Here is a 55,611-nt window from a genome sequence, read left to right on the forward strand (position 1 = left end):
GCACGACCTTGCCAAGGTCGGGGTCGCGAGTTCGAGTCTCGTTTCCCGCTCCAAATTTTCTTCCATCTCTTATTTATCCACAGTGCAATCCAGCGCCGGGGATGATTTTCGTTTGGTCCTCAGAAATACTGTGAACAGAGTTATCCACAGGTTATCGTTCCGTCACTGGCGGCGCAAATGCTTCGCTTTGTAAATAGTATCTTTGTATGTGATTGAAATTTAACAAATAAATTTCATTTCAAAATGTTAATCCGATCACTTGACCTTGGTCTGCGCCTTGAAACGCAATGTGTTTTAGATTTTATTCACAGCCTATGAATGAATCAGGCGTCGCGCGGCAAGCCTTTCTCTACCACTCTGACCAGACGTAATTTTTTCGGCAGCTGTACTTCAACGGCGTCGGCGTTCCGCTTTTTCAGTTGCTGGGCAATCGCCCACTCAATGTGTTCGTCGAGAAGCGGGTGCTCGCCCCGGCGGCTCTCCAGGGCGCGAAGATGGGCTTCATCCCAGGGCGCATTGCCCAACGCGACGGCGATATTACGCAGCCAGCGCAGGTGGCCAATGCGACGAATCGCCGACCCTTCGGTCACCTTCAGAAACCACGCTTCGCTCCAGGCGAACAGCTCCACCAGCGGCGGGGCATGCAGCGCTTTGCGTGGGCTGAAATCCTCTTCATCGGTGAGCTGTGAGAAACGGTTCCACGGGCAGATCAGCTGACAATCATCACAACCGTAAATACGGTTGCCGATTAGTGGACGGAACTCCTCGGGGATTGTACCTTCCAGTTCAATGGTGAGATAGGAGATGCAGCGCCGGGCGTCGACGGTATAGGGCTCAACGATGGCCCCGGTGGGACAGATGGTCATGCAGGCGACGCAGCGCCCACACTCCTCCGCAACCGGGCTGTCGACCGGCAGGGGCAGATCAATCAGCAGTTCGCCGAGGAAAAAGAACGATCCGGCGTCGCGGCTTAAGATTAGTGAGTGCTTACCTGTCCAGCCAAGGCCCGCTTTTTCTGCGATTGGCCGTTCCAGGATAGGCGCGGAATCGACAAAAGGTCTAAAATTGAGCGAAGCACACTGTTCCTGAATCTTCTCCCCCAGCTTTTTCAGGCGATTACGTAGCAGCTTATGATAATCACGCCCGAGGGCATAACGGCTGACGTAACCCAGCGTGGGATCTTTCAGGGTGCGGGCAAAGGCGGCGTTAGCGGGCAGATAGTTCATCCGCACGCTGATGACGCGTAACGTACCGGGCAGCAGTTCGTGGGGACGGGCGCGCATCATACCGTGACGGGCCATCCATTCCATTTCGCCGTGGTATTGTTTATCCAGCCATGCCTGCAGTTTGGGTTCACTGGCGCTGAGGTCGGTATCGGCGATCCCCACCTGCTGGAACCCAAGCTCTGTGCCCCATTGTTTGATTTGTTGCGCTAACTGAACGAGATCGAGGGGCTGTGACATGATGGACCATACAATGACGAAAAACCCTGACAGTATACCATACAACATTTGGCCTGCGGAGGCGCTGCGCCTGGCCGAACGAGAGGCGGCGGACAGCCTGGGGCTGACGCTGTTCGAACTCATGCAGCGCGCGGGCGAGGCGGCGTTCCAGCTGGCCAGCTGTGCTTATCCTGCCAGCGCGCACTGGCTGATCCTCTGCGGACATGGCAACAACGGCGGCGACGGATATGTCGTTGCGCGTCTGGCACAGGCCGCGGGGCGGCGTGTGACGCTGCTGGCGGTGGAGAGTGACAGCCCGCTGCCGGAAGAGGCGCAGGCGGCGCGGGAGGCGTGGCTTAACGCCGGCGGCGTGATCCATGCGGCGACCATCCCATGGCCCGACGATATCTCACTGATTATTGATGGCCTGCTCGGCACCGGTCTGCGCAGTGCGCCGCGCGATCCCGTTGCGGCGCTCATCCACCAGGCGAACCACCACCCGGCGCCGGTGGTGGCGCTGGATATCCCTTCCGGCCTGAATGCGCAGACGGGCGCGACGCCAGGTGCGGTGGTACAGGCCGACCATACGCTGACCTTTATCGCCCTCAAGCCGGGGCTGCTGACCGGCAAGGCGCGGGATGTCGTCGGGCAACTCCACCATCATGCGCTGGGGCTCGAACGCTGGCTCGCCGGACAAAGCACTCCTCTGACGCGGTTTTGCGCCGCCCACCTCGCCGACTGGCTGCCGCCGCGGCGGGCCACCTCCCATAAAGGCGATCACGGTAAACTGGTGATTGTCGGCGGCGATCGCGGCACGGCAGGCGCTATCCGTATGTGCGGTGAAGCGGCCCTACGCAGCGGCGCGGGACTGGTGCGAGTACTTACTCACCCGGAGAACGTGGCGCCCATTGTCACCGTGCGGCCGGAATTAATGGTAGATGAGCTGACGCCGCAGACTCTGAAAGCCGCGCTGGAGTGGGCGGACGTGGTGGCGATTGGCCCGGGCCTGGGGCAGCGCGAATGGGGGCGCAGCGCCCTGCGCACGGTGGAAAGTTTTAACAAACCGATGGTCTGGGACGCCGACGCGCTGAACCTGCTGGCATTCAATCCCGATAAACGTCACAATCGCGTGCTAACGCCGCACCCCGGCGAAGCGGCCCGTCTGCTGAACGTCAGCGTGGCAGAAATTGAAAGCGATCGCTTACTTTCTGCGCAGCGTCTGGTAAAACGGTATGGCGGCGTGGTTGTGCTGAAAGGCGCGGGCACGGTGGTGGCCAGTGAAAGCGGGGCGATGGGCATTATCGATGCCGGCAATGCCGGGATGGCCAGCGGCGGGATGGGCGATGTGCTCACCGGCATCATCGCCGCGTTGTTAGGACAGCACCTGACGCCGTATGATGCTGCCTGTGCCGGGTGCGTCGCTCATGGCGATGCCGCCGACCGACTGGCCGCCCGCGAGGGCACCCGCGGCATGCTGGCGACCGATCTCTTTTCCACGCTCAGGCGTGTTGTTAACCCGGATGTGATTGACGTAGACCATGATTAACCGAGTGATTCCTTTACCCGATGAGCAGGCCACGCTGGCCCTTGGCGACCGCATCGCGCAGGCCTGTACCGGCGCCACCGTGATTTATCTGTATGGTGATTTAGGCGCGGGGAAAACGACCTTCAGCCGCGGCTTTTTGCAGGCGCTCGGTCACCGCGGCAATGTCAAAAGCCCAACTTATACCCTGGTGGAGCCCTATACCCTCGAGAACCTGATGGTGTATCACTTCGATCTCTACCGTCTGGCGGATCCTGAGGAACTCGAATTTATGGGGATCCGTGATTATTTTGCCGACGATGCCATCTGCCTGGTGGAATGGCCGCAGCAAGGCGCAGGTGTCCTGCCTGACCCGGATGTTGAAATTCACCTTGATTACCAGGCACAAGGGCGTGAGGCGCGTATTACCGCGATCTCCTCACGGGGTGAATCTTTACTGGCGCGTTTAGCCTTTTAGCCTGAAGGATGACGGGATGAAGTATCGCATAACCACCTGGCTTGCCGCTGCGCTGATGCTGTCGAGTCTTCACGTCACTGCGGCGAGTTTATCCGATATCCAGGTCTCTAACGGAGACCAGCAGGCCCGTATTACCCTAAGCTTTGTCGGTGAGCCGGAGTACTCCTTTACCCCACAGGGTAAACGTCTGGTGGCGCTGGATATCAAGCAGACCGGCGTATTGCAGGGACTACCGCTGCAGTTTAGCGGCAGCAACCTGGTGAAGAGTATTCGCGCCGGCACGCCGCAGGATACGCAGACGCTGCGTCTGCTGGTGGATCTGACGGAAGATGGCAAAACCCGGGCGGTGAAGCAACAGAACGGGGCGAATTACACGGTGGTCTTTACCATCAACGCCGACGCGCCGCCGCCGCCGCCTCCGCCGCCCGTGGTGGTGAAACGGGCCGACCCGCCGCCGGTGATGCCTTCCCGGACGACGACGTCAGGGCGTAACCCGTTCAGCTCGTCGGGTCATGAACGGCAGACGGTGATGACCTCCTCTCAGCCGGCGATGACCAACAATCAGACCGTGACTCGCCCGGCGGCCCGCACGGTGTCGGCGGATGATAAAGTCATTATCGCCATTGATGCCGGGCACGGCGGCCAGGATCCTGGCGCGATTGGCCCGAACGGCACCAAAGAGAAAAACGTGACTATCGCTATCGCGCGCAAGCTGCGGGCGTTACTGAACGCCGATCCGCAGTTTAAGCCGGTGCTGACCCGCGACGGGGATTACTTTATTTCGGTGATGGGCCGCTCTGACGTGGCGCGTAAGCAAAACGCCAATTTCCTCGTCTCTATCCATGCTGACGCCGCGCCAAACCGCGATGCCACTGGCGCCTCGGTGTGGGTGCTCTCGAACCGTCGCGCCAACAGCGAAATGGCCGGTTGGCTCGAGCAGCATGAGAAGCAGTCTGAACTGCTCGGCGGTGCGGGCGATGTGCTGGCAAACAGCCAGGCCGACCCCTACCTGAGCCAGGCGGTGCTGGATCTGCAGTTTGGTCATTCCCAGCGCGTCGGCTACGATGTGGCGACCAACGTGCTGAGCCAGCTGCAGCGTATTGGCAACCTGCACAAACGCCGCCCGGAGCATGCTAGCCTTGGAGTGCTGCGCTCGCCGGACATCCCGTCGATCCTCGTGGAAACGGGCTTTATCAGTAACAACGGCGAAGAGCGGCTGCTGGGTAGCGATGATTACCAGGAGCAGATTGCGGAGGCGATTTATAACGGCTTACGCAACTACTTTATGCAGCATCCGCTGCAGTCGGCGCCTCGCGGCGAGGCGGCGCAGACCGCCAGCGCCGCGGCGCCGGGCGGGATGTTGATTAACTAAGGAGCAGGGGATGCCGATTCAGGTTCTGCCGCCGCAGCTCGCCAACCAGATTGCCGCCGGCGAGGTGGTGGAGCGGCCCGCGTCGGTGGTGAAAGAGCTGGTTGAGAACAGTCTTGATGCGGGCGCTACGCGGATTGACATTGATATCGAACGCGGCGGCGCGAAGCTCATTCGCATCCGCGATAACGGCAGCGGCATCAAAAAAGACGAGCTGGCGCTGGCCCTGGCTCGTCATGCGACCAGCAAGATCGCCTCGCTTGACGATCTGGAGGCCATTATTAGCCTCGGCTTTCGCGGCGAAGCGCTGGCCAGTATCAGTTCGGTAGCGCGCTTAACGCTGACTTCGCGCACGGCGGAGCAGCAGGAAGCCTGGCAGGCGTATGCTGAAGGCCGCGATCAGGCGGTGACGGTGAAGCCGGCGGCGCACCCGGTCGGTACCACTCTGGAAGTCCTCGATCTGTTCTATAACACCCCGGCGCGGCGCAAATTTATGCGCACCGAAAAGACCGAGTTCGGCCACATTGACGAGGTGGTGCGCCGCATTGCGCTGGCGCGCTTCGACGTCACTATCAACCTCAGCCATAACGGCAAGGTGATGCGCCAGTATCGGGCCGTCGCTCAGGATGGCCAGCGCGAGCGCCGGCTGGGGACAATTTGCGGCGCCGCTTTTCTCGAACATGCGCTGGCGATCGAGTGGCAGCATGGCGATCTGACCCTGCGCGGCTGGGTCGCCGATCCGCTGCATACCACCCCGGCGCTGGCGGAAATTCAGTATTGCTACGTTAACGGGCGGATGATGCGCGATCGGCTGATCAACCATGCTATCCGCCAGGCCTGTGAAGACAAGCTAGGGGCCGATCAGCAACCGGCGTTTGTGCTGTATCTGGAGATCGATCCCCATCAGGTGGATGTAAACGTCCACCCGGCCAAGCATGAGGTGCGTTTCCATCAGTCGCGCCTGGTGCACGACTTTATCTACCAGGGCGTACTGAGCGTACTGCAGCAGCAGCTTGACGCGCCGCTGGCGGAAAAAGACGACCCGCCGGCGCCGCGCCCGATGCCGGAGAACCGCATCGCCGCGGGAGGCAACCAGTTTGCGCGGCCAGCGGAAGCGCGGGAGCCTGCGACCCGCTTCAGCATCACGCCATCGCGTGAGCCTGCGGCCTCCAGCGGCAAACCGGGCGGCGCGAGCTGGCCGCATGCGCAGCCGGGTTACCAGAAGCAGCAGGGAGCGCTTTATCGTCAACTGCTCGACACGCCAACGGCGCCAAAGCCAGCGTTGCAGCCTCCGGCGGCGGCAGAGTTGGCCGGTCACAGTCAGAGCTTTGGCAGAGTGTTGACGATTGTTGGCGGCGACTGCGCGCTGCTGGAGCGCGAGGGTGGTCTGGCGCTGCTGTCGTTGACCGTTGCCGAGCGCTGGCTGCGCCAGGCGCAGTTGACCCCGGGAGCGGAGGCGGTATGTGCTCAGCCGCTGCTGATCCCGCTGCGGTTAAAAGTTACGGAAGGGGAAAAACAGGCGCTGGCCGCCGCTCAGCCGGCGCTGGCGCAGCTAGGGATCGATGTGCATACCGATGCCCTGCACGTGACGGTGCGCGCGGTCCCTTTACCCTTAAGACAACAAAATTTACAAATCTTGATTCCTGAACTGATAGGCTACCTGGCGCAGCAAAACGCATTCGACGTCGGCAATATCGCCCAATGGATGGCGCGTAATCTGACGAGCGAACAGACGTCATGGAATATGGCGCAGGCGATTGCGCTGCTGGCGGACGTTGAGCGTCTTTGCCCGCAGCTGGTGAGAACGCCGCCGGGTGGCCTGTTACAACCTGTAGATCTCCATTCGGCGATGAATGCCCTGAAAGATGAATGATGTAACCGAGGCGAGCCTGCCCAAGGCAATTTTTTTAATGGGCCCGACGGCCTCCGGCAAAACCGCGCTGGCGATAGCCTTACGTAAAGTTTTGCCAGTAGAGTTGATTAGCGTTGATTCCGCCCTCATTTATCGGGGAATGGATATTGGCACCGCCAAACCGGATGCTGCGGAGCTTAGCGCTGCGCCGCATCGGCTGCTGGATATTTTGGATCCTGCGGAGGCCTATTCCGCGGCGGATTTTCGCCGCGATGCGCTGGCGGCGATGGCGGATATAGTCGCCGCCGGGCGAATTCCGCTGTTAGTCGGCGGAACGATGTTGTATTTCAAAGCGTTGCTGGAAGGATTGTCGCCCTTACCGTCGGCTGACCCAGAGGTCAGAGCGCGGATTGAGCAGCAGGCCGCAGAGCAGGGGTGGAATGCGTTACATCAGCAATTACAGGAGATCGATCCCGTGGCTGCTGCGCGTATTCATCCAAATGATCCGCAAAGGCTTTCCCGGGCACTGGAAGTTTTTTTCATTTCGGGTAAAACTTTAACGGAACTGACGCAAACGTCAGGAGACGCTCTGCCATATCAGGTGCATCAGTTCGCCATCGCCCCGGCGAGCCGTGAACTGCTCCATCAACGCATAGAACAGCGTTTTCATCAGATGTTAGCTTCAGGTTTTGAAGCAGAAGTACGGGCGCTTTTTGCCCGCGGAGATTTGCATACGGACATGCCTTCCATCCGTTGTGTTGGATACCGCCAGATGTGGTCATATCTCAATGGCGAGATCCCGTATGATGAGATGGTTTATCGAGGTGTTTGCGCCACGAGACAGTTAGCCAAACGTCAGGTCACCTGGCTGCGCGGTTGGGAAGGTGTGCACTGGTTAGACAGTGAACAACCTGAACAAGCGCTCAACAAAGTATTACAGGTTGTTGGTGCGAGCCAGAACTGAACGTGTACAATTAAACGGTATCGTGCGTAATTTTTTTTGAGAATCGTAAGGTTCTGAGTACAAAACAAGCATACATATAAGGAAAAGAGAGAATGGCTAAGGGGCAATCTTTACAAGATCCGTTCCTGAACGCTTTGCGTCGGGAACGCGTTCCGGTTTCTATTTATTTGGTGAATGGTATCAAGCTGCAAGGGCAAATTGAGTCTTTCGATCAGTTCGTGATCCTGTTGAAGAACACGGTCAGCCAGATGGTCTATAAGCACGCAATTTCTACTGTTGTCCCGTCTCGCCCGGTGTCTCACCACAGCAACAATGCTGGCGGCGGTTCCAGTAACTATCACCACGGTGGTAGCGCGCAGGGTTCTTCTGCGCCGCAACAAGACAGCGACGACGCCGAATAAGGCCAGTGCTGTTTTTCCACGCCGGGGAGCCAGGTTTTCTGCGTTCCCCGCTGGTATTTTATAAGGGGTTTACGCTTGTTTGACCGTTATGACGCCGGTGAGCAGGCGGTACTGGTACACATCTATTTTTCGCAAGACAAAGATATGGAAGATCTCCAGGAGTTTGAAACTCTGGCCTCTTCCGCCGGTGTCGAAGCAATGCAGGTGATTACCGGTAGCCGTAAAGCACCGCACCCGAAGTATTTTGTTGGTGAAGGTAAGGCAGTCGAAATTGCGGAAGCCGTTAAAGCGACCGGCGCTTCGGTCGTGCTCTTCGATCATGCCCTGAGTCCGGCGCAAGAACGTAACCTGGAACGCCTGTGCGAATGCCGGGTTATCGATCGCACCGGTCTTATTTTAGATATTTTCGCCCAGCGCGCGCGCACCCATGAAGGGAAATTGCAGGTCGAGCTGGCGCAGCTGCGCCATATGGCGACTCGCCTTGTCCGCGGTTGGACCCACCTTGAAAGACAGAAGGGCGGGATTGGTTTGCGTGGCCCGGGTGAAACCCAGCTCGAAACCGACCGCCGTTTATTGCGTAACCGTATCATGCAGATCCTGTCGCGGCTGGAAAAAGTCGAGAAACAGCGCGAGCAGGGGCGGCGGTCGCGTGCGAAAGCCGATATTCCTACCGTGTCGCTGGTGGGCTATACCAACGCCGGAAAATCAACGCTCTTTAACCAGATCACTGCCGCCGAGGTCTATGCCGCGAACCAGCTGTTCGCCACCCTGGACCCGACGCTGCGCCGCATTGACGTCCCTGACGTCGGCGAAACGGTGCTGGCCGATACCGTCGGCTTTATTCGCCACCTGCCGCACGATCTGGTAGCCGCGTTTAAAGCGACGTTGCAGGAGACGCGTCAGGCGACGCTGCTGCTGCATGTGATTGACGCGGCGGATGTCCGCGTGCAGGAAAACATTGATGCGGTAAATACGGTTCTCGCTGAAATTGAGGCCGATGAGATCCCGGCGCTGCTGGTGATGAACAAAATCGACATGCTTGACGATTTTGAACCGCGCATCGATCGCGACGATGAAAATAAACCGATTCGGGTCTGGCTTTCAGCCCAGACCGGGGTTGGCGTACCACTGCTTTTTCAGGCATTAACGGAGCGTCTTTCCGGTGAAGTGGCCCAGCATACGCTGCGCTTACCGCCGAAAGAAGGGCGACTGAGAAGCCGTTTCTATCAGCTTCAGGCGATAGAAAAAGAGTGGATGGAGGATGACGGCAGCGTGAGTCTGCAGGTGCGCATGCCGATCGTTGACTGGCGGCGCCTCTGTAAGCAAGAGCCAACGCTTGTTGACTATGTGGTTTAACCTTGCAGCTTGCCTGAAGATATTGACCCCTGTGGGGATATCAAAAACAAATATGGAGCATATACATGGCGTGGAATCAGCCCGGTAATAACGGACAGGACCGCGACCCGTGGGGGAGCAGCAAACCTGGCGGCAACTCTGAGGGAAATGGCAATAAAGGCGGTCGCGAGCAGGGGCCGCCGGATCTGGATGATATCTTCCGCAAGTTAAGTAAAAAACTTGGCGGGCTCGGCGGCGGCAAGGGCGGACTGGGCGGCGGCAATAGCGCGCAGGGGCCTCGCGGACCGATGGGCGGGCGTATTGTCGGCATCGTTGCCGCGGCGGCAGTGATTATCTGGGCGGCCAGCGGTTTCTATACCATTAAAGAGGCCGAGCGCGGCGTGGTCACCCGTTTTGGTAAGTTCAGCCATCTGGTTGAGCCTGGCCTGAACTGGAAACCGACCTTTATCGATAACGTTCAGGCGGTGAACGTGGAGTCGGTGCGCGAACTTGCGGCTTCCGGCGTCATGCTGACCTCTGACGAAAACGTGGTGCGCGTTGAGATGAACGTGCAGTACCGCGTCACCGATCCGGAGCGCTATCTGTTTAGCGTGACCAGCGCGGACGACAGTCTGCGTCAGGCCACCGACAGCGCGCTGCGCGGCGTGATCGGCAAATACACCATGGATCGCATTCTGACCGAAGGTCGTACCGTGATCCGTAGCGATACCCAGCGTGAGCTGGAAGAGACGATTCGCCCGTACAACATGGGTATCACTCTGCTGGACGTCAACTTCCAGACGGCGCGTCCGCCGGAAGAGGTGAAGGCCGCGTTTGACGATGCCATTGCCGCGCGTGAGAACGAGCAGCAGTACATTCGTGAAGCGGAAGCGTATACCAACGAAGTCCAGCCGCGGGCGAATGGTCAGGCGCAGCGTATCCTCGAAGAGGCACGCGCCTATAAGACCCAGACCGTTCTGGAAGCCCAGGGTGAAGTGGCTCGCTTTGCGAAGATCCTGCCGGAATACAAAGCCGCGCCGGAAATTACCCGCGAGCGTCTGTATATCGAAACCATGGAAAAAGTGCTGAGCCACACCCGTAAAGTGCTGGTCAATGACAGCAAAAACGGCAATCTGATGGTTCTGCCGCTGGATCAGATGCTGAAAGGCGCCGCTGCGCCGGCAGCAAAGAGCGATAGTAGTGACGCCAGCGATCTGCTGCGCCTGCCGCCAGCATCCAGCTCAAGCAGCGCCAGCACCTCATCAACCTCGAGCTCAACCGGGGGTAGCATTATGGACCAACGCCGCGCTAACGCGCAGCGTAACGACTACCAGCGTCAGGGGGAATAACGATGCGTAAATCTGTTATCGCGATCATTGTCATCGTGCTGGTAGTGCTCTACATGTCTGTCTTTGTCGTAAAGGAAGGCGAGCGCGGTATCACGCTGCGTTTCGGTAAAGTTCTGCGCGACGACGAAAACAAGCCGCTGGTGTATGCGCCAGGCCTGCACTTCAAGATCCCGTTTATCGAATCGGTGAAGATGCTGGATGCGCGTATTCAGACCATGGACAACCAGGCTGACCGTTTCGTTACTAAAGAGAAGAAAGACCTGATCGTCGACTCCTATATCAAGTGGCGTATCAGCGACTTCAGCCGTTACTACCTGGCAACCGGCGGCGGCGACGTCTCCCAGGCCGAGGTGCTGCTGAAGCGTAAATTCTCTGACCGTCTGCGGTCTGAAATTGGTCGTCTGGATGTGAAAGATATCGTCACCGACTCCCGTGGTCGCCTGACCCTGGAAGTGCGCGATGCGCTGAACTCGGGTTCGGCCGGTACGGAAGATGAGGTTAGCACCCCGGCGGCTGACGACGCGATTGCTAAAGCGGCAGAGCGTGTGGAAGCCGAAACCAACGGTAAAGTGCAGGTGATCAACCCGAACAGTATGGCGGCGCTGGGTATCGAAGTTGTCGACGTACGTATCAAACAGATCAACCTGCCGGCAGAAGTGTCGGAAGCGATTTATAACCGTATGCGCGCGGAGCGTGAAGCGGTTGCTCGTCGCCACCGTTCACAGGGTCAGGAAGAGGCGGAAAAACTGCGCGCGACTGCGGACTATGAAGTCACCAAGACGCTGGCGGAAGCCGAGCGCCAGGGCCGTATCCTGCGTGGTGAAGGTGATGCGGAATCAGCGAAACTGTTTGCCGACGCGTTCAGCCAGGATCCAGGCTTCTACTCCTTTATCCGTAGCCTGCGTGCCTATGAGAAGAGCTTCCAGAGCAATCAGGATGTGATGGTCCTGAGCCCGGACAGCGATTTCTTCCGCTATATGCGTTCACCGGATTCGGTGCGTAAATAAGCCGGAGAAGGTGTAAACCTGAAGTAATAATGCGAAAAGGCGCCTGAAACAGGCGCCTTTTTTCATGCTGCGAGGGCGGGAATTAGTTGCCGAGTAGCTTGTTCAGCAGGCCGCCGATCACCGGCAGGCTTGCCAGCGTACTTTCGATGGTGCCGCCGATAGAAGAGCCGATGCTTTCGCCTAAGGTTTTGCCCAGGTCCGGCGCCAGGTCGGCCAGATTGAGGGTGCCAAGCAGTGGCAGGTTAATGCTCAGGGCATCGGTGCCCATCGTCCATGCGGCTGCGCCGACCTTGCTGCCTAAGGCCGCCAGACCATCCTGTAACCAGCCTGCGCCGCTCACATTTTCGATTTCAAATGCGGTTAATTCTCTCATCATAATCTTCCTGATTAAGTAGACGTACCGGGTTGTAGTACGCGATGGCATAGTTACAATTTAAAAAATATCCAGCAATACAATTAGTTGTGAATTTTGTTTCACCTTTCCGGTTCATAATGAAGCTGAAATACGGGACAATGTGAAATGAGGGAATGAATTCACCATGCTGGCCGAGACGCCCGCGAGGGCGGCAATGATACTTTTCAATTAGGGTTGACGATGAACTCCACCATTTGGCTGGCGCTGGCGCTGGTTTTAGTACTTGAAGGGCTTGGCCCGCTGCTTTATCCGCGCGCCTGGCGCAAGATGGTCGCCAGCCTGAGCCAGCTACCGGATAATTTATTGCGTCGTTTTGGCGGCGGACTTGTGGTTGCCGGGATTGTGATCTACTACATGTTGAGGAAATCGATTGGCTGATCAAAAAGTGGTCGGATTTGCCTTATTTTGGATGCAAAAAGTGCTGTAACTCTGAAAAAGCGATGGTAGAATCCATTTTTAAGCAAACGGTGATTTTGAAAAATGGGTAACAACGTCGTCGTACTGGGCACCCAATGGGGTGACGAAGGTAAAGGGAAGATCGTCGATCTCCTGACTGAACGGGCTAAATATGTTGTGCGCTACCAGGGTGGTCACAACGCCGGCCATACTCTCGTAATCAACGGTGAAAAAACCGTTCTCCATCTTATTCCATCAGGCATTCTGCGTGAAAACGTCACCAGCATCATCGGTAACGGCGTCGTGCTGTCTCCGGCCGCGCTGATGAAAGAGATGAAGGGCCTGGAAGACCGTGGTATCCCGGTTCGCGAGCGTCTGCTGCTCTCTGAAGCCTGCCCGCTTATCCTTGACTATCACGTGGCGCTGGACGTGGCGCGTGAAAAAGCGCGTGGCGCGAAAGCGATCGGCACTACCGGTCGCGGCATTGGCCCGGCTTACGAAGATAAAGTCGCTCGTCGCGGTCTGCGCGTTGGCGATCTGTTCGATAAAGCAACCTTCGCCGATAAACTGAAAGAAGTGATGGAATATCACAACTTCCAGCTGGTGAACTTCTACAAAGCAGAAGCGGTTGACTACCAGAAAGTGCTGGACGATGTGATGGCGATTGCCGACATCCTGACCAGCATGGTGGTGGACGTATCCGACCTGCTGGATCAGGCGCGTCAGCGCGGCGACTTCGTGATGTTCGAAGGCGCGCAGGGTACGCTGCTGGATATCGACCACGGTACCTACCCGTACGTTACGTCCTCTAACACCACCGCAGGTGGCGTGGCGACCGGCTCCGGCCTGGGCCCGCGTTATGTGGATTACGTTCTCGGTATCATTAAAGCGTACTCAACTCGCGTCGGTGCAGGTCCGTTCCCGACCGAGCTGTTTGATGAAACTGGCGAGTTCCTCTGCAAGCAGGGTAACGAATTCGGCGCCACCACCGGCCGTCGTCGTCGTACCGGCTGGCTGGACGCGGTCGCAGTCCGTCGCGCGGTGCAGATTAACTCCCTGTCCGGCTTCTGCCTGACTAAACTGGACGTCCTCGACGGCCTGAAAGAAGTGAAAATCTGCGTTGGCTACCGTATGCCGGATGGCCGTGAAGTGACCACCACTCCGCTGGCTGCCGATAACTGGGAAGGTATCGAGCCTATCTACGAAACCATGCCGGGCTGGTCCGAAACCACCTTCGGCGTGAAAGAGCGCAGCGGCCTGCCGCAGGCAGCCCTGAACTACATCCAGCGTATTGAAGAGCTGACCGGCGTGCCGGTGGATATCATCTCTACCGGTCCAGACCGTACCGAGACTATGATTCTGCGCGATCCGTTCGACGCGTAATCACTCTCAAGGGGCGCCGTTCGGGCGCCCTTGTTTTTGCTGTTCGCCCGCCCCATTTCAAATAAATTAGCGGCCTGAGCGCTGGCTGGTTTATCATCAATAATAATGATGTCGCTCGACATACCCTGTTTTCTTTTCCCTGAGGTTTATGTGCAGTTAACGAGTTTCACCGATTACGGACTACGCGCGCTGATTTATATGGCGTCGCTGCCGGAAGGACGAATGACCAGTATCTCGGAAGTGACCGAGGTCTATGGCGTCTCCCGTAATCATATGGTTAAAATAATCAATCAGTTAAGTCGCATGGGCTACGTGACTGCCGTGCGGGGGAAGAACGGGGGCATTCGCCTCGGCAAACCAGCAGGACAGATCCGCGTCGGTGACGTGGTGCGTGACCTTGAACCCTTATCGCTGGTCAACTGCAGCAGCGAGTTTTGCCACATTACACCAGCCTGTCGTCTGAAACAGGCACTAGCTGAAGCCGCGCAGAGTTTTCTCAAGGAACTGGATAACTATACGCTGGCTGATTTGGTTGAGAAGAATCAACCGCTTTATAAATTATTGCTGGTGGAGTGACGCCACTCTGCCGGAGATGACAACGGAGGAACCGATATGTCACAAGATCCATTCCAGGAACGCGAAGCTGAGAAGTACGCGAACCCTATCCCGAGCCGGGAATTTATCCTCGAACATTTAACTAAACGGGAAAAGCCTGCCAGCCGCGATGAGCTGGCCATCGAGTTAAATATCGAGGGCGAAGAGCAAACCGAAGCGCTGCGCCGCCGCCTGCGCGCGATGGAGCGCGACGGTCAGCTGGTCTTCACCCGCCGCCAGTGCTATGCCCTGCCGGAACGCCTCGATCTCCTCAAAGGAACCGTTATTGGCCACCGCGATGGCTATGGTTTCCTGCGCGTTGAAGGGCGCAAAGACGATCTGTACCTGTCGTCAGAACAGATGAAAACCTGTATTCACGGTGACCAGGTGCTGGCTCAGCCGCTGGGCGCGGACCGTAAGGGCCGCCGCGAAGCGCGCATCGTCCGCGTCCTCGTGCCGAAAACCAGCCAGATAGTTGGCCGTTACTTCACCGACGCTGGCGTCGGCTTTGTCGTCCCGGACGACAGCCGCCTGAGCTTCGATATCCTGATCCCGCCGGAAGAGATAATGGGCGCGCGGATGGGCTACGTGGTCGTGGTCGAGCTGACCCAGCGACCAACCCGCCGCACCAAAGCGGTGGGTAAAATCGTCGAAGTGCTGGGCGACAACATGGGCACCGGCATGGCCGTCGATATGGCGCTGCGTACCCATGAAATTCCTTATGTCTGGCCGCCGGCGGTGGAAAAACAGGTTTCCGGTCTCAAAGAACAGGTGCCGGAAGAGGCGAAGGCCGGACGCGTCGATTTACGCTCGCTGCCGCTGGTTACCATTGACGGCGAAGATGCCCGCGACTTCGATGACGCGGTGTACTGCGAGAAGAAACGCGGCGGCGGCTGGCGCCTGTGGGTCGCCATTGCCGACGTCAGCTACTACGTGCGCCCGGGGACGCCGCTGGATGCGGAAGCGCGCAGTCGTGGCACCTCGGTCTACTTCCCGTCGCAGGTAGTGCCGATGCTGCCGGAAGTGCTGTCTAACGGTCTATGCTCGCTGAACCCGCAGGTCGATCGCCTGTGTATGGTGTGCGAGATGACGATTTCGTCAAAAGGCCGTCTGACCGGTTATAAATTCTATGAAGCGGTGATGAGTTCACATGCTCGCCTGACCTACACCAAAGTGTGGCATATGCTGCAGGGTGACCAGGAACTGCGCGAACACTACGCGCCGCTGGTGAAGCACATTGAAGAGCTGCATAACCTCTACAAAGTGCTGGAGAGCGCCCGCGAAGAGCGCGGTGGTATCTCATTTGAAAGTGAAGAAGCTAAATTCATCTTCAATGCCGAACGCCGTATTGAGCGTATCGAACAGACTCAGCGTAACGATGCGCATAAGCTGATTGAAGAGTGCATGATCCTGGCGAACATCTCCGCCGCGCGCTTCGTTGAGAAGGCGCAGGAGCCGGCGCTGTTCCGTATCCATGATAAGCCAACCACCGAAGCGATTACCTCCTTCCGTACCGTGCTGGCTGAGCTGGGACTGGAGCTGCCTGGCGGCAACAAGCCGGAGCCGCGTGATTACGCCGAACTGCTAACCTCCATCGCCGATCGCCCGGATGCCGAAATGCTGCAGACGATGCTCCTGCGCTCCATGAAGCAGGCGGTCTACGATCCGGAAAACCGCGGTCACTTTGGCCTGGCGCTGCAGTCATACGCCCACTTCACCTCGCCGATTCGTCGTTACCCGGACCTGTCGCTGCACCGCGCTATCAAGTATCTGCTGGCCAAAGAGCAGGGACATAAAGGCAACAGCACCGAGACCGGCGGCTGGCACTACAGTATGGAAGAGATGCTCCAGCTGGGTCAGCACTGTTCGATGACCGAGCGCCGCGCCGACGAAGCGACGCGCGAAGTGTCTGACTGGCTGAAGTGCGACTTCATGCAGGATCAGGTGGGCAACATCTTCTCCGGCGTGATCGCCAGCGTGACCGGCTTTGGCTTCTTCGTCCGCCTGAACGATCTGTTTATCGACGGTCTGGTGCATGTTTCCAGCCTGGATAACGACTATTATCGTTTCGACCAGGTGGGGCAGCGTCTCATTGGTGAGTCCGGCGGCCAGACCTATCGCCTGGGCGACCGCGTGGAAGTCCGTGTGGAAGCGGTCAACATGGACGAGCGGAAAATCGACTTTACCCTGATCTCCAGCGAGCGTGCGCCGCGTAATGTCGGCAAGACCGCCCGTGAGAAAGCGAAAAAGAGTACCTCTGGCAAGCCGGGCGGCCGTCGCCGCCAGGTGGGTAAGCAGGTAAACTTCGAGCCGGACAGCGCTTTCCGTAAAGAGAAAGAGACCGCCCGACCGAAGAAAGAGAAAAAAGCGAAAAAACCGTCGGCGAAAACACAGAAAATCGCCGCCGCGACGAAAGCCAAGCGCGCGGCAAAGAAGAAGATCGCCGAGTGATTGACCTCCCTTCACCCTGAAGTCTGCTGACGCAGGATGGGGTGAAGGGGGCAGATAACAGAACCTAAAACGAGTACATCAATGAGTGAAATGATTTACGGCATCCATGCGGTGCAGGCACTGCTGGAGCGCGCACCTGAGCGTTTTCAGGAAGTTTATATTCTGAAAGGCCGTGAGGATAAGCGCTTGCTGCCGCTGATCCATGCCCTGGAAGCGCAGGGCGTGGTGATTCAGCTGGCCAACCGTCAGTTTCTTGATGAGAAGAGCGAAGGCGCTGTGCACCAGGGGATCATTGCCCGCGTGAAGCCGGGGCGTCAGTATCAGGAGAACGATCTGCCGGATCTGCTGGCGCAGCTCGATCAACCGTTCCTGCTGATCCTCGACGGCGTAACCGATCCGCACAACCTCGGCGCCTGCCTGCGTAGCGCTGACGCCGCCGGCGTGCATGCGGTGATCGTGCCAAAAGATCGTTCCGCTCAGTTGAATGCGACGGCGAAGAAAGTGGCCTGCGGCGCGGCGGAGAACGTCCCGCTGATCCGCGTCACCAACCTGGCGCGCACCATGCGTCTGCTGCAGGAAGAGAACGTCTGGATCGTCGGAACCGCAGGGGAAGCCGACCATACGCTGTTCCAGAGCAAAATGACCGGCCCGATGGCGCTGGTGATGGGCGCGGAAGGCGAAGGCATGCGTCGTCTGACCCGCGAACACTGCGATGAATTGATCAGTATCCCGATGGCGGGCAGCGTCTCCTCGCTGAACGTCTCGGTGGCTACCGGCATCTGTCTGTTTGAAGCAGTACGCCAGCGCAGCTAAGCTGAACCATCGACGAATCAAAAAAAGCCATCCTCCGGGATGGCTTTTTTGTGACCGCTCTCGCGGGCGAGTATCCCTCCGGATAACCATACTTATGGCTATCGCCATTGATGGAGGGAGACACGATGCACTGGCAAACGCACACCGTTTTTAATCAACCCACCCCGCTGAATAACAGCAATCTGTTTCTGTCCGATACCGCTCTGCGTGAAGCAGTGGTCCGCGAAGGCGCCGGCTGGGATGGCGATCTGCTCGCCAGCATTGGCCAGCAGCTGGGGACAGCCGAATCGCTGGAGCTGGGACGCCTGGCCAACAGCAATCCGCCGGAGCTGCTGCGCTATGACGCCACCGGCGCCCGGCTGGACGACGTGCGCTTTCATCCCGCCTGGCACCTGCTGATGCAGGGGCTGTGCGCGAATCGGGTACATAACCTCGCCTGGCAGGAGGATGCCCGCGAAGGCGCGTTTGTCGCCCGCGCCGCCCGCTTTCTGCTCCATGCCCAGGTGGAGGCCGGGACGTTGTGCCCGATTACCATGACCTTCGCCGCGACGCCCCTGCTGCAGCACGCCCTGCCCGCGCCCTTTCGCGACTGGCTGTCGCCGCTGCTGAGCGACCGTTACGATCCGCACCTTGCGCCTGGCGGCCAGAAGCGCGGCCTGCTGATCGGCATGGGGATGACCGAGAAGCAAGGGGGGTCTGATGTGCTGAGCAATACCACTCGCGCGGAGAAAACGGCGGAAGGGTTTTACCGACTGGTGGGACACAAGTGGTTCTTCTCGGTGCCGCAGAGCGATGCTCACCTGGTGCTGGCTCAGGCTCCGGCGGGGCTCTCATGCTTCTTTGTGCCGCGTCTGCTGCCCGACGGGCAGCGTAACGGCGTGCGTCTTGAACGCTTAAAAGAGAAGCTCGGCAACCGCTCCAACGCCAGTAGCGAAGTGGAGTTTTATGAGGCCTGCGGCTGGCTGGTGGGCGACGAAGGCGACGGCGTGCGGCAGATCCTCAGGATGGGCGGCCTGACCCGCTTTGACTGCGCGCTGGGCAGCCATGCCCTGATGCGTCGCGCCTTCTCGGTGGCGCTGTATCACGCGCTACAGCGTCAGGCGTTTGGCAAAAACCTGGTCGAACAGCCGATGATGCGCCAGCTGCTGGGGCAAATGGCGCTCCGTCTGGAGGGGCAGACCGCGTTTCTGTTTCGCCTGGCGCGGGCCTGGGACCATCGGGATGATGCCCGGGAAAGCGCCTGGGCGCGCCTGTTTACGCCTGCGGCCAAGTTTGCCATCTGTAAGGCCGGTATCCCGTTTGTCGCCGAGGCGATGGAAGTGCTGGGCGGCATCGGCTATTGCGAGGAGAGCGAACTCCCGCGCCTCTACCGTGAGATGCCGGTCAACAGCATCTGGGAAGGCTCCGGCAATATTATGTGCCTCGATGTGATGCGGGTGCTGAGCAAGCAGCCGGCGGCGATGGAGCTGCTGGCCGCGGAGTGTGCGGAGGTGAAAGGGCAGAACCGCCATCTCGACCGCGCATGGCGTCAGCTGCAGCAACTGCTGAAACGACCCGCCGAAGAGCAGGGGAGAGAGATTGCCCGGCTGGTCTATCGTCTTGGCGCGGGGGCGCAGATGCTGCGCCATGCTTCGCCGCCGCTGGCCGAAGCCTGGTGCCGGATGATGCTCGACACCCGCGGCGGCATACGTCTTGACGCGCTGACCCTCGACGACCTGCTGCTGCGGGCTATGGGGCGCGGGCGCCAGGCGCCTCAGGCGTAGAGAATGGCCTGCACGCGCCAGCTGTCCGGCTGTTGTTCCTCGTACATCTGAATAATGCGATACCAGGAGGCGCCTTGCTCGTCTGCTTTGCGGGCAATGGCGTGCTCTACATCCTGTTGGCTACCGGAAAGATTAGTGACGGAGATCAGACCGATTTCATTCAGGCCAGTGACGCAATCCGCGCTGGCGAATTCGGCTGACTGCGCGGACGTATTGGCCGTCGCAGCGGTTAACAGCAGGCTGGATAGGGTAAAAGATCGTTTCATCGTCAGCTCCATTTCACGTAGTCCCAAGGGCAGTCCGTTGCTAACGTCCTGCCAGGTGGCTGGCCGAACGTTATTATGCACAGGAGAACGTGAATGGACGCAAAGCTGTGTAAAGCAGATTTAAAGACGCCGCCTCGTTATCGACGATAGAGGATCGCCTGCGAATACCACTGGCCGGGTACCATGGTGTCATCGATCATGATGATGACGTAGTAATCGGCTTTGGCCGCTTCTGCTTTGGCCTTCAGCGCCGCTTCGACATCCATCGGCGAACCGTACATCAGTACGCTTACCGTGGCCATTTTCTGCAGGCCAGCCGTCTGGTAGCGCTGGATCTCCTGCGGATGGTCGGTGGCGGGCGGCGGGGCTTCCGGCGTTCCCTGCAGGGCGCTACACCCGCTGAGGACGATAGCCAGTAACCACGGTGAAAACCTGCGCATAACCATATCTCGTTTCCTGATAGTGATAGTGTAGTGGTAGCCTTAACAGGATTGCCGGGGAATGTTCCCGAACTGTTATCTCTGACGCGATTTTCGAATGAAAATGTTGTGAAAGCGTAACCGGGTTCTCAACATTATGAATCGTAGCAAACTGGGTTGCCTGGTGAATGAATTTTCCCATGACGCCTAACCACGATAGAGAAGGAAGACGATAAATGATTGCACTAGAAATGCGCAACCTCGGCGGTGGTGAAATTTTACATGCCTGTCCGCAGGAGAGTCTGGATAAGCCCTTGCCCTGTATCGTCTTTTATCATGGCTTTACCTCGTCGAAGCTGGTCTACAGCTACTTTGCGGTGGCGCTGGCCGAGGCCGGATTCCGGGTGATCATGCCGGACGCGCCGGAGCATGGGGCGCGCTATCAGGGCGATGAGGCCGGGCGGATGCAGCGCTTCTGGCCGATTCTGCAGCAGAATTTCAGGGAGTTTCCTGCGCTGCGCGAGGCGATAATCGCTGAAGGATGGCTGGAAGGGGAGCGGCTGGCGGTGGCGGGCGCTTCGATGGGGGGAATGACGGCGTTGGGCATCATGACGCATCACCCCGAGCTGAACAGCGTCGCCTGTCTGATGGGGTCGGGCTATTTTCGTTCCCTGTCGCAAACCCTGTTCCCCTCGCCTGATTTTGATGTCGATAGCCTCAACGAATGGGATGTCAGCCATCAGCTGGCGTCCCTTGCCCGGCGGCCGCTATTGCTCTGGCATGGCGATGCCGATGACGTGGTGCCGCCGGAAGAAACCTTTCGACTAGAGCAGGCGCTCCGGCAGGCGGATCTTGCCGCCAGGCTGACCTGCGTCTGGCAGAAAGGCGTCCGCCATCGCATTACGCCAGAGGCGCTGGCTACCACGGTCGCCTTTTTTCAGCAGCACCTTTAAACGCGGATTACGCTGACGCCCTGATCCTCAAGCTGTTTGAGGATCGCGGCATCGGCCTGTTTGCCGGTGATCACCACGTCTATTTGTCCGGCCTGGCTGAATAGCATCCCGGCGCGCTCGCCGATCTTGCTGCTGTCGACCAGCACCGCCAGTTTGCCGACCACGTTAAGCATTTTTTGCTCGGCCATGGCGGTCAACATATCCGTTTTGTAGAGGCCTTCGGCGGTGAGCCCTTTGCCGCTGGTAAACATCCAGTGTCCGGCATAGAGGCTGTTCTCGCTACCGTGGGGGCTGAGGGTGATGGCGTGGCTGCGGTTGTACTGGCCGCCCATGATAATCACGCTGTCATGCTCCTGGTCGATCAGGTAGTTAGCCAGCGGCAGATAGTTGGTGATGATCTGCACCGGTTTGCCGCACAGTTCCCGACCCAACAGAAAGGCGGTGGAGCCGCAGTTAATGACGATGCTCTCACCCGGCGCGATCAGTTGCGAAGCGGCGCGTGCAATACGCACTTTTTCATCCAGATTTTGCGCCTGGTGGATGTTCATCGGCGTCCAGCGGGGGCGCTGTTCGCTAATGGCTTCCGCGCCATTACGAACCTTTTTCAGTTTGCCGCTTTCATCCAGCTTGTTGATATCACGTCGGGCGGTAGCGGGTGAGATCCCGAGCCGCGACATCACCTGCTCCACGGTAACAAACCCCGTTTGGGCGAGCAGATCCAGCAGAATTTGGTGCCTTTGCGCTTCCGTCATGAGCGAATCCGATTAAAAGTGAACGGCAAAGATGATATTTGAAATCATGTGAAAATACTAACCCTGCGGCGGGGTATTTCCGGCAGGCAGGGCCTGCCGGCGGCGACTTACAGGAAGGATTTGAAAGGCAGATCCGGCTCAATGGTAAAGCAGTCGTCGAAACCGCGCGGGTAGTGATATTCGAAATTGTCTTTATCCAGCGGCCAGGTAAATTTGCCGCCGACCTGCCAGATAAACGGCTTGAAGCCGTACTTCAGACGATCCTTTTTCATCTCCCACAGAACGCGGATCTCCTGCGGATCGGCCTGAAAGTTTGACCAGATATCATGGTGGAACGGGATCACAACTTTGGCGTTGAGCGACTCTGCCATGCGCAGGATATCGGCGCTGGTCATTTTGTCGGTGATCCCGCGCGGGTTCTCGCCATACGAGCCGAGGGCGACGTCAATCCGATGCTCGTTGCCATGCTTCGCGTAGTAGTTGGAGTAGTGGGAATCGCCGCTGTGGTACAGGTTGCCGCCCGGTGTTTTAAACAGGTAGTTGACCGCGCGCTGGTCCATGCCGTCCGGCAGTACGCCAGCGGCTTTTTGGTCCGCCGGGAGGGTGATCAGCGCGGTGCGATCGAACGCATCGAGCGCATGGATCTCAATGTCTTTGATCTTCACGACATCGCCAGGTTTCATGACGATACAGCGCGCTTTCGGCACGCCCCAACCGATCCACAGGTCGACGCAGGTTTTCGGGCCGATAAACGGCACATCGGCCGGGCAGTTCTGCATGACGGCGGCGGCGACGTTGACGTCAATATGATCGTTGTGATCGTGGGTCGCGAGGACCGCGTCAATCTGGCGAATGGCGAACGGATCCAGCACGAACGGCGTGGTGCGCAGGTTCGGCTGTAATTTTTTCACACCTGCCATCCGCTGCATCTGGTGGCCGGTTTTCATCAGCGGATTGCCGTGGCTCTGTTTGCCAGTGCCGCACCAGAAATCGACGCAGACGTTAGCCCCGCCTTCGGATTTTAACCAGATACCGGTACAGCCGAGCCACCACATGGCGAAGGTGCCGGGCGCAACCTGCTCCTGCTCAATCTCTTCATTCAGCCAGCTGCCCCATTCCGGAAAGGTGTTCAGGATCCATGATTCACGGGTGATGGTCTGTACTTTACTCATCGTGCTCTTCCTCGTATTTTCAATAGTAATCAAATTTTGATTGGTTTTGATTTATGTTGTCACTGGATTTTCAAGATTGCAATCTTGTTTTCCATCAATTTTACGAAGAGATGCGCATCATCTCTCAGGGGGTCCAGCATCCATAAAGGTTGTGCTTTATTTTATCTATATGATTTGAAAATGTTTAATTATGTTTCGGCGCTACTGATCGGCAATAGTCACAATGAAAGAGAGGATTATTGCGGCGCGCGTCACATTTAATCAAATTCAATCTTGTTGTGATTATTTTTGATTATTAGAGTGGGCAGCGAGAAATGCTGAGCGTAAGGCGCGTTCAGCGCCTTCACCATCGGGAGTGTGTTATGGCAATCCTCTACAACATCTTTACCGTTTTCTTTAATCAGGTGATGACCAATGCCCCGCTGCTGCTGGGTATCGTCACCTGTCTGGGCTATATCCTGCTGCGCAAAAGCGTCAGCGTGATTATTAAAGGCACGATCAAAACCATTATCGGCTTCATGCTGTTACAGGCCGGCTCCGGCATCCTCACCAGCACTTTTAAACCGGTGGTGGCGAAAATGTCAGAGGTGTACGGCATCAACGGCGCGATCTCTGACACCTATGCCTCGATGATGGCGACCATCGACCGGATGGGCGAGGCCTATAGCTGGGTGGGCTATGCGGTGCTGCTGGCGCTGGCGCTCAACATCTGTTACGTCCTGCTGCGCCGGATAACCGGCATCCGCACCATCATGCTGACTGGCCATATCATGTTTCAGCAGGCGGGGCTGATCGCCGTCTCGTTCTTTATCTTTGGTTACGGAATGTGGACGACCATCATCTGTACCGCCGTGCTGGTCTCCCTGTACTGGGGTATCACCTCCAACATGATGTTCAAGCCGACTCAGCTGGTCACCGACGGCTGCGGCTTCTCCATCGGTCACCAGCAGCAGTTTGCCTCGTGGATTGCCTACAAAGTGGCGCCGTATCTGGGGAAAAACGAGGAGAGTGTGGAAGACCTCAAGCTGCCAGGCTGGCTCAATATCTTCCACGACAACATCGTTTCCACCGCGATTGTCATGACCATTTTCTTTGGCGCGATCCTGCTTTCCTTTGGTATTGACGTCGTGCAGGCGATGGCGGGGAAAACCCACTGGACGGTCTATATCCTGCAGACCGGTTTCTCCTTCGCGGTGGCCATTTTCATCATTACCCAGGGCGTGCGGATGTTCGTCGCCGAACTGTCCGAAGCCTTCAACGGTATCTCGCAACGCCTGATCCCCGGCGCGGTGCTGGCGATTGACTGCGCCGCGATCTATAGCTTTGCGCCGAATGCGGTGGTGTGGGGCTTTATGTGGGGCACCATCGGCCAGCTGATTGCCGTCGGCATTCTGGTTGGCATTGGCTCTTCAATTCTGATTATTCCGGGCTTTATCCCGATGTTCTTCTCCAACGCGACGATTGGCGTCTTTGCCAACCACTTCGGCGGCTGGCGCGCGGCGCTCAAGATCTGCCTGGTGATGGGCATGGTTGAAATTTTCGGTTGCGTGTGGGCGGTGAAGCTCACCGGTATGAGCGCCTGGATGGGAATGGCGGACTGGTCGATTCTGGCGCCGCCGATGATGCAGGGCTTCGCCTCCATCGGGCTGGCGTTTATGGCCGTCATCATCCTGATTGCTCTCGCTTATATGTTCTTCGCTGGCCGCGCGCTGCGCGCCGAAGAAGACGCGGAAAAACAACTGGCAGAGGCCTCTGCCCAATAAGGAGTTCTGATTATGACCGTACGTATTCTGGCTGTGTGTGGTAACGGGCAAGGCAGTTCCATGATCATGAAAATGAAAGTGGATCAGTTCCTGACGCAATCCAATATCGACCACACGGTGAACAGCTGCGCGGTGGGTGAATACAAAAGCGAACTAAACGGCGCGGATATCATCATCGCTTCAACCCATATCGCAGGGGAGATTACCGTCTCCGGCAATAAACACGTGGTGGGGGTGCGTAATATGCTTTCCCCCGCGGATTTCGGGCCAAAGCTGCTGGAGGTGATTAAAGCTCATTTCCCGCAGGACGTGAAATAAGGAGCGGCTATGAAACTCCATGAATCACTGGCGCAGAATCACTCCATTCGCCTGCAGGCGGAAGCGGAAACCTGGCAGGAGGCGGTGAAAATCGGCGTCGATCTGCTGGTGGCCGCCGACGTGGTGGAACCGCGCTACTACCAGGCAATCCTCGACGGCGTCGCGCAGCACGGCCCCTATTTTGTGATCGCTCCGGGATTAGCCATGCCGCACGGGCGGCCGGAAGAGGGCGTCAAAAAAACCGGCTTTGCGCTGGTCACGCTAAAGAAACCGCTGATTTTCAACCACGAAGATAACGACCCGGTCGACATCCTGATCACCATGGCGGCGGTTGACGCCACCACCCACCAGGAAGTGGGCATCATGCAGATCGTTAACCTGTTTGATGACGAAGCCAATTTCGACCGTTTACGCGCCTGCCGCAGCGAGCAGGAAGTGCTGGATTTAATCAAAAACGCCACCGCGGCGGCTGTTTAAAAGGAACACTATCATGTCATTACCTATGTTACAGGTCGCCCTGGACAACCAAACGCTGGCCAGCGCTTATGAAACAACCCGTCTGATCGCCGAAGAGGTAGATATCATTGAAGTCGGCACTATCCTCTGCGTCGGTGAAGGTGTACGCGCGGTGCGCGATCTGAAAGCGCTGTATCCGCATAAAATCGTGCTGGCGGACGCCAAAATTGCCGATGCCGGCAAGATCCTGTCGCGGATGTGCTTCGAAGCCAACGCCGACTGGGTCACGGTGATCTGCTGCGCCGATATCAACACCGCCAAAGGGGCGCTGGATGTCGCCAAAGAGTTCAACGGCGATGTGCAAATTGAGCTGACCGGCTTCTGGACCTGGGAGCAGGCGCAGGCGTGGCGCGAGGCGGGTATTCAGCAGGTGGTCTATCACCGCAGCCGCGACGCGCAGGCGGCAGGCGTGGCGTGGAGTGAGGCGGATATCAGCGCGATTAAGCGTCTGTCTGATATGGGCTTCAAAGTGACCGTCACCGGCGGGCTGGCGCTGGAAGACCTGCCGCTGTTTGCCGGGATCCCTGTTCACGTCTTTATTGCCGGACGCAGCATCCGCGATGCTGCCTCGCCGGTGGAAGCGGCGCGCCAGTTTAAACGCTCTATCGCCCAGCTGTGGGGTTAAGGAGCGACTATGTTGGCGAAATCCATTCCGCTCGGCATCTATGAAAAAGCGCTCCCCGCCGGGGAGTGCTGGCTGGAGCGGCTAAAGCTTGCAAAAGCGCTGGGCTTTGATTTCGTTGAGATGTCTCTCGATGAAACGGACGCCCGCCTTGCGCGGCTGGACTGGAGCCCGGAGCAGCGTCTGGCGCTGGTCAAGGCGGTGGCTGAAACCGGCGTCCGGGTGCCGTCGATGTGCCTTAGCGCCCATCGCCGTTTTCCGCTGGGTAGTGAAGACGACGCGGTGCGGCATCAGGGGCTGGAAATTATGCGTAAAGCTATTCAGCTGGCGCAGGATGTGGGGATTCGGGTGATCCAGCTGGCAGGCTACGACGTCTATTACCAGCAGGCGAACGATGAGACGCGCCGCCGCTTTCGCGACGGCCTGAAACAGAGCGTCGAGATGGCCAGCCGAGCCCAGGTAACCCTGGCGATGGAGATCATGGACTACCCGCTGATGAACTCGATCAGTAAAGCGCTGGGCTATGCCCATTACCTGAATAATCCGTGGTTCCAGCTTTACCCGGATATCGGCAATCTGTCGGCGTGGGATAACGACGTCCAGATGGAGCTGAAGGCGGGGAGCGGGCATATCGTGGCGGTACACGTCAAAGACACGAAGCCCGGCGTCTTTAAAAACGTGCCGTTCGGCGAAGGGGTGGTCGATTTTGAACGCTGCTTCGAAACGCTCAAGCAGACCGGCTACTGCGGCCCGTACCTGATTGAGATGTGGAGCGAAACCAGCGCTGACCCGCTGGCGGAGGTGGCGAAGGCGCGTGACTGGGTGAAGGCGCGGATGGCCCGCGCGGGCCTGATGGAGGCGGCATAATGCAACAGCTGAAACAGCAGGTGTTCGAGGCCAATATGGATCTGCCGCGCTACGGCCTGGTGACCTTTACCTGGGGTAACGTTAGCGCCATTGATCGGCAGCGTGGGCTGGTGGTGATTAAGCCCAGCGGCATCGCCTACGAGTCAATGACCGTCGATGACATGTCGGTGGTTGATCTGCAGGGGCACGTGGTGGAAGGGCGCTGGCGTCCCTCCTCTGATACCGCCACCCATCTGGCGCTCTATCGCCGTTATCCCGACCTTGGCGGGGTGGTGCATACCCATTCGACGCACGCCACCGCCTGGGCGCAGGCGGGGCTGGCGATCCCGGCGCTCGGCACCACCCATGCGGACTACTTCTTCGGCGATATTCCCTGCACCCGGGCGCTTAGCGCACAGGAGGTGGACGAGGCCTACGAGCTGAACACCGGGCAGGTGATTATCGAAACGCTGGGTGAGGCCAATCCGCTGCATACCCCGGGGATCGTCGTCTATCAGCACGGGCCATTTGCCTGGGGCAAAGACGCCCACGAGGCGGTACACAACGCGGTGGTGATGGAAGAGGTGGCGCGCATGGCGTGGATTGCCCGCGGCATTAATCCGCAGTTGCAGCCCATCGATAGCTGGCTGATGAATAAGCATTTTCAGCGTAAGCATGGGCCAAACGCCTACTATGGGCAAAAGTAGATAGCGCGCTCCGGGGCTTTCACCCCTCACGGTGAAGCAACTGGTCTGGCCCCGGAGCCGTTTTTAATCCTGACGATAGGCCGACGGCATCACGCGCATGCCGATGAGCGTGACCACGCAAATTATCGCCCCGGCGTAAAACGTCGAGGCGGCGCCGAAGGTTTCCCACAGTACCCCCGCGCCGGTGCTGGCCAGCAGCAGAGCCAGGCCACTCATCAGATTAAACATACCGAACGCCGTGCCGCGTAGCTCCGGTGGCGCCGTATGGGCGACCATCGCCGCCAGCAGGCCCTGGGTCATTCCCATATGAATCCCCCACAGCGCGACGCCGATCAGCAGCGTGCTCCAGTGGCCGCTGAGCGCCAGCACGATATCGGCGAGGATCAGCACCAGCAGCCCCCACTGCAGCAGTTTGCTGTGGCTCATGCTGTCTGAGAGTTTACCGAACGGGTAAGCCGTGAGGCTGTAGACCAGGTTCATCGCCACCATCACCAGCGGGATGGTATAGAGCGGGATCTCCATCTGCTGGGCGCGCAGCACCAGAAAGGCTTCGCTGAAGCGGGCGAGGGTGAAAATGCTGCCGATCGCGACCACCCACCAGTAGGCGGCGGAGAGCTTTTTCAGGTTTTCGCGCTTCAGCGGATTGCTGCGTTTGTGCGCGATGGCGGATTTTGGCTCCTGTAGGCCGAATCCGAGCAGGAGAATGGAGAGCACGGCGGGAATGACCGCCACCCAGAAAATAGCGTGAAAATCGTTGGCCCAGATAAACATCAGCAGCACCGCCAGCAGCGGGCCGAGAAAGGCGCCGACGGTATCCAGCGCCTGGCGTAGTCCGTAGGCGGCGCCGCGGATCTCCGGCGGGGTGACATCGGCGACCAGCGCATCGCGCGGCGCGCCGCGAATACCTTTGCCTACGCGGTCAATCATGCGGGCGCTAAACACCACCCCGGCGGTAGGGGCGATGGCAAACAGCGGCTTACTGAGCGCGCCCAGGCCGTAGCCCAGCAGCGCCAGTCCTTTACGCTTGCCGACATAGTCGCTGATTGCGCCGGAGAAGACCTTCAGGATCAGGGCGGTGGCTTCCGCCAGTCCCTCGATAAGACCGATAATTATCACGCTGGCGCCGAGGGTAGTGGCCATAAACAGCGGTAAGAGGCTGTGGATCATCTCGGAGGAGACATCCATCAGCAGGCTGACGCCGCCGAGTACCCAAACGCCTTTGGGGATACGGCCTAAGATGGCGAAACGCGGAACCATCAATCACTCCTGATTATCAAATGGCGAGTGGCTGATTAAATCAGGTTGCGATGACGCTGGTAAGTCGGTTTGTAAAATAATTCTCAATTGCGTTTAGGCGCAGACCTCGCTTCGCCCCTCGCGAGGAGAGGCGAAGAATCGGGCAGGCGTTAGCGGTATATCACCGCGCTGGCGCGAAGCGGGCCGTTGGTTTCGGGTTCGTGCATCAGGATAGGCTGAAAGTATTTCGCCCCCTGCGCATCGCTCATCTGGCTAAGGGCCTGTTCGGCCTCGTGCTCAGTGGCCATATTGTGATTGATATAGATAACGCCGAGGCTCTGCACGTCGTCCATGTTGCGGGCCTGACGTTCGGTGATTTGGATAGCTGCCAGCGCGTTGGCGCTGAAGAAAAGCGCAGCCATCATGGCGATGATTTTCAGTTTCATATACTACGCTCCTGACTGACAGTCCTGACGCTGACTCGGGGCTCTCCTGTGATCGTTGGGCTTTGATAGAAGTGTAATCGCTGCGCGTTCATCGCATGGCGACCTTTTCTGATGCAGTTGTTCAAAAAAATGCCGCTTCCTTTATTGGTTAATTTTAAATCACCCACTTAGCCCAGCTTGGCGCTTAGTGCGAATTATTTGTGCAAATGCGCTTGTGTTCCTGAGGGGCCGCCATTAGAATGACGCGTCAATTTTTCAGCCGCCCTTTAACACGTTCCTTGCCTCCATGGGCCGCGGCTGACCCAGACAGGAGGCTGAATAATCCGTAAGGAGCAATTCGATGCGTCATTACGAAATCGTTTTTATGGTCCATCCTGACCAGAGCGAACAGGTTCCGGGCATGATCGAACGTTACACTGGTGCAATTACTGCAGCAGCAGGTACGATCCACCGTCTGGAAGACTGGGGCCGCCGTCAGCTGGCTTATCCGATCAACAAACTGCACAAAGCTCACTACGTTCTGATGAACGTTGAAGCGCCGCAGGAAGCGATCGATGAGCTGGAAACTAACTTCCGCTTCAACGACGCCGTTATCCGCAGCATGGTAATGCGTACTAAGCACGCTGTTACCGAAGCATCTCCGATGGTTAAAGCGAAAGACGAGCGCCGTGAGCGTCGCGAAGATTTCGCCAACGAAACCGCAGATGATTCTGAAGCTGGGGATTCTGAAGAGTAATCCTGATGACCAACCGTCTGGAGCTGTCCGGCATTATTTGCAGGACTCCACTTCGTAAGGTCAGCCCGTCAGGAATTCCTCACTGCCAGTTCGTGCTTGAGCATCGTTCAGTGCAGGAGGAAGCCGGTTTTCACCGGCAGGCATGGTGTCAAATGCCCGTTATTATTAGCGGTCACGAAAACCAGGCCATTACTCACAGTATAACGGTCGGTAGCGCAGTAACCGTTCGAGGGTTCATCTCTTGCCATAAGGCAAAGAACGGCTTGAGCAAAATGGTTCTGCATGCCGAGCAGATTGAATTGATAGATTCTGGAGACTAGCCATATGGCACGTTATTTCCGTCGTCGCAAGTTCTGCCGTTTCACCGCGGAAGGCGTTCAAGAGATCGACTATAAAGATATCGCTACGCTGAAAAACTACATCACCGAAAGCGGTAAGATTGTCCCGAGCCGTATCACCGGTACCCGTGCAAAATACCAGCGTCAGCTGGCTCGCGCTATCAAACGCGCTCGCTACCTGTCCCTGCTGCCGTACACTGATCGTCATCAGTAATCGGTCACGGTCCATTAATACGACTTTGAGAGGATAAGGTAATGCAAGTTATTCTGCTTGATAAAGTAGCAAACCTGGGTAGCCTGGGTGATCAGGTTAACGTTAAAGCGGGCTACGCTCGTAACTTCCTGGTCCCGCAGGGTAAAGCTGTTCCTGCTACCAAGAAAAACGTTGAATTCTTCGAAGCACGTCGTGCTGAACTGGAAGCCAAACTGGCTGACGTTCTGGCAGCAGCTGAAGCTCGTGCTGAGCAGATCAACGCCCTGGAATCCGTAACCATCGCGTCTAAAGCTGGCGACGAAGGTAAACTGTTCGGTTCCATCGGTACTCGCGACATCGCTGACGCTGTTACTGCAGCAGGCGTTAAAGTTGCTAAGAGCGAAGTTCGCCTGCCGAACGGCGTTCTGCGTAACGTTGGCGAGCACGAAGTGAACTTCCAGGTTCACAGCGAAGTATTCGCTAAAGTTATCATCAACGTGGTTGCTGAGTAATCGGCCTCTGACGTTCTGGTAACAACAAACCGCCGGCCTTGTGCCGGCGTTTTGCTTTTTAGCGCCTTTCATTTTGCGGCGGCGTAACGCTTGCTGTCGTCTTCTCTGCTATCGCGCACGCACAAAGCTGCCGTTCGACTGGCGGGTAAACAGCACCTGCTGGCCGTTGCCGGTATCGATAGTGAGCCCGGTGACCACGCCGTTGGCGTTCTGCCGAATCTGCACCGTCTGTCCGCTCTGCAAAGTACTTAGCGGCTTGCCAGCGCCTTCAACCTGCGCCATGGCGTAGACGTCAGTGGCCGGCAGCCCATGATCGCGGAACAGCTGCGCCAGGGTTTTGCCTGACTCGATGCGATAGGTCCGCCATTGCTGCTCAATACCCGGCGCGGACTGCTGTGATGAGGATTGATAAGGCTGGGTGGCGGCGGGCTGCTGCGTCTGCGCTTGATCCGGCTGCTCATCCTGAATCGGCTCCGGGGCGACCGGCGCCATCTGATCGGCGTCGCTCACGGTAGGCGTATTAGTGATCGGCGGCAGCGGAACGGCCTGATTGCCGCCAGCTTGCGGCTGGGACTGCGACTGTAGATTCAGGTTCGCTTCACGGCTGGTGGACGCCGGGCTTTGGCTATCATCGGAGGGAAGCAGAATACCGATAATAACCAACAGGAAGCCAGCGATAATTCCCCGGCGGTGCATCGGAGGCAGCGGGTCCAGGAGGCGAAAATGATCCGGGGCGTGCCAGATTTTCGCCAGGGTAGATGTCAGTTCAAAGCGCCCGGGCATGGCTTTCCTCCTGCTCCGCATATTTATATCCTGCTCATGAGTATAGATGGCTAACGTCCTGATGACCGGAACAAAGTGAAGTTAACCTGCTGCCGCCTATTGTTTCTTTTTCGCTGAGATTTGTCATCATCCGCCGACAAAGTTTTACCCATTTCGCTATGGCTGTTATGCTTTCGCACGCTTTTATCTTGATGTTTATCACCCAAAAAGGAACAACGATGGCAACCCCAACTTTTGACACTATCGAAGCGCAGGCAAGTTACGGTATCGGCTTGCAGGTTGGACAACAGCTGAGCGAATCCGGCCTGCAGGGGCTGCTGCCGGAAGCGCTGGTGGCGGGTATCGCCGATGCGCTGGAAGGTAACCAGCCGCAGGTGCCGGTGGAAGCCGTTCACCGCGCGCTGCGTGAAATCCACGAGCGTGCTGACGCTGTGCGTCGCGAGCGTTTTCAGGCCATGGCCGCTGACGGCCAAAAATACCTTGATGAAAACCGCGAGAAAGAGGGTGTGAACAGCACCGAGTCTGGTCTGCAGTTCCGCGTACTGACCCAGGGCGAAGGCCCGATCCCGGCGCGTACTGACCGCGTTCGCGTGCACTACACTGGCAAACTGATCGACGGCACCGTCTTCGACAGCTCCGTTGCTCGCGGTGAACCGGCTGAATTCCCGGTGACCGGCGTGATCGGCGGCTGGATTGAAGCGCTGACTCTGATGCCGGTAGGTTCCAAATGGGAACTGACGATCCCGCACAACCTCGCCTACGGTGAGCGCGGCGCTGGCGCATCGATTCCTCCGTTCAGCACCCTGATCTTCGAAGTTGAACTGCTGGACATTATCTAAACAGCAGCGGCTTCCTCTTCCCCGCGGCAGGGGAAGCCATAAAAATAGCGTAAAATCCTTAAGTTAAAAATTAATTGGAATTATGTTTTGCATTCATCACGTATGGGTGTATTTTTGTGAGCTATTTCGCGTTAGATGAGTGATATAACACTCACTTTAAACATAAAATTAACATTATATCTAAATCATAGTATTCATCCCTCCGATTCTTACCTAATATCGACTAGCCCTTGCTGGGGTTAATGACAGACGACGGGCCATCAGAGCCTGAACAACACAGACAGGTACAACAGGAAGAAATCACATGGTAGATCAGGTTAAAGTCGCTGCTGTCGAGCAGGAGCCGACTGAACAATCGCTACGGCGAAATCTCACAAACCGACATATTCAGCTGATCGCGATTGGCGGAGCGATCGGCACCGGGTTATTTATGGGTTCTGGCAAAACCATCAGCCTTGCCGGACCATCCATTATCTTTGTTTATATGATTATCGGTTTTATGCTGTTTTTCGTGATGCGTGCCATGGGCGAATTACTGCTGTCGAACCTCGAATATAAATCCTTTAGCGACTTCGCGGCCGATCTGCTGGGGCCGTGGGCGGGCTACTTTACCGGCTGGACCTACTGGTTCTGCTGGGTAGTGACCGGGATGGCGGACGTTGTCGCCATCACCGCCTACGCGCAATTCTGGTTTCCCGGACTCTCCGACTGGGTCGCCTCGCTGGCGGTGATCCTGCTGCTGCTGGGCCTGAACCTGGCCACCGTCAAGATGTTTGGCGAAATGGAGTTCTGGTTCGCGATGATCAAAATTGTCGCCATCGTGGCGCTGATCGTCGTCGGCCTGGTAATGGTGATGATGCATTTCAAATCGCCGACCGGGGTCGAAGCCTCTTTCGCCCACCTGTGGAATGACGGCGGCTGGTTCCCGAAAGGGCTGAGCGGCTTCTTCGCCGGCTTCCAGATTGCGGTGTTTGCCTTCGTGGGGATTGAGCTGGTGGGTACCACCGCCGCCGAAACCAAAGACCCGGAAAAGTCCCTGCCGCGAGCGATTAACTCCATCCCGCTGCGTATCATTATGTTCTACGTCTTCGCGCTGATTGTGATTATGTCGGTGACGCCGTGGAGCTCCGTGGTGCCGAGCAAGAGCCCGTTCGTTGAGCTGTTCGTGCTGGTTGGTCTGCCGGCGGCGGCGAGCCTGATCAACTTCGTGGTGCTGACCTCCGCGGCCTCCTCGGCCAACAGCGGCGTGTTCTCTACCAGCCGTATGCTGTTCGGTCTGGCGCAGGATGGTCAGGCGCCGAAGATGTTCGCCAAGCTGTCGAAGCGTGCGGTGCCGGCGAAGGGCTTAACCTTCTCCTGCATGTGTCTGCTGGGCGGGGTGGTGATGCTGATGGTCAACCCGAGCGTGATTGCCGCCTTCACCATGATCACCACGGTGTCGGCGATCCTGTTTATGTTCGTCTGGACCATCATCCTTTGCTCTTACCTGGCGTATCGTAAAAACCGCCCTCAGCTGCATGAGAAGTCAAGCTACAAGATGCCGCTGGGTAAAGTCATGTGCTGGGTGTGCATGGCCTTCTTCGTCTTTGTACTGGTGCTGTTGACCCTGGAAGACGATACCCGTGAAGCGCTGATGGTCACCCCGCTGTGGTTTGTGCTGCTGGGCGCGGGCTGGCTGTTTGCCGGCAAAAAACGGCTGGCGAAATAAACGAAAATTTTAACGTTGCTTGCAACGGCCCGTCATAAAAAAGGCCACCCGGAGTGGCCAAATAAGACGGACAATGTCGAGGGCGCCCGCGGGCGCCTTTTTCTTTACTTTCCGCCGAGGGCGCGCGGGAACAGCACATTATTTTCCAGGCTGATGTGTTCCATCAGATCGTCGATCATCTCGTTGATACCGTTATACATCGCCTTCCAGGTGGTACAGGCTTCCGGCGGCGGCGTCACGTTGTGGGTGATGTGCTTAATGACTTCCAGCAGTTCACCCGCTTCATCATGCTCGCTTTCCATCACGCTGATCGGCCCCCCGGCCTGGGCGCCCATTCCCTGTTTGATCATCGGGAACAGGATCTGCTCCTCTTTCATCATGTGGCTGGAAAGCTCCTGATGCAGCATGGTCAGGTACTTAGTCAGTCCTTTCGGTACGTTCGGTTTATCGGCATGGACGCGTTCAACCTTGGTGGCCTGCAGGATCAGCTCCGGCAGCTGTTCACGGTGCCGGTCGTGATAGCGAACGATGATATGGTCGATAATCTCCGCGAGGGGCGCCGCGCGCCAGTCGCGGGAGAGAGGCTGTTCGGCCAGTTTCGCCAGCTCGGCTTCAATCACCGCGACATCCAGCGCTTTGCGCGACGCGGCGCGCGCCAGGGTCTGTTTGCCGCCGCAGCAGTAATCCATATCGTATTGACGGAACAGGGCGGAGGCGCGCGGGATGGTCAGCGCCAGCTCGCCTAAAGGTTGGTCACGGAAAGCCATAGCAGTTACCTCGTCATCAGGAATATAAGATGTATTTTAAATGCATCTTTTTGGCGAGGGAATACCCCTTAAGGAGGCGAGGCTACTTTTTTTCGTCCGCCAGCGGCTGCAGCATCGGTTTTTCCGGTCTGGCGCGTACGGCGGAGACCACGCCGAGCACCAGCAGCAGGATCCCGCTCAGGGTCAGCAGCGGCGGTAAACTTTGCCGCAGCAGGAAGGTATACAGCAGTCCGGCCAGGGTTTCGAAGACGATAAGCGGGCCGAGGATCACCGTCGGCAGCCGCTGGCTGGCAATATTCCAGCATAGCGCGCCGACCCATGAGCAGAGCACCGCGATGGCCAGCATCAGCATAATAAACACCGCCGGACGCGGGCCGAAGGGCAGGGGAAACCCGGCCTGCTGACCGTGCAGCCAGGCGCAGGCGGCGAGATAGCCGGCCAGCGAAACCGGAAGCGTCACCAGCGCCTGAGCGGTAGCCCATATCATTGGCGGTTGATGCGGGTTCTCCCGCAGCCAGCGGGCGTTGCGCAGGGCATACCAGGCCCAGCAGACCACCGATCCCAGCGCCAGCGCAATGCCGGAGCCGTAGCGCCACGGGCTAAAATTCGGCAGCCCCTGACGCAGCTCCGCGACGTTAACGCAGATCAGGCCCACAGCGATGCAGATCAGCGCCGGAAACAGGCGCCGCCACGGCAGCTTCCCGTCGCGCTGGCTGTAGAGCAGATTGGCGAACACCGGCAGTACCACCGGCAGCGTGCCGATAATCATGGTGGAAACCGGCGCCCCGGTGCGCTGAATGGCGCTGGCCAGGCAGACGTAATAGATAAGGTTCCCCATCATTGTCAGGCCCAGCGCGGTCCACCAGTCGTGCCGGCTCAACTGGCGCAGTCGCGCGCGCCCGAGCCACGCCAGCGGCAGGGCGATCAGGCCCAGCGCCAGATAGCGTCCCATCGACTGCAGCATCGCCGGATACTCTGGCACCAGCAAAGGCCCGACGAAAATTAAACCCCACATCAGCCCCGCCAGCAGGGCGTATAACACACCACTAATCATCATTGCATCCGTTGTCATTATCGTTGTCTGCAGTGTAGAAGGGGGTCGGGCAGGAATATTGTATGAGATTGCGCATTAGCGCCTGGCGACCTGCTTCTGATAGCGCACCGGCGTAATGCCGTAACGCTGGGTGAAGGCGCGGGTCAGGTGGGACTGGTCGGTGAGGCCGACGGCTATCGCCACTTCGGCGGCGGGCATGCCGTGGGTGAGGAACGCTTTGGCGCGCCACAGACGGATGGCCATCAGCATCTGATGGGGCGTTACGTGATAGTGGGCTTTAAACTGGCGCTGAAAGTGGTACGGGCTCAGCGCCGCCACCTGCGCCAGCTCGTCGAGGGTGATGGGACGCATATAGTTATCGTGCAGGTAGTCGCGCACGCGGTCAAAGCGATGCCCGGCCTCACCTTGCGCAGAGGCATGGTGGGCCAGAGGGCGGAAGGCGTCGATGAGGTCGAGCAGCAGTCCCTGCTGGGCCAGCGGATCGTCGCTATGCCACAGGCCATAAATCAGCTGGCCAATTTGTCGGGAACGCAGGGGATCCTCGCGGACCACCTCGCTGAACCACCAGTCTCGCACCCCGGTGATGGCTTCAAGACGGTCCGGCTCCAGATAAATCATCCGGTAGCGCCAGCCGTCGGCGGTTTCCGCTTCGCCGGTGTGCAGCTCGTCGGGATTCATGGTGACAATGGAGTTTGCGGCGGCAATATGCTGACTGCCGCGGTAGCGAAAGCGCTCCGCGCCTTGCTCAATCACGCCGATGCCGAAGGCTTCGTGGGTATGGGGTTCAAAGGCGTAGCGGGATATATGGGCGTGGTAAAGCTCCACCCCGGGCAGCTGTTCGAGATGGCGAAAGCGCGCGCGGTCTTTTTCATCACTAAATTGGAGTGGTACGCCCTGCATGCCTGCCTCCCGACGGTTATCCCTTCAATATGGGAGAGGAACCGCCGGGACGCAACCGCAAAAGCTGAGAGGGGCGGTTACAGAATGCCTTTCACGCTTTCAGCAAGGGAGGTGGTCGGGCGGCCGATCAGCGTACTCAGGGTGCGGCTGTCGTCAAACAGTCCGCCTTTCGACGCGCCGACATCGGAATCCGCCAGCATATCGGCAAGCCCGGCCGGCAGGCCGACGCTTTTCAGCGCGGCGGCGAAATCGGCTTCGCTGAGGTTCTGGTAGACCACGTTTTTCCCGTTTTGCTTGCTCAGCTCGGCAGCCAGGTCGCTCAGCGTCCAGGCGTTATCACCCGCCAGTTCGTAAATTTTGCCTTCATGACCCTCACTGGCGATAACGCGGGCGGCAGCGGCGGCATAATCCGCGCGGGTGGCGGAGGCGATTTTACCCTCGCCGGCGGCGCCGATAAACACGCCATGCTCCAGCGCCGGCGGCGCGCTGGCCAGATAGTTTTCGGTATACCAGCCGTTACGCAGCAGGGCGTAAGCGATACCAGAGTCGGCCAGCATCTGCTCGGTTTCGATATGCTCTGCGGCCAGACCCAGCGGCGAAGTGTCGGCATGCAGCAGGCTGGTATAGGCGATGAATTTTACCCCGGCGGCTTTGGCGGCGTTAATGACGTTGCGGTGCTGTACAGCACGCTGGCCGACTTCGCTGGAGGAGATTAACAGCAGTTTATCCACGCCCTGCAGCGCGGCGGTCAGCGCCGCTTCGTCGCTGTAGTCGGCCTGGCGGACAACCACGCCCTGCTGGCTGAGCGCCTGGGCTTTGGCCGGGTTGCGGGCAATCGCCACAATCTGGCTGGCAGGGACGGTGTTAAGCAGGTCTTGCAGAACGTAGTGGCCAAGCTGGCCGGTGGCACCGGTAAGAGCGATCATGGGTCTTCTCCTTCGTATTTATTGGCAGTTGTGGTAAGCTACCACCTTAACTAACTTTTAGTAAGTACGTACAAAAAGGTAAGTGTGAAATGGCCGAACCGACGCTGAGCGAGAAATTGCGCACCGGCAATTTGTTTGCGGAACAGTGCCCGTCGCGCGATGTGCTTAAACATGTCACCAGCCGCTGGGGCGTGTTGATTCTGGTGGCGCTGCGCGAGGGAACCCACCGTTTCAGCGATCTGCGCCGTAAGATGGGCGGGGTCAGCGAAAAGATGCTGGCGCAGTCGCTGCAGGCGCTGGAGCAGGATGGTTTTATCGACCGCGTCTCTTATCCGGTGGTGCCCCCGCACGTTGAATATAGCCTGACGCCGCTCGGCCTGCAGGTGAGCGAGAAGGTGGCCGCCCTGGCGGACTGGATCGAGGTTAATCTGCCCTCGGTGCTGGCTAACCACGGGGAGTGAAAATGTATCACTCCCTGTAGCCCCGGTAAGCGCAGCGCCGCCGGGGAACAGGCATTACTTGCTCAAATCCAGCTGATAAATGGCGAAGCCGATATCATCGGTGGCCACCTGGCGCATTGGATACTGCGCTTTCTCTTTGATAAACGCCGCGGCTTTGTCGCCAGGCGAGGTCTCAAAACGAATATCCAACGGCGTGTTGCTGTGGATCGGCGCCAGACGCCAGTTGTTATCCGCCGCCGGATGGATCGCGCCTTCCTTCTTCGATTGCGCGCCAATCCATGCCGCCAGCACCGAACGGTTTTCATCCGGTGAGGCGAAGGCGATATGGCTCTCACCGGTGCCGGCGAATTTGCCGCCGTAAGCGCGATAGTTATTGGTCGCGACCAGGAAAGTAGCCTGCGGATCAACCGGTTTTCCATTGAAGGTCAGGTGCTTAATACGCTCTGCCTGCGGATGGATCATCTGACATTCGCCGTCGTAGCGGGCCGGCTGAGTGACGTCGATCTGGTAGTTCACCCCGTCAATGACGTCGAAGTTGTAGGTGCGGAAGCCGTCCCAGTTGATCAGCGACTGCGGCTTGCTGCTGGCGGGATCGATCTGGTTAAACTGTCCGGCAGAGCATTCCAGCCACTCCTTAACCTCTTTCCCGCTGACCTTCATCACCACCAGGGTGTTGGGGTAGAGATAGAGGTCGGCGGCATTGCGGAAGGTGAGCTGGCCTTTCTCCACTTCGACAAAGCTCGCCGGATCGTTTTTACGCCCGCCGACTTTAAACGGCGCGGCGGCGGAGAGCACCGGCAGCTTCGCCAGATCCGGGTCGCCCTGAATATAGTGTTCGACGTAGGCTTTCTGCGCCATGTTGACCACCTGCACCGTCGGGTCGTCCTGCACCAGCGCCAGATAGCTGTACATGTTGTCGGCGGACTTGCCGATCGGCTTGCTGACGAATTCGCGAGTGGCGTCATGATCGGCTTTCAGCACCGCCACCAGCTTGCCATCTTCGGCCGCCAGTGATTTCTTCGCCACCGCGTCATAGATTGGCCGCGCTTCCGCTTTACTCTGAGTTACCTGCCATTTACCGCTGTCGTTATTTAGCACCAGATCGACCACCCCGAGATGATCGCCCCACATTCCCGGCATCACCGCCGGTACGCCGTTCAGCGTCCCTTTGGCGATATCCGCGCCTTTGATGTTGGCGAAGTCTTTACCCGGGAACACCGCGTGGGCATGGCCGAACATAATGGCGTCCACGCCGGGCACCTGGCTTAAGTAGTAAACCGAATTCTCGGCCATCGCCTGATACGGGTCGGCGGAGAGGCCGGAGTGAGCGACCACTACCACCACATCAGCCCCTTTCGCCCGCATCTCCGGGATATATTTGCGCGCGGTTTCGGTAATGTCATTGACCGTCACCTTGCCGTTAAGATTGGCTTTATCCCAGGTCATGATCTGCGGCGGCACAAAGCCGATATAGCCGATGCGCAGGGTGTGGATTTGACCGTCGCTGTCCACGACCCGGGTATCCTGGATCAGGTACGGCGTAAACATCGGTTTGCCGGTTTTGGCATCGATGATATTGGCGTTCACGTAGGGGAACTTCGCCCCGGCCAGCGCCTTGTGCAGGAAGTCGAGACCGTAATTGAACTCATGGTTGCCCAGGTTGCCGACGGCGTAATTCAGGGTGTTCATCGCCTTATATACCGGATGTACATCGCCCTCTTTGAGCCCTTTTGCCGCCATATAGTCGCCTAACGGGCTCCCCTGGATCACATCCCCGTTATCCACCAGCACGCTGTTTTTAACTTCTGCTCGCGCCTGTTCGATCAGGGTGGCGGTACGCACCAGGCCGAATTTCTCCGTGGCGGCATCTTTGTAATAGTCGAAGTCCATCATATTGCTGTGCAGATCGGTGGTTTCCATGATCCGCAGGTCGACCGTCGCGGCGTTGACGCTGGCGGCGATCAGCGTGGCCAGGAGCGTTGCGCTAAACTTAATCATCAGAGGCGTCCTTTTTTATGAGCGATAGCACAGAAGAAAATGTATTTATATTCTGTTGCTTACAGAAATGTGAATCTTGCCAGAAAAGCGGGCAGAGAAACCGCCATCGTTATCACAGATAGCGGAACTCGCGGTGATGCGATATAAATAAAACAACGAGTTAACGCCACTGTAACCAGACGAGGTGGAGAATGTTAGAACAAGTATGTCAGCTTGCACGGAATGCGGGCGATGCCATCATGGAAGTCTACGATGGAAACCAGCCGATCAACGTCGCCAGCAAGAAAGATGATTCTCCGGTCACGGCGGCGGATATCGCAGCGCATAAAGTCATTGTCAGCGGCCTGCAGGCGCTGGATCCGGATACCCCGATCCTCTCCGAAGAGGACCCGCCGTCCTGGGAAGTGCGCCAGCACTGGCAGCGCTACTGGTTGGTCGACCCGCTGGACGGCACCAAAGAGTTTATTAAGCGTAACGGCGAATTCACCGTCAATATCGCGCTGATTGAAAACGGCAAGCCGACGCTGGGCGTTGTCTATGCGCCGGTGATGAAGGTGATGTACAGCGCGCAAAATGGCAAAGCCTGGAAAGAAGAGTGCGGCGTACGCAAGCAGATCCAGGTCCGCGATGCCCGTCCGCCGCTGGTGGTGATTAGCCGCTCCCACAGCAACGATCCGGAGCTGCAGGAGTACCTTGAGCAACTGGGCGAACACCAGACCACCTCAATCGGTTCGTCGCTGAAATTCTGCCTGGTGGCGGAAGGTCAGGCCCAGCTCTATCCGCGCTTCGGGCCGACCAGCACCTGGGACACTGCCGCCGGCCATGCGGTCGCGGTGGCCGCCGGGGCGCATGTTCACGACTGGCAGGGGAAAACCCTCGACTACACGCCGCGTGAATCCTTCCTTAACCCCGGCTTCCGGGTCTCTATTTATTAAGCAATTTATGCAGCAGGTCGATCACCTGCTGCACCTCTTGTTGGGTGAGGGCGCCGTCTTTAGCCCACTGCACACGCCCGTTCTTATCCAGTACCACGATCGCTGAGCTCTTCTCGTCCAGCTGCCAGGCCTTCCGCACCAGGCCGTTGCTGTCGACGATAAATTGCGACCATGGGAAGAGCTTTTTATTACTTTCAATGCTGTTGCGTACAAACATCCCGGTGCCCGGGATGGCGTCGTCAGTGTTTACAATGGTGGTGGTCTGATAGCGATCGTGCGGGAAGCCCGCCGCTTTAATCGCCTCGATCAGGTTGGCATTCTTCTCTTTTGCTGACGAGCGTCCGGCGATGTGCTGGACCACGCGCACTTTTCCCGCCAGCTGGGCGCTATTCCAGTTTTTATAGCTAAACTTATCCTTATCCAGAATAAGCTCTCCCCGATCCGCGACGCCAACGGGCGCCACGCGCTGGCCGTCGACGAAGTTATGCGCTGTGGCCAGCAGCGGGAGAAGCAGTAACGAGGCGGCCAGTATGCTACGTAGGGTCATGCGCAATCCTTAATCATTTTTATGCAGGTGATCCGACCACTTGGTCTCGTTTAATCATAAGTGCGATTGACGGTGATTACCCGCAATGAGGATGCCAGTTTGCGTGTTGACGCACAAATTAGTCGTAAAACGGCGACTTATACTTACTTCATCGTATGTCTGAAACGAAAATTCTGAATTATTGTCATCAAAGGGTAAATAAACTTATACATACTGGGTCCCTCTGAGATTCTGGACTATAGTTTTAGGGCATTAAAATTTGCGCTCCCAAGACGTGGGCTAACTGTGGCACCACAAGAGCGTAACCCTGGCAGGAGAGAAGAATGAAAATTTTCCAACGCTACAATCCGCTGCAAGTGGCGAAGTACGTGAAGATCCTGTTTCGTGGACGGTTGTACATCAAGGACGTTGGCGCATTTGAATTTGATAAGGGCAAAATCCTTATCCCGAAGGTCAAGGACAAGCTGCATCTGTCAGTGATGTCCGAAGTCAATCGTCAGGTGTTGCGTCTGCAAACTGAGATGGCATAACCTGGCACGTAGCAGTACGTAGTAGGTAAAAGACGGCTCCCGATGGGAGCCGTTGATGTTTTTAGCCCTTCATTTCCGCATAGCGTTTGCGATATTCGCCCGGTGGGATGCCGTTATGTTTACGAAACAAGCGGGTGAAATAGACCGGATCGCTGTAGCCCACCGATAAAGCAATTTTGTTAAGTGGGAGTGTGGGATAACCATTTGGGCCATAAAAAAGGGCGGATGGTCATCCGCCCTTAGGAGAGAGAAAAGATTACGCTCAGGCGTTCTGGCTTTCCGCCGTTTCCGCCTGCTTCGGCACCAGCACCGTTGGCTTGTTATCGATGCGGGTCACCAGCAGCTGGTCGATACGGTAGTTATCGATATCCACGACCTCAAACTTATAGCCGGAGAACTTCACCGCGTCGGTGCGTTTGGGGATTTTACGCAGCATAAACATCATAAAGCCGCCGATGGTCTCGTAATTCCCGGACTGCGGGAACTCGTCGATATCCAGCACGCGCATCACGTCATCAATCGGCGTACCGCCATCGATCAGCCACGAGTTTTCATCGCGGGCGACAATCTGCTCTTCCAGCCCCTGGCCGACGAGGTCGCCCATCAGGGTGGTCATTACGTCGTTGAGAGTGATGATCCCGACCACCAGCGCGTATTCATTCATGATCACCGCGAAGTCTTCCCCGGCGGTTTTGAAGCTTTCCAGCGCTTCCGACAGGGTCAGGGTGTCCGGCACGATCAACGTGTTGCGGATCTGTACGCCGCCGGTCAGCACCAGGCTCTGGTTCGCCAGCACGCGGTTCAGCAGATCTTTTGAATCGACGTAACCGATAATGTGGTCGATATCTTCATTACAGACGAGGAACTTCGAGTGCGGATGTTCGGCCACTTTATTCTTCAGGCTCTGCTCGTCTTCGTGCAAATCAAACCAAATGACGCTTTCACGCGGGGTCATGGAGGAAGGAACGGTGCGGGACTCCAGCTCGAACACGTTCTCAATTAGCTCATGCTCCTGCTTGCGCAGCACCCCGGCCAGCGCGCCGGCCTCGACCACGGCATAGATATCATCGGAAGTGATATCGTCTTTCCGCACCATCGGCAGTTTGAAGATGCGGAAGATCATGTTGGCCATGCCGTTAAACAACCACACCAGCGGGCGGAAGACTAACAGGCAGAAGCGCATCGGGTTGATGATGCGCAGGGCCACAGTTTCGGGCGCAATCATACCGATGCGTTTCGGAGTCAGGTCAGCAAACAGGATGAACAAGCTGGTGACCAGGGTAAAAGAGATGATGAAGCTCAGCTGCTCGGAGAGCTCCGGTGACAAATACCCGCTGAGCAGGCTATGAAACGCCGGTGAGAAAGCCGCGTCGCCCACAATACCGCCAAGAATGGCGACGGCGTTGAGGCCAATCTGCACGACGGTAAAGAAGGTGCCCGGGTTCTCCTGCATCTTCAGCACCCGCTGTGCGTTGACGTTGCCTTCATCGGCCAGCAGTTTCAGTTTGATTTTACGTGAGGCGGCCAGTGAAATTTCCGATATCGAAAAAAACGCACTGACGGCTATCAGACAGAGTATTACTAAAATACTGTTTAACATATCTTTTCTGACCGTTGAGGCCAGATCCTCGGAAGGGAAGTTGATAACTCAAATGTGGAATACATAAAAAACCGGTCCGAAGGCGCTGGACCGGCTGTCACACTGGCTAGTATAGCGTAAGGGAATGTAAAGCCGCCAGAGCGTTCATTGACCGCCTCGCTGTTGAGGCGGAAATCAGAATTACGCCTGAGGCGGCAGGCAGACGCCAATGCCGCCGATGCCGCAATAGCCGTGCGGGTTTTTATACAGATACTGCTGGTGATCGTCCTCGGCATAGTAGAACGGTTTGGCGGTGGCGATCTCGGTGGTGATGTGACGGGTATCGTGCGCGTCGTTCATCGCCGCCTGGAAGCGCGCGAGGCTGGCCTTTGCCGCCTCCGTCTGTTCCGGGGTCAGCGGGTAAATCGCCGAGCGGTACTGGGTGCCGTGGTCGTTACCCTGCCGCATACCCTGCGCCGGGTCGTGATTTTCCCAGAACACCTGCAATAACTGCTCATAGCTAATCACCTGCGGATCATAAACCACGCGTACCGCTTCCGCGTGACCGGTCTGGCCGCTGCATACTTCGCGATAGGTCGGATTGGGCGTATAGCCGCCAGTGTAACCTGCGGCGGTGCTGTAAACCCCCGGCAATTGCCAGAACAGGCGCTCAACTCCCCAGAAGCAGCCCATGGCGAACAGCGCCACTTCCATCCCCGCCGGGACGTTGGTCATCGAGTGGCCGTTAACTGCGTGGAGCGTCGCCACTGGCATGGGGGTATTGCGTCCAGGCAGCGCATCCGCCTGGGCGACAAGATGCGTTTTATCAAATAGACTCACGGTTGGCCTCTCAATACAGAAATCGTCGTTAAGGTTGTAACGAAGCGTGTCTTTTAACACAATAAATACGCGTAATACGTCTAGATTAATACATAAGAATTATTTGGGTTATTGCCACTTTTTCAACCCTATGTTGTTAGGGTTTTGTTAAGCCGTGGAGCGGCGCCAGTGTTTCCTGTAGAGGAAACAGGGATATTCAGGAGAAAATGTGCTAAAAATCCGCCAGTTATGTGTCACCAGCCTTTTGCTGGTCAGCGGGGTCGCCAGCGCAGCGAATGTGCGTTTGCAGGTTGAGGGATTATCCGGGGAGCTGGAGAAAAACGTTCGCGCCCAGCTTTCCACCATCCAGAGCGATGAAGTCACGCCGGATCGTCGCTTTCGCGCGCGCGTCGATGACGCCATTCGCGAAGGTCTGAAAGCGCTGGGTTATTACGAGCCGACGATTGAATTTGATTTGCGTCCGCCGCCGAAAAGGGGACGTCAGGTGCTGATCGCCAAAGTGACCCCGGGAGAACCGGTGCGCATTGGCGGAACCGAGGTGATTCTGCGCGGCGGCGCCCGCACCGATAGCGACTACCTGGCGCTGCTGAAAACGCGCCCGGCCATCGGGACGGTGCTCAACCACGGCGATTATGACGGCTTCAAGAGCTCGCTGACCCGCGTCGCCCTGCGCAAAGGCTACTTTGACAGCGAGTTTCTTAAGAGCCAGCTCGGGGTCTCCCTCGACCGTCATCAGGCGTTCTGGGATATCGATTACGACAGCGGCGAACGCTATCGCTTTGGCCACGTCACTTTCTCTGGCTCGCAAATCCGCGATGAATACCTGCAAAACCTCGTGCCGTTTAAAGAGGGCGACTACTACACCTCGCAGGATCTGGCCGAGCTAAACCGCCGCCTGGCGGCGACCGGCTGGTTCAGTTCGGTGGTGGTGGCGCCTGATTTTGCTAAGTCGCGGAAAACCAAGGTGCTGCCTCTGCAGGGCGTTGTCTCGCCTCGCAAAGAGAACACCGTGGAAACCGGGGTCGGCTATTCCACAGACGTCGGTCCGCGGGTGAAAGCCACGTGGAAAAAACCATGGGTCAACTCGTATGGCCACAGCCTGACCTCCAGCGTCAGCCTCTCCGCCCCGGAGCAACAGTTCGACTTTACCTATAAAGTCCCACTGCTGAAGAGCCCCCTCGAACAGTATTATCTGATGCAGGGCGGTTTTAAGCGTACCGACCTCAATGATACCCAGGCCGACTCTACCACCCTGGGGGTCTCGCGTTTCTGGGAGATGTCGAGCGGCTGGCAGCGAGCGATTAACCTGCGCTGGAGCCTGGATCACTTTACCCAGGCGAACGTCACCAACACCACCATGCTGATTTATCCTGGGGTCTCGGTGAACCGCACTCGCTCCCGCGGCGGCCTGATGCCTACCTGGGGCGATTCCCAGCGCTACTCGGTGGACTATTCCAACACCATGTGGGGCTCGGACATCAACTTCATCGTGATGCAGGCCCAGGACGTCTGGATCCGTACCCTCTATGACCGCCACCGCTTTGTGGTGCGCGGCAACCTTGGCTGGATCGAAGCGGACAACTTTGACAAGGTGCCGCCGGATCTGCGCTTTTTCGCCGGGGGCGACCGCAGTATTCGCGGCTATAAATACAAATCTATCTCGCCGAAGGACGATGACGGCAAGCTGATCGGGGCCTCGAAGCTGGCGACCGGCTCGCTGGAGTATCAGTACAACGTCAGTGGTAAATGGTGGGGCGCCGTGTTTGTCGATAGCGGCGAAGCGGTCAGCGATATTCGCGAGAGCGATTTCAAAACCGGCGCCGGGGTAGGCGTGCGCTGGCAGTCGCCGGTGGGGCCGATCAAGCTGGATATCGCCCGGCCGATCGGCGACAAAGAAGAGCATGGTTTACAGTTTTACATCGGTCTGGGGCCTGAATTATGAGTTTATGGAAGAAGATAAGCCTCGGCGTCTTAATCGTGTTGGTGCTCCTGCTGGGCACCGTCGGGTTCCTGGTGGGGACCACCACCGGCTTGCATCTGGTGTTCAAAGCGGCGGATCGCTGGGTACCGGGGCTGGAAATCGGCAAAGTGACCGGTGGCTGGCGTGATTTAACCCTCGATAATGTTCGCTACGAACAGCCCGGCGTGGCGGTGACCGCCGGTCAGTTTCACCTCAGCGTCAGGTTGCGCTGCCTGTGGGACAGCAGCCTGTGCGTAAACGACATCGCGCTGCGCGATATTTACGTCGCCGTCGATACCAAGAAGATGCCGCCCTCAGCGCCGGTCGAGGAAGAGGACAGCGGGCCGCTGAATCTCTCCACTCCTTATCCGATCACCCTCAGCCGCGTCGCGCTGCATAACGTCAACGTCAAAATCGATGATACCGCGGTCTCCGTGCGCGACTTTTCCACCGGCCTGAACTGGCAGGAGAAAAATCTGACCCTGACGCCGACCTCGCTGCAGGGGCTGCTGATCGCCCTGCCTAAGGTGGCGAAAGTGGCGCAGGAGCAGGTGGTTGAGCCGAAAATTGACAACCCGCAGCCGCAGGAAAAACCGCTCGGCGAGACGATGACCGACCTCTTCTCGCAGCCGGTGCTGCCGGCAATGACCGATGTCCATCTGCCGCTGAACCTCAATATTCAGGCGTTCCGCGGCGAGCAGCTGCGCCTGACCGGCGATACCGATATCACCGTGTATAACCTGCTGCTGAAAGTCAGCAGTATCGACGGCCAGATGAAGCTCGACGCCCTTGATATCGACTCCGATCAGGGCAAGGTCAGCGCCTCGGGCAGCGCGCAGCTGCAGGATAACTGGCCGGTGGACATTACCCTCGCCGGAACCCTGAACGTCGACCCGATGAAAGGGGAGAAGGTGCAGCTGAAGGTGGGCGGCGAAGTGCGTAAAACGCTCAAAGTCGGAGTGGACTTAAGCGGGCCGGTCGCGGCCACGCTGCGCGCGGATGCGCAGCTGGCGGAGGCCGGGCTGCCGCTCAATATGGAGCTGAAGAGTAAGCAGCTCGCCTGGCCGTTCAGCGGCGAGAAGCAGTTCCAGGCCGACGATGTCCAGTTGAAGTTCAGCGGCAAAATGACCGACTATGCGCTGGCCTTCTCCACCGCGGTGAAAGGTCAATCGCTGCCGCCGGCGAAAATCGCCCTCAACGCCAAAGGCAATGAACGGCAGATCAATCTCGACAAGCTGACGGTCAACGCCCTGGAAGGGAAAACCGAGCTGAAGGCGCTGCTCGACTGGCAGCAGGCGATCAGCTGGCGCGGCGAGCTGACCCTCGACGGCATCAACACCGCCAAAGAGGTGCCGGACTGGCCGTCAAAGCTTAACGGCCGGATCAAGACCCAGGGCAGCCTGTACGGCGGCAGCTGGCAGATGTCGGTGCCGGAGCTGAAAATTACCGGCAACGTGAAGCAGAACAAAGTGGATGTGGCGGGCTCGCTGCAGGGTAACAGCTATCTGCAGTGGAAAATCCCGGGACTGCATCTGGCGTTGGGCCCGAACAGCGCTGATATCAAAGGCGAGCTGGGGGTGAAGGATCTTAATCTCGACGCCACCATCGATGCGCCGCACCTGGATAATGCGCTGCCGGGGCTCGGCGGGACGGCGAAGGGCTTGGTAAAAGTGCGCGGCACTGTCGATGCGCCGCAGCTGCTGGCCGATATCACCGCCCGGGCGCTGCGCTGGCAGGAGCTGACCATCGCCCAGGTCAACGTCAAAGGGGATGTGAAATCCACCGATCAGATTGGCGGTAACCTGGACGTGCGGGTGGATCGCATCAGCCAGCCGGGGGTCAATATCAGCCAGGTGCAGCTCAATGCCAAAGGTACAGAGAAACAGCATGAGCTGCGGCTGCGCGTGCAGGGCGATCCGGTTTCCGGCCAGCTGACGCTGGCAGGCAGCTTCGAACGTCAGGCCGAACGCTGGAAGGGCTCGCTGAGCGATACCCGCTTCCAGACGCCGGTGGGGCCGGTAGCGCTGACGCGCAGCATTGCGCTGGACTATCGCAATCTGGAGCAGAAAATCAGCATCGGGCCACACTGCTGGACCAACCCGAACGCCGAGCTCTGCGTGCCTGAAACCATTGACGCGGGCGCCAGCGGACGGGCGCGGGTGAATCTCAACCGCTTCGATCTGGCGATGCTCAAGCCGTTTATGCCGGAGGCGACCCAGGCCAGCGGCGTGTTTACTGGTAATGCCGATGTGAGCTGGGACACCACCAAAGAGGGACTGCCGCAGGGCAAAGTGACCCTCAGCGGGCGCAACGTCAAGGTGACCCAGGTCGTCAACGACGCGCCGTTGCCGGTGGCGTTCGATACGCTGAACCTCAGCGCCGACCTGCACAACAATCGCGCCGAGCTGGGCTGGCTTATCCGCCTGACCAACAATGGTCAACTGGATGGGCAAGTGCAGGTTACCGACCCGCAGGGGCGGCGTAATCTCGGCGGCAATGTCAATATCAGCAATTTCTCGCTGGCGATGATCAACCCGATTTTCGCTCGTGGTGAAAAGGCAGAGGGAAGGCTCAACGCCCGTCTGCGTCTGGGCGGTAATGTGAAAAGTCCGCAGCTGTTCGGCCAGATGCAGCTGAGCGGGGTGGATATCGACGGCAACTTTATGCCGTTTGATATGCAGCCGAGCCAGCTGGCGATGAACTTCAACGGCACGCGCTCGACCCTGCAGGGGACGGTGAACACCCGCCAGGGGCAAATCGCCCTCAGCGGTAACGCCGACTGGACGCAGATCGATAACTGGCGGGCGCAAATTGCGGCGAAAGGCAGCCGGGTGCGGATCACGGTGCCGCCGATGGTGCGTCTCGATGTATCGCCGGATGTGGTGTTTACCGCCACGCCAAGCCTGTTCAATCTCGACGGCAAAGTGGATGTGCCCTGGGCGCGGATCGTGGTCAACGAGGTGCCGGAGAGCGCGGTCGGCGTCTCCTCTGATGAAGTGATGCTGGATAAAAACCTCAAACCGATTAAGCAGCAGAGCGCCAGCATCCCGATCAACAGCAACCTGACCATTCACGTCGGCAACAACGTTCGTCTGGAAGCCTTCGGCCTGAAAGCGCGTCTGACCGGTGATTTGAAAGTGGCGCAGGACAAGCAGGGGCTGGGCCTCAACGGGCAGATTAATATTCCGGACGGCCGTTTCCACGCCTATGGTCAGGACTTGATTGTCCGCAAAGGGGAGCTGCTGTTCTCCGGTCCGCCGGATCAGCCGTTGCTGAATATCGAAGCGATTCGTAACCCGGATGCCACCGAAGACGATGTGATCGCCGGCGTTCGCGTCACCGGCTCCGCCGATCAGCCGAAAGCGGAGATCTTCTCTGATCCGGTTATGTCCCAGCAGGAAGCGCTGTCTTATCTGCTGCGCGGCCAGGGTTTGAGTAGTGGTCAGAGCGATAGCGCCGCGATGACCTCAATGCTTATTGGTATGGGGGTTGCACAAAGTGGTCAGGTTGTGGGTAAAATCGGCGAGACGTTTGGCGTAAGCAACTTGGCGTTGGACACCGAAGGGGTAGGCGATTCTTCCCAGGTGGTGGTCAGCGGCTATGTACTGCCGGGTCTGCAGGTAAAATACGGGGTCGGTATCTTCGATTCCCTGGCGACGCTGACTTTACGTTATCGCCTGATGCCTAAGCTATATGTGGAAGCGGTGTCTGGCATCGACCAGGCGCTCGATTTGCTCTATCAGTTTGAGTTTTAGCAATGCGAATATTTGTTTACGGCAGTTTACGACGCAAACAAGGCAACAGCCACTGGATGACCAACGCCCAGTGGCTGGGCGCTCATAGTGTCGACGATTATCAGCTGTACAGCCTGGGCCACTATCCAGGCGCGGTGCCCGGCGAAGGCACAGTACATGGTGAAGTTTATCGTATTGATGCATCGACGCTGGCCGAACTGGATGCGCTGCGCACCAAGGGGGGCGAGTATGCGCGCCACCTGATTCAGACGCCTTACGGCAGCGCATGGATGTATGTCTATCAACGTTCCGTTGAGGGTTGTACGTTGATAGCGAACGGCAACTGGTTGGATCGCGACCAGTATTAACCACGACAGCGCCACCTTCGGGTGGCGTTGTTTTTTCCTGCTCCATGCCTTACCAGAGTGGCAGACGATCCTTCGCCAGCCACATCGCGGAAGCCAGCGTCGTCAGCGCGAGGAATAATAATCGTCGTGTTGGGGTGCTGAACATTACATGATCTCCTCGAGCGCGGTATGGCGGGCCGCTCCCTGCAGGTAGTGCTGCATCGCCGAGCGCATCTTCATCCAGTCAGCCACCCGGTGTGACAATAACCAGGCCGTCGGGCCAATCAGCTCCAGTACCGCCAGGATCCCGCCGAAACTGAGTAATAATAGGGACAGCATGTCCAGTGAATCCTGAATTAACCACCCAAATCCCCTGGCTGGTTTGTATGGGTTATTTAGCGACATGCCGAGTATGAGGAGGTACATCACCAGCACCATGCCATAAAACAGGTTATAGACTAGCGACATTTGCCGGTCACCGGGATAACAGGGATGATTTTTCAGAAAAGCGCACCCGTCGCTGACGTTGTATAACGCCTGGACGTCGTTATCTTTCCGTTGGTAGACGACGACTATCCGATCGCCGATAGCGAGAAAGGGCGGTTGACGGCGGTAAAAAAAGGGATGCAGGCCGAAGTTGGCGAAGCCGTTCTGCCAGAAGAAGGCCAGCGGCGCCGTGTCGCATTGTATCCCAACGCCATGGTATTCCCGCGTTGGGTTCCCCGCGAACCATTTCTTAAAAATGATATTGCTAATTTTTCCCGTCCGGACGGCATAGCGTTCCGGCAGGGCTTGCGTAAAAGGCTTCGCCGACTGGCGGAGGGTTTGCGCCGTAGTCGGTAGCGGCTGGCAAAAGGAAAAGTCGCGGCGGCGGGCCTGCGCCATCTTCGCCAACAGATCGCGCATGGCGGGGTGCATTTTTAGCGCCCGGTGGAACAGTAGCTCGCAGAGGCCGGTTAACAACGCGATGAAGGCCAGTATCGCGATAATGCCGAAGCCGAACCTTCCCCATTCTGAGGTGCTCATCATGAGCGGGATAAGAGCGACGATGAGCGTCAGCAGGCTGATAATCAGCAGCGGCCGGGCCCAGCGCTTTACCCGTTGACTGGGCTCAAGGAGCGTTTCGCCATCGCTGAGCCAGTGGATCCAGTAACTGCCGTTGTCCAGGCGGCGGACGCCAAGGTGCAGAGGCTGATTGATCGTCAGGTGGTCAAAAAGCGAGGGGTCGTTAAAATAGCGTTTATCGGTATAAAAGACATGGTCGCCGGCGATAAGACGCAGATACCCCTGTTTTTCACAGGCGGCGGCCGTGAAGCCAGAAAAGTTAAGGGTGAAATAGCGAACGCTTTTCACGGGACACCCTCCATGGTGTTATCGCGGCTATCCGTGCCGCAATCAGGCAGGGGATGACCCTGCCTGAGACAGAATTACTTCTGCTTAGCGCGCTCGAAAGAGGCAACGATTTCGGCTTTCGCCGCTTCCGCGTTGTCCCAACCGTCGACTTTAACCCACTTGCCTTTTTCCAGATCTTTGTAGTGCTCAAAGAAATGAGTGATCTGGGCTTTCAGCAGTTCCGGCAGATCGTTCACATCGTTGATGTGATCGTATTCTTTGCTCAGCTTGGTGTGCGGTACGGCAACCAGTTTCGCATCTTCACCAGATTCGTCGGTCATCTTCAGAACGCCAACCGGACGGCAGCGGATCACGGAGCCCGGCTGCAGCGGGTACGGAGTCGGGACCAGCACGTCAACCGGGTCGCCGTCCAGGGACAGGGTGTGGTTGATGTAGCCGTAGTTGCACGGATAGAACATTGCCGTGGACATGAAACGGTCAACGAACAGTGCACCGCTCTCTTTGTCGACTTCGTATTTGATAGGATCTGCGTTCGCCGGGATTTCGATCACGACGTAGATGTCTTCCGGCAGATCTTTGCCCGCAGGTACGTTGAGTAAGCTCATGTCTGTTTCCTTTAAAATGTATGGCAAACAAGTGCTCGGTATTATAGCCAACTCACATCGAAAGTCTTCGCTTCTTTTTCCCGATATCGCCGCAGAGTGCTCCGAATTTTTCGCGTAATAATGACATGAAAATCCATAAACATAGCCACATCATGAATAAATTTATGTAACCGTTTTCATTGCATGTGATTGATTTATCATACTGCTTAAAAAAACGTCATAAACCGCAACAGCCGCGCTCCCTGCGAAGCCTTATCGGCTCTCCGCTGGGCAGTAGGGCCATCATTAACATCTCATTTACTTTTTTGAAGTGTGATGTAACGCATTCAGTTACATCACCGATTGTCTATAGTTTGTCCGCAGGTGAGACTTTAACCAACAATAACCCTACGAGGATACCCTTATGTGGAAGCGCTTACTTCTTGTCACAGCAGTTTCCGCAGCTATGTCGTCTATGGCGATAGCTGCCCCGCTAACCGTAGGTTTTTCGCAGGTCGGTTCTGAATCCGGCTGGCGTGCGGCGGAAACCAGCGTCGCGAAAGAGGAGGCCGCCAAGCGCGGTATCACCCTGAAGATCGCTGATGGTCAGCAAAAACAGGAAAACCAGATCAAAGCAGTACGTTCCTTTATCGCTCAAGGGGTCGACGCGATCTTCATTGCGCCGGTGGTGGCCACCGGCTGGGAACCGGTGCTGAAAGAGGCGAAAGAGGCCAAGATCCCGGTTTTCCTCCTCGACCGTTCCATTGATGTTAAAGATAAAGATCTCTACATGACCACCGTGACCGCCAACAACGTGCTGGAAGGCCAGCTGATTGGCGACTGGCTGGTGAAAACCGTCGACGGTAAGCCGTGCAACGTCGTTGAACTGCAGGGCACCGTTGGGGCCAGCGTGGCCATCGATCGTAAGAAAGGGTTCGCCGACGCGATTGCCAAAGCGTCGAATATCAAAATTATCCGCTCCCAGTCCGGCGACTTCACCCGCAGTAAAGGGAAAGAGGTCATGGAGAGCTTTATCAAAGCTGAGAATAACGGCAAAAACATCTGCATGGTGTTCGCTCATAACGACGATATGGCCATCGGCGCCATCCAGGCCATTAAAGAAGCTGGCCTGAAGCCGGGCAAAGATATTCTGACCGGCTCCATCGACGGCGTGCCGGATATCTATAAAGCGATGATCGCCGGAGAAGCCAACGCCAGCGTCGAACTGACGCCAAATATGGCCGGCCCGGCGTTTGATGCGCTGGAGAAATACAAAAAAGACGGCACCCTGCCGGAGAAGCTGACCATTACCAAATCGACGCTGTACCTGCCGGATACGGCGAAAGAAGAGTTAGAGAAGAAGAAAAATATGGGCTACTGAGTGGGGAGCCCCTCATTCCATCCCTCCCCCCGGTGGGAGAGGGTAAAAAGCAGCGTTCCAGAAACCCCGGGAAGCCCAGCGCGACCCGGGGTAACCTGACATCATTTGAAGGTGACATCGATTATGAGCGCCGAGGCACACCAGGAGATCCTTCGCACCGAAGGACTTAGTAAATTCTTCCCCGGCGTTAAGGCGCTGGATAACGTCAACTTTAGCCTGCGGCGCGGCGAAATCATGGCCCTGTTGGGCGAAAACGGCGCCGGAAAATCGACGCTGATCAAAGCGCTCACCGGCGTTTACCATGCCGATCGCGGCACTATCTGGCTGGAAGGCCAGGCTATTTCGCCCAAAAATACCGCCCATGCCCAGCAGCTGGGGATCGGCACCGTCTACCAGGAAGTGAACCTGCTGCCTAATATGTCGGTGGCGGATAACCTGTTCATCGGCCGTGAGCCGCGGCGGTTTGGTCTGCTGCGACGTAAAGAGATGGAGGCCAGGGCGACGGCGCTGATGGCCTCCTACGGCTTTTCCCTCGACGTGCGCGAGCCGCTGAACCGCTTTTCGGTGGCGATGCAGCAGATCGTCGCTATCTGTCGGGCCATCGACCTGTCGGCCAAGGTGCTGATTCTCGACGAGCCCACCGCCAGCCTCGATACCCAGGAGGTGGAGATGCTGTTCACCCTGATGCGCCAGCTCAGGGATAACGGCGTCAGCCTGATCTTCGTCACCCATTTTCTCGACCAGGTCTATGCGGTCAGCGACCGCATCACCGTGCTGCGTAACGGCACATTTGTGGGCTGCCGTGAGACCCGCGAGCTGCCGCAGATTGAGCTGGTGAAAATGATGCTGGGTCGCGAACTGGACCACAATGCCCTGCAGCGGGCGGGCCGTACCCTGCTGAGCGATAAACCGGTAGCGGCGTTTGAAGGCTACGGTAAAAAAGGAACCATCGCCCCGTTCGACCTGCAGGTCCGACCGGGCGAAATTGTAGGCCTCGCCGGCCTGCTGGGTTCCGGACGCACGGAAACCGCCGAGGTGATCTTCGGCATTAAAACG

Annotated in this window: 55 protein-coding genes and 1 pseudogene (1 of these 56 only partly in view); 36 read left to right on the forward strand and 20 right to left on the reverse strand. The window is 57.7% G+C overall.

What is annotated here, in order from left to right:
• Window positions 1-323 precede the first annotated feature (323 nt).
• The gene (queG, locus tag RRF55_RS13305; protein ID WP_048975092.1) at window positions 324-1,463 is read right to left on the reverse strand and encodes a tRNA epoxyqueuosine(34) reductase QueG; all 1,140 of its coding nucleotides are present in this window, start codon (window positions 1,461-1,463) and stop codon (window positions 324-326) included.
• Window positions 1,464-1,476: 13 nt separating this feature from the next.
• Here queG and nnr point away from each other — a divergent pair, with 13 nt between their 5' ends.
• The 9 genes from nnr to hflC all read left to right on the forward strand — a co-directional run bounded on the left by nnr (window position 1,477) and on the right by hflC (window position 11,719).
• Window positions 1,477-2,988, forward strand: coding sequence for a bifunctional ADP-dependent NAD(P)H-hydrate dehydratase/NAD(P)H-hydrate epimerase (nnr, locus tag RRF55_RS13310; protein WP_004198690.1), 1,512 nt, complete (start codon window positions 1,477-1,479; stop codon window positions 2,986-2,988).
• Entirely contained in the window at window positions 2,981-3,442 is a 462-nt protein-coding gene (gene tsaE / locus RRF55_RS13315) for a tRNA (adenosine(37)-N6)-threonylcarbamoyltransferase complex ATPase subunit type 1 TsaE (RefSeq protein WP_002885589.1), read from the forward strand. Before nnr ends, tsaE begins: the two co-directional genes overlap by 8 nt.
• A gap of 16 nt (window positions 3,443-3,458) precedes the next feature.
• Window positions 3,459-4,814 (forward strand): N-acetylmuramoyl-L-alanine amidase AmiB, encoded by a 1,356-nt coding sequence (gene amiB / locus RRF55_RS13320; protein ID WP_032439123.1) that lies wholly within the window; start codon window positions 3,459-3,461, stop codon window positions 4,812-4,814.
• A gap of 10 nt (window positions 4,815-4,824) precedes the next feature.
• On the forward strand, window positions 4,825-6,684 hold the full coding sequence (gene mutL, locus RRF55_RS13325) for a DNA mismatch repair endonuclease MutL (RefSeq protein ID WP_004152020.1): 1,860 nt from the start codon (window positions 4,825-4,827) through the stop codon (window positions 6,682-6,684).
• Window positions 6,677-7,627: a tRNA (adenosine(37)-N6)-dimethylallyltransferase MiaA gene (miaA, locus tag RRF55_RS13330; protein WP_002885652.1), complete on the forward strand. Its 951-nt coding sequence runs from the start codon at window positions 6,677-6,679 to the stop codon at window positions 7,625-7,627. Before mutL ends, miaA begins: the two co-directional genes overlap by 8 nt.
• 92 nt (window positions 7,628-7,719) lie before the next feature.
• Complete coding sequence (gene hfq / locus RRF55_RS13335; protein ID WP_002885659.1) at window positions 7,720-8,028, forward strand: RNA chaperone Hfq; 309 nt, start codon at window positions 7,720-7,722, stop codon at window positions 8,026-8,028.
• 75 nt (window positions 8,029-8,103) lie between these two features.
• Entirely contained in the window at window positions 8,104-9,384 is a 1,281-nt protein-coding gene (hflX, locus tag RRF55_RS13340; RefSeq protein WP_004146725.1) for a ribosome rescue GTPase HflX, read from the forward strand.
• Window positions 9,385-9,449: 65 nt separating this feature from the next.
• Window positions 9,450-10,712, forward strand: coding sequence for an FtsH protease activity modulator HflK (gene hflK / locus RRF55_RS13345; RefSeq protein WP_004146726.1), 1,263 nt, complete (start codon window positions 9,450-9,452; stop codon window positions 10,710-10,712).
• A gap of 2 nt (window positions 10,713-10,714) precedes the next feature.
• Window positions 10,715-11,719 (forward strand): protease modulator HflC, encoded by a 1,005-nt coding sequence (hflC, locus tag RRF55_RS13350; protein WP_004192484.1) that lies wholly within the window; start codon window positions 10,715-10,717, stop codon window positions 11,717-11,719.
• An 82-nt stretch (window positions 11,720-11,801) separates the two neighbouring features.
• Here hflC and RRF55_RS13355 read toward each other — a convergent pair whose 3' ends face one another.
• Window positions 11,802-12,092, reverse strand: coding sequence for a hypothetical protein (locus RRF55_RS13355; RefSeq protein ID WP_004894787.1), 291 nt, complete (start codon window positions 12,090-12,092; stop codon window positions 11,802-11,804).
• Between the two features lie 222 nt (window positions 12,093-12,314).
• Here RRF55_RS13355 and RRF55_RS13360 point away from each other — a divergent pair, with 222 nt between their 5' ends.
• The 6 genes from RRF55_RS13360 to RRF55_RS13385 all read left to right on the forward strand — a co-directional run bounded on the left by RRF55_RS13360 (window position 12,315) and on the right by RRF55_RS13385 (window position 19,534).
• Window positions 12,315-12,512 (forward strand): DUF2065 domain-containing protein, encoded by a 198-nt coding sequence (locus RRF55_RS13360; RefSeq protein WP_002885664.1) that lies wholly within the window; start codon window positions 12,315-12,317, stop codon window positions 12,510-12,512.
• A gap of 102 nt (window positions 12,513-12,614) precedes the next feature.
• Complete coding sequence (locus RRF55_RS13365) at window positions 12,615-13,913, forward strand: adenylosuccinate synthase (protein ID WP_002885665.1); 1,299 nt, start codon at window positions 12,615-12,617, stop codon at window positions 13,911-13,913.
• A 150-nt stretch (window positions 13,914-14,063) separates the two neighbouring features.
• Window positions 14,064-14,489: a nitric oxide-sensing transcriptional repressor NsrR gene (gene nsrR / locus RRF55_RS13370; RefSeq protein WP_002885667.1), complete on the forward strand. Its 426-nt coding sequence runs from the start codon at window positions 14,064-14,066 to the stop codon at window positions 14,487-14,489.
• Window positions 14,490-14,525: 36 nt separating this feature from the next.
• A complete protein-coding gene (gene rnr, locus RRF55_RS13375) occupies window positions 14,526-16,958 on the forward strand; it encodes a ribonuclease R (RefSeq protein ID WP_002885668.1) in 2,433 nt (810 codons plus the stop codon).
• A gap of 81 nt (window positions 16,959-17,039) precedes the next feature.
• Window positions 17,040-17,771: a 23S rRNA (guanosine(2251)-2'-O)-methyltransferase RlmB gene (gene rlmB, locus RRF55_RS13380; protein WP_002885669.1), complete on the forward strand. Its 732-nt coding sequence runs from the start codon at window positions 17,040-17,042 to the stop codon at window positions 17,769-17,771.
• 125 nt (window positions 17,772-17,896) lie between these two features.
• Complete coding sequence (locus RRF55_RS13385) at window positions 17,897-19,534, forward strand: isovaleryl-CoA dehydrogenase (RefSeq protein ID WP_048271194.1); 1,638 nt, start codon at window positions 17,897-17,899, stop codon at window positions 19,532-19,534.
• Here RRF55_RS13385 and yjfN read toward each other — a convergent pair.
• Both yjfN and bsmA read right to left on the reverse strand, forming a co-directional pair.
• The gene (yjfN, locus tag RRF55_RS13390; protein ID WP_002885673.1) at window positions 19,525-19,800 is read right to left on the reverse strand and encodes a DUF1471 family protease activator YjfN; all 276 of its coding nucleotides are present in this window, start codon (window positions 19,798-19,800) and stop codon (window positions 19,525-19,527) included. The two genes, RRF55_RS13385 and yjfN, sit on opposite strands and share 10 nt — an antisense overlap.
• A gap of 137 nt (window positions 19,801-19,937) precedes the next feature.
• The gene (bsmA, locus tag RRF55_RS13395) at window positions 19,938-20,246 is read right to left on the reverse strand and encodes a biofilm peroxide resistance protein BsmA (protein ID WP_002885674.1); all 309 of its coding nucleotides are present in this window, start codon (window positions 20,244-20,246) and stop codon (window positions 19,938-19,940) included.
• A gap of 209 nt (window positions 20,247-20,455) precedes the next feature.
• Here bsmA and yjfP point away from each other — a divergent pair, with 209 nt between their 5' ends.
• Complete coding sequence (gene yjfP / locus RRF55_RS13400; RefSeq protein ID WP_004178343.1) at window positions 20,456-21,172, forward strand: esterase; 717 nt, start codon at window positions 20,456-20,458, stop codon at window positions 21,170-21,172.
• On the opposite strand, the gene ulaR is transcribed toward yjfP, so the two are convergent.
• Together ulaR and ulaG are read right to left on the reverse strand one after the other, a co-directional pair.
• The gene (gene ulaR, locus RRF55_RS13405; RefSeq protein ID WP_004177697.1) at window positions 21,169-21,924 is read right to left on the reverse strand and encodes an HTH-type transcriptional regulator UlaR; all 756 of its coding nucleotides are present in this window, start codon (window positions 21,922-21,924) and stop codon (window positions 21,169-21,171) included. The two genes, yjfP and ulaR, sit on opposite strands and share 4 nt — an antisense overlap.
• Before the next feature lie 107 nt (window positions 21,925-22,031).
• Complete coding sequence (ulaG, locus tag RRF55_RS13410) at window positions 22,032-23,096, reverse strand: L-ascorbate 6-phosphate lactonase (protein ID WP_004194176.1); 1,065 nt, start codon at window positions 23,094-23,096, stop codon at window positions 22,032-22,034.
• Window positions 23,097-23,458: 362 nt separating this feature from the next.
• Here ulaG and ulaA point away from each other — a divergent pair, with 362 nt between their 5' ends.
• The 6 genes from ulaA to RRF55_RS13440 are packed head-to-tail and all read left to right on the forward strand — an operon-like array spanning window position 23,459 to window position 27,868.
• A complete protein-coding gene (gene ulaA, locus RRF55_RS13415) occupies window positions 23,459-24,859 on the forward strand; it encodes a PTS ascorbate transporter subunit IIC (protein ID WP_048332307.1) in 1,401 nt (466 codons plus the stop codon).
• Window positions 24,860-24,871: 12 nt separating this feature from the next.
• A complete protein-coding gene (gene ulaB, locus RRF55_RS13420) occupies window positions 24,872-25,177 on the forward strand; it encodes a PTS ascorbate transporter subunit IIB (RefSeq protein WP_002885682.1) in 306 nt (101 codons plus the stop codon).
• 9 nt (window positions 25,178-25,186) lie between these two features.
• On the forward strand, window positions 25,187-25,654 hold the full coding sequence (gene ulaC / locus RRF55_RS13425) for a PTS ascorbate transporter subunit IIA (protein ID WP_002885683.1): 468 nt from the start codon (window positions 25,187-25,189) through the stop codon (window positions 25,652-25,654).
• Between the two features lie 13 nt (window positions 25,655-25,667).
• Window positions 25,668-26,318: a 3-keto-L-gulonate-6-phosphate decarboxylase UlaD gene (gene ulaD / locus RRF55_RS13430; protein WP_002885684.1), complete on the forward strand. Its 651-nt coding sequence runs from the start codon at window positions 25,668-25,670 to the stop codon at window positions 26,316-26,318.
• Window positions 26,319-26,327: 9 nt separating this feature from the next.
• Window positions 26,328-27,182 carry an L-ribulose-5-phosphate 3-epimerase gene (locus tag RRF55_RS13435; RefSeq protein WP_004210671.1) on the forward strand — a complete coding sequence of 285 codons (855 nt, stop codon included), beginning with the start codon at window positions 26,328-26,330 and terminating at the stop codon, window positions 27,180-27,182.
• Window positions 27,182-27,868 (forward strand): L-ribulose-5-phosphate 4-epimerase, encoded by a 687-nt coding sequence (locus tag RRF55_RS13440; protein ID WP_002885687.1) that lies wholly within the window; start codon window positions 27,182-27,184, stop codon window positions 27,866-27,868. Before RRF55_RS13435 ends, RRF55_RS13440 begins: the two co-directional genes overlap by 1 nt.
• 63 nt (window positions 27,869-27,931) lie before the next feature.
• On the opposite strand, the gene RRF55_RS13445 is transcribed toward RRF55_RS13440, so the two are convergent.
• Together RRF55_RS13445 and RRF55_RS13450 are read right to left on the reverse strand one after the other, a co-directional pair.
• A complete protein-coding gene (locus tag RRF55_RS13445; protein ID WP_025368524.1) occupies window positions 27,932-29,125 on the reverse strand; it encodes an MFS transporter in 1,194 nt (397 codons plus the stop codon).
• Window positions 29,126-29,274: 149 nt separating this feature from the next.
• Complete coding sequence (locus tag RRF55_RS13450; RefSeq protein ID WP_002885689.1) at window positions 29,275-29,550, reverse strand: DUF1471 domain-containing protein; 276 nt, start codon at window positions 29,548-29,550, stop codon at window positions 29,275-29,277.
• 340 nt (window positions 29,551-29,890) lie between these two features.
• Between RRF55_RS13450 and rpsF the strand changes: the two genes are divergently transcribed.
• From rpsF to rplI, 4 genes are read left to right on the forward strand one after another with little or no spacing between them, the layout of a single operon-like run.
• The gene (gene rpsF / locus RRF55_RS13455; protein WP_002885691.1) at window positions 29,891-30,286 is read left to right on the forward strand and encodes a 30S ribosomal protein S6; all 396 of its coding nucleotides are present in this window, start codon (window positions 29,891-29,893) and stop codon (window positions 30,284-30,286) included.
• Window positions 30,287-30,291: 5 nt separating this feature from the next.
• Entirely contained in the window at window positions 30,292-30,606 is a 315-nt protein-coding gene (priB, locus tag RRF55_RS13460; RefSeq protein WP_002885722.1) for a primosomal replication protein N, read from the forward strand.
• A 4-nt stretch (window positions 30,607-30,610) separates the two neighbouring features.
• Entirely contained in the window at window positions 30,611-30,838 is a 228-nt protein-coding gene (gene rpsR / locus RRF55_RS13465; RefSeq protein ID WP_000135199.1) for a 30S ribosomal protein S18, read from the forward strand.
• Between the two features lie 41 nt (window positions 30,839-30,879).
• Window positions 30,880-31,329: a 50S ribosomal protein L9 gene (rplI, locus tag RRF55_RS13470; protein WP_002886682.1), complete on the forward strand. Its 450-nt coding sequence runs from the start codon at window positions 30,880-30,882 to the stop codon at window positions 31,327-31,329.
• Window positions 31,330-31,437: 108 nt separating this feature from the next.
• Here the strand turns inward: rplI and RRF55_RS13475 are convergent, their stop codons facing one another.
• Entirely contained in the window at window positions 31,438-32,112 is a 675-nt protein-coding gene (locus RRF55_RS13475) for a LysM-like peptidoglycan-binding domain-containing protein (RefSeq protein WP_004177687.1), read from the reverse strand.
• Window positions 32,113-32,330: 218 nt separating this feature from the next.
• On the opposite strand from RRF55_RS13475, the gene fklB reads away from it, so the two are divergent.
• Window positions 32,331-32,951, forward strand: a complete 621-nt coding sequence (fklB, locus tag RRF55_RS13480) for an FKBP-type peptidyl-prolyl cis-trans isomerase (RefSeq protein ID WP_002886687.1) — start codon at window positions 32,331-32,333, stop codon at window positions 32,949-32,951.
• A 304-nt stretch (window positions 32,952-33,255) separates the two neighbouring features.
• Entirely contained in the window at window positions 33,256-34,659 is a 1,404-nt protein-coding gene (gene cycA, locus RRF55_RS13485; protein ID WP_002886688.1) for a D-serine/D-alanine/glycine transporter, read from the forward strand.
• A 104-nt stretch (window positions 34,660-34,763) separates the two neighbouring features.
• Here the strand turns inward: cycA and ytfE are convergent, their stop codons facing one another.
• The 4 genes from ytfE to RRF55_RS13505 all read right to left on the reverse strand — a co-directional run bounded on the left by ytfE (window position 34,764) and on the right by RRF55_RS13505 (window position 38,306).
• Window positions 34,764-35,426 carry an iron-sulfur cluster repair protein YtfE gene (ytfE, locus tag RRF55_RS13490; protein WP_004152016.1) on the reverse strand — a complete coding sequence of 221 codons (663 nt, stop codon included), beginning with the start codon at window positions 35,424-35,426 and terminating at the stop codon, window positions 34,764-34,766.
• Window positions 35,427-35,508: 82 nt separating this feature from the next.
• Entirely contained in the window at window positions 35,509-36,480 is a 972-nt protein-coding gene (locus RRF55_RS13495) for a DMT family transporter (protein WP_032439129.1), read from the reverse strand.
• A gap of 75 nt (window positions 36,481-36,555) precedes the next feature.
• Complete coding sequence (locus RRF55_RS13500; RefSeq protein WP_002886699.1) at window positions 36,556-37,380, reverse strand: AraC family transcriptional regulator; 825 nt, start codon at window positions 37,378-37,380, stop codon at window positions 36,556-36,558.
• A 77-nt stretch (window positions 37,381-37,457) separates the two neighbouring features.
• On the reverse strand, window positions 37,458-38,306 hold the full coding sequence (locus tag RRF55_RS13505) for an SDR family oxidoreductase (RefSeq protein WP_130974886.1): 849 nt from the start codon (window positions 38,304-38,306) through the stop codon (window positions 37,458-37,460).
• An 89-nt stretch (window positions 38,307-38,395) separates the two neighbouring features.
• On the opposite strand from RRF55_RS13505, the gene RRF55_RS13510 reads away from it, so the two are divergent.
• Window positions 38,396-38,767, forward strand: coding sequence for a winged helix-turn-helix transcriptional regulator (locus tag RRF55_RS13510; RefSeq protein WP_004152015.1), 372 nt, complete (start codon window positions 38,396-38,398; stop codon window positions 38,765-38,767).
• Between the two features lie 54 nt (window positions 38,768-38,821).
• Here the strand turns inward: RRF55_RS13510 and cpdB are convergent, their stop codons facing one another.
• A complete protein-coding gene (gene cpdB, locus RRF55_RS13515; protein WP_004177678.1) occupies window positions 38,822-40,765 on the reverse strand; it encodes a 2',3'-cyclic-nucleotide 2'-phosphodiesterase in 1,944 nt (647 codons plus the stop codon).
• A gap of 191 nt (window positions 40,766-40,956) precedes the next feature.
• Here cpdB and cysQ point away from each other — a divergent pair, with 191 nt between their 5' ends.
• Entirely contained in the window at window positions 40,957-41,700 is a 744-nt protein-coding gene (cysQ, locus tag RRF55_RS13520; RefSeq protein WP_002886705.1) for a 3'(2'),5'-bisphosphate nucleotidase CysQ, read from the forward strand.
• Here the strand turns inward: cysQ and RRF55_RS13525 are convergent.
• A complete protein-coding gene (locus tag RRF55_RS13525; RefSeq protein ID WP_002886706.1) occupies window positions 41,690-42,247 on the reverse strand; it encodes a YtfJ family protein in 558 nt (185 codons plus the stop codon). The genes cysQ and RRF55_RS13525 overlap by 11 nt on opposite strands.
• 323 nt (window positions 42,248-42,570) lie before the next feature.
• Here RRF55_RS13525 and RRF55_RS13530 point away from each other — a divergent pair, with 323 nt between their 5' ends.
• The gene (locus RRF55_RS13530; RefSeq protein WP_002886707.1) at window positions 42,571-42,777 is read left to right on the forward strand and encodes a DUF1107 domain-containing protein; all 207 of its coding nucleotides are present in this window, start codon (window positions 42,571-42,573) and stop codon (window positions 42,775-42,777) included.
• Window positions 42,778-42,838: 61 nt separating this feature from the next.
• Here the strand turns inward: RRF55_RS13530 and RRF55_RS13535 are convergent.
• The 3 genes and pseudogenes from RRF55_RS13535 to msrA all read right to left on the reverse strand — a co-directional run.
• Window positions 42,839-42,970 (reverse strand): annotated as a pseudogene (locus RRF55_RS13535) (helix-turn-helix domain-containing protein); the annotation flags it as partial.
• 69 nt (window positions 42,971-43,039) lie between these two features.
• Complete coding sequence (locus RRF55_RS13540; RefSeq protein ID WP_002886718.1) at window positions 43,040-44,377, reverse strand: hemolysin family protein; 1,338 nt, start codon at window positions 44,375-44,377, stop codon at window positions 43,040-43,042.
• A gap of 180 nt (window positions 44,378-44,557) precedes the next feature.
• Window positions 44,558-45,196, reverse strand: coding sequence for a peptide-methionine (S)-S-oxide reductase MsrA (msrA, locus tag RRF55_RS13545; RefSeq protein ID WP_002886721.1), 639 nt, complete (start codon window positions 45,194-45,196; stop codon window positions 44,558-44,560).
• Window positions 45,197-45,404: 208 nt separating this feature from the next.
• Here msrA and tamA point away from each other — a divergent pair, with 208 nt between their 5' ends.
• Genes tamA through RRF55_RS13560 form a run of 3 tightly spaced genes read left to right on the forward strand, consistent with a single transcriptional unit; the run spans window position 45,405 to window position 51,258 of the window.
• Window positions 45,405-47,138, forward strand: a complete 1,734-nt coding sequence (gene tamA, locus RRF55_RS13550) for an autotransporter assembly complex protein TamA (RefSeq protein WP_002886722.1) — start codon at window positions 45,405-45,407, stop codon at window positions 47,136-47,138.
• Window positions 47,135-50,911: an autotransporter assembly complex protein TamB gene (gene tamB, locus RRF55_RS13555; protein WP_048332308.1), complete on the forward strand. Its 3,777-nt coding sequence runs from the start codon at window positions 47,135-47,137 to the stop codon at window positions 50,909-50,911. The genes tamA and tamB overlap by 4 nt, the downstream gene beginning before the upstream one ends.
• 2 nt (window positions 50,912-50,913) lie before the next feature.
• Window positions 50,914-51,258 carry a gamma-glutamylcyclotransferase family protein gene (locus RRF55_RS13560; protein WP_002886724.1) on the forward strand — a complete coding sequence of 115 codons (345 nt, stop codon included), beginning with the start codon at window positions 50,914-50,916 and terminating at the stop codon, window positions 51,256-51,258.
• Between the two features lie 144 nt (window positions 51,259-51,402).
• Here RRF55_RS13560 and RRF55_RS13565 read toward each other — a convergent pair whose 3' ends face one another.
• Window positions 51,403-52,590, reverse strand: coding sequence for a hypothetical protein (locus tag RRF55_RS13565; RefSeq protein ID WP_439419136.1), 1,188 nt, complete (start codon window positions 52,588-52,590; stop codon window positions 51,403-51,405).
• Between the two features lie 74 nt (window positions 52,591-52,664).
• Window positions 52,665-53,195 (reverse strand): inorganic diphosphatase, encoded by a 531-nt coding sequence (ppa, locus tag RRF55_RS13570; RefSeq protein WP_002886766.1) that lies wholly within the window; start codon window positions 53,193-53,195, stop codon window positions 52,665-52,667.
• A 403-nt stretch (window positions 53,196-53,598) separates the two neighbouring features.
• Between ppa and ytfQ the strand changes: the two genes are divergently transcribed.
• Together ytfQ and ytfR are read left to right on the forward strand one after the other, a co-directional pair.
• Entirely contained in the window at window positions 53,599-54,555 is a 957-nt protein-coding gene (gene ytfQ, locus RRF55_RS13575) for a galactofuranose ABC transporter, galactofuranose-binding protein YtfQ (RefSeq protein WP_002886769.1), read from the forward strand.
• A gap of 123 nt (window positions 54,556-54,678) precedes the next feature.
• On the forward strand, window positions 54,679-55,611 hold the 5' portion of the coding sequence (ytfR, locus tag RRF55_RS13580) for a galactofuranose ABC transporter, ATP-binding protein YtfR (RefSeq protein ID WP_004177669.1). Its footprint extends 570 nt past the window's final position; only the first 933 of its 1,503 coding nucleotides appear in the window; the start codon lies at window positions 54,679-54,681; its stop codon lies off the right edge, out of view.

Source organism: Klebsiella sp. K47 (genome assembly GCF_051858335.1).
In the GTDB taxonomy this organism is placed as follows: domain Bacteria; phylum Pseudomonadota; class Gammaproteobacteria; order Enterobacterales; family Enterobacteriaceae; genus Klebsiella; species Klebsiella pneumoniae.

What these genes read in the sequence shown, in the direction of transcription:
- queG (WP_048975092.1), bottom strand. Translation starts at nt 1,463, where the DNA reads ATGTCACAGCCCCTCGATCTCGTTCAGTTAGCGCAACAAATCAAACAA.
- nnr (WP_004198690.1), top strand. Translation starts at nt 1,477, where the DNA reads ATGACGAAAAACCCTGACAGTATACCATACAACATTTGGCCTGCGGAG.
- tsaE (WP_002885589.1), top strand. Translation starts at nt 2,981, where the DNA reads ATGATTAACCGAGTGATTCCTTTACCCGATGAGCAGGCCACGCTGGCC.
- amiB (WP_032439123.1), top strand. Translation starts at nt 3,459, where the DNA reads ATGAAGTATCGCATAACCACCTGGCTTGCCGCTGCGCTGATGCTGTCG.
- mutL (WP_004152020.1), top strand. Translation starts at nt 4,825, where the DNA reads ATGCCGATTCAGGTTCTGCCGCCGCAGCTCGCCAACCAGATTGCCGCC.
- miaA (WP_002885652.1), top strand. Translation starts at nt 6,677, where the DNA reads ATGAATGATGTAACCGAGGCGAGCCTGCCCAAGGCAATTTTTTTAATG.
- hfq (WP_002885659.1), top strand. Translation starts at nt 7,720, where the DNA reads ATGGCTAAGGGGCAATCTTTACAAGATCCGTTCCTGAACGCTTTGCGT.
- hflK (WP_004146726.1), top strand. Translation starts at nt 9,450, where the DNA reads ATGGCGTGGAATCAGCCCGGTAATAACGGACAGGACCGCGACCCGTGG.
- hflC (WP_004192484.1), top strand. Translation starts at nt 10,715, where the DNA reads ATGCGTAAATCTGTTATCGCGATCATTGTCATCGTGCTGGTAGTGCTC.
- RRF55_RS13355 (WP_004894787.1), bottom strand. Translation starts at nt 12,092, where the DNA reads ATGAGAGAATTAACCGCATTTGAAATCGAAAATGTGAGCGGCGCAGGC.
- RRF55_RS13360 (WP_002885664.1), top strand. Translation starts at nt 12,315, where the DNA reads ATGAACTCCACCATTTGGCTGGCGCTGGCGCTGGTTTTAGTACTTGAA.
- RRF55_RS13365 (WP_002885665.1), top strand. Translation starts at nt 12,615, where the DNA reads ATGGGTAACAACGTCGTCGTACTGGGCACCCAATGGGGTGACGAAGGT.
- rnr (WP_002885668.1), top strand. Translation starts at nt 14,526, where the DNA reads ATGTCACAAGATCCATTCCAGGAACGCGAAGCTGAGAAGTACGCGAAC.
- rlmB (WP_002885669.1), top strand. Translation starts at nt 17,040, where the DNA reads ATGAGTGAAATGATTTACGGCATCCATGCGGTGCAGGCACTGCTGGAG.
- RRF55_RS13385 (WP_048271194.1), top strand. Translation starts at nt 17,897, where the DNA reads ATGCACTGGCAAACGCACACCGTTTTTAATCAACCCACCCCGCTGAAT.
- yjfN (WP_002885673.1), bottom strand. Translation starts at nt 19,800, where the DNA reads ATGAAACGATCTTTTACCCTATCCAGCCTGCTGTTAACCGCTGCGACG.
- bsmA (WP_002885674.1), bottom strand. Translation starts at nt 20,246, where the DNA reads ATGGTTATGCGCAGGTTTTCACCGTGGTTACTGGCTATCGTCCTCAGC.
- yjfP (WP_004178343.1), top strand. Translation starts at nt 20,456, where the DNA reads ATGATTGCACTAGAAATGCGCAACCTCGGCGGTGGTGAAATTTTACAT.
- ulaR (WP_004177697.1), bottom strand. Translation starts at nt 21,924, where the DNA reads ATGACGGAAGCGCAAAGGCACCAAATTCTGCTGGATCTGCTCGCCCAA.
- ulaG (WP_004194176.1), bottom strand. Translation starts at nt 23,096, where the DNA reads ATGAGTAAAGTACAGACCATCACCCGTGAATCATGGATCCTGAACACC.
- ulaA (WP_048332307.1), top strand. Translation starts at nt 23,459, where the DNA reads ATGGCAATCCTCTACAACATCTTTACCGTTTTCTTTAATCAGGTGATG.
- ulaB (WP_002885682.1), top strand. Translation starts at nt 24,872, where the DNA reads ATGACCGTACGTATTCTGGCTGTGTGTGGTAACGGGCAAGGCAGTTCC.
- ulaC (WP_002885683.1), top strand. Translation starts at nt 25,187, where the DNA reads ATGAAACTCCATGAATCACTGGCGCAGAATCACTCCATTCGCCTGCAG.
- ulaD (WP_002885684.1), top strand. Translation starts at nt 25,668, where the DNA reads ATGTCATTACCTATGTTACAGGTCGCCCTGGACAACCAAACGCTGGCC.
- RRF55_RS13435 (WP_004210671.1), top strand. Translation starts at nt 26,328, where the DNA reads ATGTTGGCGAAATCCATTCCGCTCGGCATCTATGAAAAAGCGCTCCCC.
- RRF55_RS13440 (WP_002885687.1), top strand. Translation starts at nt 27,182, where the DNA reads ATGCAACAGCTGAAACAGCAGGTGTTCGAGGCCAATATGGATCTGCCG.
- RRF55_RS13445 (WP_025368524.1), bottom strand. Translation starts at nt 29,125, where the DNA reads ATGGTTCCGCGTTTCGCCATCTTAGGCCGTATCCCCAAAGGCGTTTGG.
- RRF55_RS13450 (WP_002885689.1), bottom strand. Translation starts at nt 29,550, where the DNA reads ATGAAACTGAAAATCATCGCCATGATGGCTGCGCTTTTCTTCAGCGCC.
- rpsF (WP_002885691.1), top strand. Translation starts at nt 29,891, where the DNA reads ATGCGTCATTACGAAATCGTTTTTATGGTCCATCCTGACCAGAGCGAA.
- priB (WP_002885722.1), top strand. Translation starts at nt 30,292, where the DNA reads ATGACCAACCGTCTGGAGCTGTCCGGCATTATTTGCAGGACTCCACTT.
- rpsR (WP_000135199.1), top strand. Translation starts at nt 30,611, where the DNA reads ATGGCACGTTATTTCCGTCGTCGCAAGTTCTGCCGTTTCACCGCGGAA.
- rplI (WP_002886682.1), top strand. Translation starts at nt 30,880, where the DNA reads ATGCAAGTTATTCTGCTTGATAAAGTAGCAAACCTGGGTAGCCTGGGT.
- RRF55_RS13475 (WP_004177687.1), bottom strand. Translation starts at nt 32,112, where the DNA reads ATGCCCGGGCGCTTTGAACTGACATCTACCCTGGCGAAAATCTGGCAC.
- fklB (WP_002886687.1), top strand. Translation starts at nt 32,331, where the DNA reads ATGGCAACCCCAACTTTTGACACTATCGAAGCGCAGGCAAGTTACGGT.
- cycA (WP_002886688.1), top strand. Translation starts at nt 33,256, where the DNA reads ATGGTAGATCAGGTTAAAGTCGCTGCTGTCGAGCAGGAGCCGACTGAA.
- ytfE (WP_004152016.1), bottom strand. Translation starts at nt 35,426, where the DNA reads ATGGCTTTCCGTGACCAACCTTTAGGCGAGCTGGCGCTGACCATCCCG.
- RRF55_RS13495 (WP_032439129.1), bottom strand. Translation starts at nt 36,480, where the DNA reads ATGATTAGTGGTGTGTTATACGCCCTGCTGGCGGGGCTGATGTGGGGT.
- RRF55_RS13500 (WP_002886699.1), bottom strand. Translation starts at nt 37,380, where the DNA reads ATGCAGGGCGTACCACTCCAATTTAGTGATGAAAAAGACCGCGCGCGC.
- RRF55_RS13505 (WP_130974886.1), bottom strand. Translation starts at nt 38,306, where the DNA reads ATGATCGCTCTTACCGGTGCCACCGGCCAGCTTGGCCACTACGTTCTG.
- RRF55_RS13510 (WP_004152015.1), top strand. Translation starts at nt 38,396, where the DNA reads ATGGCCGAACCGACGCTGAGCGAGAAATTGCGCACCGGCAATTTGTTT.
- cpdB (WP_004177678.1), bottom strand. Translation starts at nt 40,765, where the DNA reads ATGATTAAGTTTAGCGCAACGCTCCTGGCCACGCTGATCGCCGCCAGC.
- cysQ (WP_002886705.1), top strand. Translation starts at nt 40,957, where the DNA reads ATGTTAGAACAAGTATGTCAGCTTGCACGGAATGCGGGCGATGCCATC.
- RRF55_RS13525 (WP_002886706.1), bottom strand. Translation starts at nt 42,247, where the DNA reads ATGACCCTACGTAGCATACTGGCCGCCTCGTTACTGCTTCTCCCGCTG.
- RRF55_RS13530 (WP_002886707.1), top strand. Translation starts at nt 42,571, where the DNA reads ATGAAAATTTTCCAACGCTACAATCCGCTGCAAGTGGCGAAGTACGTG.
- RRF55_RS13540 (WP_002886718.1), bottom strand. Translation starts at nt 44,377, where the DNA reads ATGTTAAACAGTATTTTAGTAATACTCTGTCTGATAGCCGTCAGTGCG.
- tamB (WP_048332308.1), top strand. Translation starts at nt 47,135, where the DNA reads ATGAGTTTATGGAAGAAGATAAGCCTCGGCGTCTTAATCGTGTTGGTG.
- RRF55_RS13560 (WP_002886724.1), top strand. Translation starts at nt 50,914, where the DNA reads ATGCGAATATTTGTTTACGGCAGTTTACGACGCAAACAAGGCAACAGC.
- ppa (WP_002886766.1), bottom strand. Translation starts at nt 53,195, where the DNA reads ATGAGCTTACTCAACGTACCTGCGGGCAAAGATCTGCCGGAAGACATC.
- ytfQ (WP_002886769.1), top strand. Translation starts at nt 53,599, where the DNA reads ATGTGGAAGCGCTTACTTCTTGTCACAGCAGTTTCCGCAGCTATGTCG.